A 56,125-nucleotide genomic window follows, 5' to 3' on the forward strand; every position below is an offset into this window, starting at 1 on the left:
AGGTCTGCTTCGCCTCGAAGCCCTCGCCGGTCCAGGCGATGCGCCGCCGGCCTTGGCCAGCGTCATCGTGATCGCCGCCGTCAGGGTCGTCTTGCCGTGGTCGACGTGACCGATCGTGCCGATGTTGCAGTGCGGCTTGTTACGTTCGAACTTTTCCTTGGCCATTCTCTTCTCTCCGTCCCCTGAATTGAGGGGGCTTAGTCCTTGGGTTTTCAGGGGTCCCGGCGGGCCCGAAGGGCCGCCGGGGAACTGTTGTGGTTACGCGCTGTACTTCTTGATCACTTCGTCGGCGACGTGTTGCGGCACCGGGTCATAGTGGTCGTACTGCATCGTGAACTGGGCGCGGCCCTGCGACATGCCGCGCAGCGTGTTCACGTAGCCGAACATGTTGGCCAGCGGCACGAAGGCGTTCACGACGGTGGCGTTGCCGCGCATGTCCTGACCCTGGATCATGCCGCGACGGCCGTTCAGGTCGCCGATGACCGAGCCGAGGTATTCCTCGGGGGTCACGACCTCAACCGCCATGATCGGCTCGAGCAGCTTCGGAGCGCCCTTTTCCTTCAGCTCGCGGAACGCGGCGCGCGACGCGATTTCGAACGCCAGCACGCTGGAGTCGACGTCGTGGAACTTGCCGTCCGTCAGGGTCGCCTTGAAGTCGATCAGCGGGAAGCCGGCCAGCAGGCCGCCGTCCTTGACGGACTCGAGGCCCTTCTCGACGCCCGGGATGTATTCCTTGGGCACCGCGCCGCCGACGATGGCGCTTTCGAACACGAAGCCCGAACCGGGTTCACCGGGTTCGAACGTGATCATGACGCGGGCGAACTGGCCCGTACCGCCGGTCTGCTTCTTGTGCGTGTAGTCGATGTCGACCTTGCGGCCGAGCGATTCACGATAGGCCACCTGCGGCGCGCCGATGTTGGCGTCGACCTTGTAGGTCCGCTTCAGGATGTCGATCTTGATGTCGAGGTGCAGCTCGCCCATGCCCTTCAGGATGGTCTGGCCCGACTCGTGGTCGGTCGAGACGGTGAAGGACGGGTCTTCGGAGGCCAGCTTGGCCAGGGCGACGCCCAGCTTCTCCTGGTCGGCCTTCGACTTGGGCTCGACGGCGATCTCGATGACCGGAGCCGGGAACTCCATCTTCTCAAGGATGACGGGCGACTTCAGGGGATCGCACAGGGTGTCGCCGGTGCGGGTTTCCTTCAGGCCGGCCAGGGCGACGATGTCGCCGGCGTAGGCTTCCTTGATGTCCTCGCGGTTGTTCGAGTGCATCTGCAGCATGCGGCCGACGCGCTCGCGCTTGTCGCGGCTGGAGTTCAGCAGCGACATGCCGGTTTCCATCTTGCCCGAGTACAGGCGGCAGAAGGTCAGCGAGCCGACGAAGGGGTCGTCCATGATCTTGAACGCCAGAACCGACAGGGGCTCTTCGTCCGAGGCGCGGCGGGTGACCGGCTCTTCGGTCTTGAAGTCGATGCCCGGGGTCGGCGGGATGTCCACCGGCGACGGCAGGTAGTCGACGACGGCGTCGAGCAGGGTCTGGACGCCCTTGTTCTTGAACGCCGAGCCGCAGAGGATCGGGTAGAACGCGCCGGTCAGCACGGCCTTGCGGATGCACTTCTTGATGGTCGCTTCCGACGGCTCGTTGCCCTCGAGGTAGGCTTCCATCGCCTCGTCGTCGAGCTCGACGGCGTTGTCGATCAGGTACTGGCGGGCTTCGTTGGCCTTGTCGACCAGGTCAGCCGGGATCTCTTCGTCGCGGAAGTTCGCGCCCAGGGCGTCGTTGTCCCAGATGACGGCCTTCATGCGGACCAGATCGACCAGGCCCGACAGCGAGCTTTCGGCGCCGATCGGGAACTGGATCGGCACGGCCTTGGCGCCCAGACGGTCGCGGATCGACTCGACCGACTTGTCGAAGTCGGCGCCGATCTTGTCCATCTTGTTGACGAAGACGATGCGCGGAACCTTGTACTTGTCGGCCTGGCGCCAGACGGTCTCGGTCTGCGGCTCGACGCCGGCGTTGCCGTCCAGCACCGTCACGGCGCCGTCGAGGACGCGCAGCGAGCGCTCGACTTCAATGGTGAAGTCCACGTGCCCGGGGGTGTCGATGATGTTGAGGCGCTTCTCTTGCCAGAAGGCGGTCGTCGCGGCCGACGTGATGGTGATGCCGCGTTCCTGCTCCTGGTCCATCCAGTCCATGGTGGCGGCGCCGTCGTGCACTTCGCCGATCTTGTGGGACTTGCCGGTGTAATACAGGATCCGCTCGGTCGTCGTCGTCTTGCCGGCGTCGATGTGCGCCATGATGCCGAAGTTGCGGTAGTCTTCGATTTTATGCGTGCGGGGCATGGGAGCGTGCCTTGCGGTCAGATGCGGCGCCGCTGCGGCGCCTCGGGGAATGGTCAGATAAGCGAGCGCGGGCGATTTAGCTCAAACCGCCCGCGCCGGATAGTCTCAGTTACTCAGTGCGAGCACCGCCTCGAAGGCGTTACCAGCGGTAATGGCTGAAGGCGCGGTTGGCTTCGGCCATCTTGTGGGTGTCTTCACGCTTCTTGACCGCGGTGCCGCGGTTGTTCGAGGCGTCCAGCAGCTCGGCCGCCAGCTTCTCGGTCATGGTGTTCTCGCCACGCTTGCGAGCGGCGTTGACCAGCCAGCGGATGGCCAGGGCGCGACGACGGTCCGGACGGACTTCGACCGGCACCTGGTAGGTGGCGCCGCCGACGCGACGCGAACGGACTTCGACCGCCGGGGCGACGTTGTCGAGCGCGGCGTGGAAGGTCGCGACCGGCTCCTGGTCCTTCTTCTTCTCGGCCAGGATATCGAACGCGCCGTAGACGATGTTCTCGGCGACGGCCTTCTTGCCCTCGTACATGACGTAATTCATGAACTTGGTGACGATCAGATCCTTGAACTTGGGATCCGGCAGAACTTCGCGCTTCTGGGCGCGGTGACGACGGGACATGGGCTTGGCCTTTTAGATCGTTCTCGGGTTCCCGGCCTCGGCCGGGAGAAACTGGTGGTTCGGTTCGTCTTACTTCGGACGCTTGGCGCCGTAGTGCGAACGGCGCTGCTTGCGGTCCTTGACGCCTTGCGTGTCGAGCACGCCGCGCAGGATGTGGTAGCGAACGCCCGGAAGGTCCTTCACGCGGCCGCCGCGGATGAGCACGACGGAGTGCTCTTGCAGGTTGTGGCCTTCGCCCGGGATGTAGCACACGGCTTCGATGCCGGTGGTCAGACGGACCTTGGCGACCTTACGCAGAGCCGAGTTCGGCTTCTTCGGGGTCGTGGTGTAGACGCGGGTGCAGACGCCGCGACGCTGCGGGCAGCCCTTCAGGGCCGGGACCTTGTTGCGGACCGGCTTGGGGGCGCGCGGCTTGCGGATCAGCTGGTTGATCGTAGGCATCGAGTACTCGTTCTCTTCTAGTCGATGGGGGCGTGTGCCTTTCGGCCGGAGCGCCCCGGTGAGCCTTCTTTTCGGACGGCCCTGAGGCCGCCCCGGGTGGAGTTCCGAGCCGGTATTGCGACAAACACAAAAGCCGGAACGTGCGCTTTGGACGTTCCGGCGGGCACAGCCCGTATCTAGATTGTCACGATCACGACGGCCGTCCCGGGGGACGCCCTTCTCGAAAGTGGGCGGCTTCTACGCGCGAAGGGGGATCAGGTCAAGGCTCTGGGGGATCGTAGCGGAAACGGACCGTGAATCTGACCCGTCCTCGGCCTCCGGATTCACGCACGCTGTCCTGGCTCAGCCGGGCGCGGCCGGCGCTCCGCAGGGCGGCCTCCCCGAACCCACGCCCAGGCGGCGTCTCGGACACGACCTGGCAATCCGCCAGTTGGCCGCTGGGCGACACCGCACAGCTCAGCACCACCTCGCCGTTGCGCGGCTGCTCGACGGTAACCGGCGGCAGGTTGGCCGGGACGTCGGCGGCAGGGTCCTGAAGGGACGAGACAAAGAGGCTCAACAATCCAAGCATCGACAGCCCGCCGGCGACGGCCGGCGCCGTCGAGGCGACACCCTAACCACCCCACCCCCGGCAAGGAAGGGGACGCAGACCTTCGGAAGGGCGTAGTATCTCGTCTTCGCCGTCGCCCAGGCCGCAATACGGCCACGCTCGCCGGGTCACCCTAGGGCTGTACGCAGGGAGGATGGATGACCAGGGTTGCGTGGATCTGGCCGGCGCGAGCCGAACGCTGGCGCAAGCCGGCGATCGTCGCGGCGTCGGTCGGCTTTCACGTCATCCTCTTCGGCCTGATCGGCTGGCGCACTCTCGGGCTCGACGCCCCTCTCGCCAGCCAGGAGTTCATCATTCCGGTCGAGATCGAGCCCCGGCCGCTGCTGCCGGGCGAGACCGCGCGCGTCCGGCCGCCCCCGCCCCGCCGTCAAGCCGAGACAACGCCGACGACCGGCCCCGCCTCGGCAGCTGTCGTGAACCCGTTCCGAACACCCGACGAGGAGGAGGACCGCCCACCCGCGCCCGTCGCTCGCGCTGCGGCGCCCGGCGCCCCGCCGCCGCCGGCCGACGTCGGCACGGCGCCCTGGCAGGTCCGCCCGGAAGGCGCCGGCGATCGGGTCGGACGCAGCCTGCGCACCGGCACGGTCGGATGCGCCTCGCCTCGCCTGCTCAGCCCCGCGGAACGGGCGATCTGTGACGACCGCTTCGGAGAGCGCGCCGCCGCCGCCGCGCCGATCGAAGGCACCGGCAATCCCGAGCGCGACGCCCGCTTCGCTCGCGAGGGCGCCCGGGCCCTCGCCGAGTACGAGGCGCGTCGCCGGCCGCTGGCGGGCGGGGTCGGCGTCGTCGGCCCCCAGGAAGGGCCCGGCTCCAATTTCGGCATGGGGGTCGCCGGGGCTCACCTCGACCCGTCCCTGCGGCCGGATTCGACCGCCAACGTCCGCACCCGCCGCGACCGGATCCGGGAGGCGGAAGAAGACTAGGGGGACGAGCGTGCGCCCCTGCGCACGGCGCCCGCGGCAGCGCACCCGCCGCGCTCAAGCAGCGAGCGCCCGCGGCGCGAGCGATAGCGCCCAAACAAAAAGAGCGGCGCTGTCGCCAGCGCCGCCCTCTTCAGTTCAGTCCTGAACCAGGATCAGCCTTCCGACTGCTCCAGCTCCAGCGCCAGATCGGCCGGCAGCGGCTCGATGGCGTCTTCGCGGGCCTGGGTCAGTTCAGCGTCACGCTCGTTGGCGATCTTCTGCAGCGAGCGCAGGTAGGCGCCGGTGCCGGCCGGGATCAGACGGCCGACGATGACGTTCTCCTTCAGGCCTTCCAGGGTGTCGCGCTTGCCGTTGACCGAAGCGTCGGTCAGCACGCGGGTGGTTTCCTGGAACGAGGCCGCCGAGATGAAGCTGCGGGTCTGCAGCGACGCCTTGGTGATGCCCAGCAGGACCGGCTGCGTGATGGCCTGGCGGCCGCCGCGCTTCTCGACCTTCTGGTTCTCCAGAACGGCTTCCGCCACTTCCACCGTGTCGCCACGGATCAGGGTGGTTTCGCCCGAGTCCAGGATCTCGACCTTCTGCAGCATCTGGCGAACGATCACCTCGATGTGCTTGTCGTTGATCGGCACGCCCTGCAGTCGGTAGACCTCCTGCACTTCGTTCACCAGGTACTCGGCGAGCGCCTCGACGCCCTGGATGCGCAGCAGATCGTGCGGATCCGGGTTGCCGTCGATGATGTAGTCGCCCTTCTGGATCAGATCGCCGTCGTGGACGGAGATGTGCTTGCCCTTCGGGATCAGGAACTCGACCGCCTCGCCCTGCACGCCGTCAGCATTCGGCTCAGGCGTGATCTTGATGCGGCGCTTGTTCTTGTAGTCGCGACCGAATTCGACGCGACCGTCCATCTCGGCGATGACCGCGCAATCCTTCGGACGACGGGCTTCGAACAGCTCGGCCACCCGCGGCAGACCGCCGGTGATGTCGCGGGTCTTGGCGCCCTCGGTCGGGACACGGGCGATGATCTCGCCCGGCTTGACCGTATCGCCGTTGGACACGGACAGAACCGCGCCGACCGGCAGCAGGTAGCGGGCGTCAGAGCCCGATGCCAGCTTGGCGTAGGCGTCGCCGGAGGTGACGCCCATGGCCGGACGCAGGTCCGCGCCGCGCGGGCTGGCGCGCCAGTCGGAGACGACGCGCTGGGCGATACCCGTCGCTTCGTCGGTTTCCTCGCGGACCGAAAGGCCCTCGACCAGGTCCTCGAAGCGGATCGCGCCGCCCACTTCGGTGAGGATCGGCGAGGTGTACGGGTCCCACTCGGCCAGACGCTGGCTGCGGGCCACGTCGGCGCCTTCCTTGACGCGGATGCGGGCGCCGTACGGGACCTTGTGGGTCTCGCGGTCCTTGCCGTCCACGACGATGGTCACGACCACGTTGCGGCTCATGGCGACCAGGTCGCCGTGCTGCGCCTTGACGGTCGGGCCGGTGATCTTGGCCGTACCGGCGTTGGTCGCCTCGAAGAACGAGGTCTCGGCCACCTGGGCGGTGCCGCCGATGTGGAAGGTCCGCATCGTCAGCTGGGTGCCCGGCTCGCCGATCGACTGGGCGGCGATAACGCCCACCGCTTCGCCGATGTTGACGTTGGTGCCGCGGGCCAGGTCACGGCCGTAGCAGAAGGCGCAGATGCCGGCTTCGGCTTCGCAGGTCAGGGCCGAACGGACCTTGACCGACTGGACGCCGGCGGCCTCCAGGATCTCGACTTCCTCTTCCTGCAGATAGGTGTCCGCAGGCAGCAGGATCGTGTCGGTGCCGGGCTCCTTGATGTCTTCCGCGGAGTAGCGGCCGAGGCAGCGCTGGCCCAGGGAGACGAGCACGTCGCCGCCCTCGACCACCGCCCGCAGGGTGATGCCGCGGGTCGAGCCGCAGTCGTCCTCGGTGACGATCGAGTCCTGGGCCACGTCCACCAGACGGCGGGTCAGGTAACCCGAGTTGGCGGTCTTCAGCGCGGTGTCCGCGAGGCCCTTACGGGCGCCGTGGGTCGAGTTGAAGTACTCGAGGACGGTCAGGCCTTCCTTGAAGTTCGAGATAATCGGGGTTTCGATGATCTCGCCCGACGGCTTGGCCATCAGGCCCCGCATGCCGCCCAGCTGCTTCATCTGCGCCTGCGAACCGCGGGCGCCCGAGTTGGCCATCATGAACACCGAGTTGATGTCCGGGTTCTGGCCCTTGGCCAGGACGCGCGGCTGGGCGATCTCGCCCATCATCGCATCGGCGATCTTGTCCGTGGCCTTGGCCCAGGCGTCGACGACCTTGTTGTACTTCTCGCCCTTGGTGATGAGGCCGTCAGCATACTGCTGCTCGTACTCTTCCACCTGGGTGCGGGTGTCGGCGACCAGGCCGGCCTTGGCGGCCGGAATGACGATGTCGTCCTTGCCGAACGAGATGCCGGCCTTGGCGGCTTCGCGGAAGCCCAGCTGCATCATCTGGTCGGCGAAGATGACCGTCGCCTTCTGACCACAGTGACGGTAGACCTGATCGATCAGGTTGCCGATTTCCTTCTTGGTCAGGTTCTTCTCAAGCAGGCGGTAGCCGATGTTCTGGTTCTGCGGCAGCAGAGCGCCCAGCTTCATCCGGCCCGGGGTGGTGTCGATGACCTTGGTCACGACCTCGCCGGCCGCGTTCATCTCGGTCCAGCGGGCTTTGATCTTGGTGTGCAGCGTGACGACCTTGGCGTCGAGCGCGGCGTCGATCTCACCCATGTTGGCGAACAGCTTGCCCTCGCCGATCTCGCCTTCCTTGACGAGCGACAGGTAGTACAGGCCCAGGACGATGTCCTGCGACGGCACGATGATCGGCTTGCCGTTGGCGGGCGACAGGATGTTGTTCGTCGACATCATCAGGACGCGCGCTTCCAGCTGCGCTTCAAGCGACAGCGGGACGTGCACGGCCATCTGGTCGCCGTCGAAGTCGGCGTTGAACGCCGTACAGACCAGCGGGTGCAGACGGATCGCCTTGCCTTCGATCAGCTTCGGCTCGAAGGCCTGGATGCCGAGGCGGTGCAGGGTCGGGGCGCGGTTTAGCAGCACCGGGTGCTCGCGGATGACCTCGTCGAGGATATCCCACACCTGCGGCTGCTCGCGCTCGACCATGCGCTTGGACTGCTTGACGGTGCCCGACAGGCCCTTGGCGTCCAGGCGCGCGTAGATGAACGGCTTGAACAGCTCGAGCGCCATCTTCTTCGGCAGGCCGCACTCGTGCAGCTTCAGCTCGGGACCCACGGTGATGACCGAACGGCCCGAGTAGTCGACACGCTTGCCGAGCAGGTTCTGACGGAAGCGGCCCTGCTTGCCCTTCAGCATGTCGGCGAGCGACTTCAGCGGACGCTTGTTGGCGCCGGTGATGACGCGGCCGCGACGGCCGTTGTCGAACAGGGCGTCGACCGACTCCTGCAGCATCCGCTTTTCGTTGCGGATGATGATGTCCGGCGCGCGCAGCTCGATCAGGCGCTTCAGGCGGTTGTTCCGGTTGATGACCCGGCGATACAGGTCGTTCAGGTCGGAGGTCGCGAAGCGGCCGCCGTCCAGCGGCACCAGCGGGCGCAGTTCCGGCGGGATGACCGGCACGACGGTCAGGATCATCCACTCGGGCTTGTTGCCGCTCTCGAGGAAGGCCTCGATCAGCTTCAGGCGCTTGGAGGCCTTCTTGGCCTTCATTTCCGACGGGTTGTCGGCGAGCTCGCCGCGGTGCTTCTCGGCCTCGGCGTTGAGGTCGATGCCGATCAGCAGGTTGCGCACGGCTTCGGCGCCGATCTCGGCGGTGAAGCCGTCATCGCCGAACTCGTCCTGGTAGCGGTAGAACTCGTCTTCCGTCAGCAGTTGGTTCTGCTTCAGCGGGGTCAGGCCCGGCTCGGTGACGATATAGTTCTCGAAATACAGGACGCGCTCGACGTCCTTCAGGGCCATGTCGAGCATCAGGGCGATACGCGACGGCAGCGACTTCAGGAACCAGATGTGCGCGACCGGGGCGGCCAGTTCGATGTGGCCCATGCGCTCGCGACGGACGCGGGCCAGGGTGACCTCGACGCCGCACTTCTCGCAGATGATGCCCTTGTACTTCATGCGCTTGTACTTGCCGCACAGGCATTCGTAGTCCTTGGTCGGGCCAAAGATACGGGCGCAGAACAGGCCGTCACGCTCGGGCTTGAACGTCCGGTAGTTGATGGTTTCCGGCTTCTTGATCTCGCCGAACGACCACGACCGGATCTTCTCCGGCGAGGCCAGGGCGATCTTGATCTGGTCGAAGGTCGGGGTGACCGGGACCGGGTTGAAGATGTTCAGGACTTCCTGGTTCATCTTTTTTCCTTCTGCGGCAAAGCCGCCAAATTTCATTCAGATGGAGAGAGCGGAGGACCGTCCCTCCCCGCTTTCGCGAGGAGGGATCATTCGGTCGGTCAGCTGTTCTCCAGCTCCACGTTCAGGCCCAGCGAGCGCATTTCCTTCACGAGCACGTTGAACGACTCGGGGATGCCCGCCTCGAAGCTGTCGTCGCCGCGGACGATGGCCTCGTAGACCTTGGTGCGGCCGGCCACGTCGTCGGACTTCACCGTCAGCATCTCCTGCAGGGTGTAGGCCGCGCCGTAGGCTTCCAGCGCCCACACTTCCATTTCACCGAAGCGCTGTCCGCCGAACTGCGCCTTACCGCCCAGCGGCTGCTGGGTGACGAGCGAGTACGGGCCGATGGAGCGGGCGTGGATCTTGTCGTCGACCAGGTGGTGCAGCTTCAGCATGTAGATGTAGCCGACCGTGACCGGACGCTTGAACTGCTCGCCGGTCTGACCGTCGTAGACGATCGACTGGCCGGTGCGGTCCAGGCCCGCCTTCTCGAGCAGGTCCTCGATGTCCGAGATGTGCGCGCCGTCGAAGACCGGGGTCGCGAACGGAACGCCCTTGGACAGGTTGCGGGCCAGCTCGACCAGCTCCTCTTCCGTATCCGGAAGCGGGGTGTCCTTGCCGTAGATGTCCTGCAGGTGGTCGACGAGGGCCTGCTTCTGACCGCCGTGCTGCCACGCCTCCAGGAGGCCCTGGATCTGCTTGCCGAGACCGGCGGCGGCCCAACCCAGGTGGGTTTCGAAGATCTGGCCGATGTTCATGCGCGACGGCACGCCCAGCGGGTTCAGAACCAGGTCGACGGTGGTGCCGTCTTCCAGGTGCGGCATGTCCTCGATCGGCAGGATCTTGGAGATGACGCCCTTGTTGCCGTGACGGCCGGCCATCTTGTCGCCCGGCTGAAGCTTGCGCTTCACGGCCACGAAGACCTTGACCATCTTCATTACGCCCGGGGGCAGTTCGTCGCCGCGCTGCAGCTTCTCGACCTTGTCTTCGAAGCGGCGGTCGAGGGCCTTACGGGCGTCCTCGAACTGCTTCTTCATGGCCTCGAGCTCGCCCATGGCCTTCTCGTCGTCCAGGGCGATCTGCCACCACAGGCCGCGCGAGAGCTCGCCCAGCTTGTCTTCGGTGACTTCGCCGCGGCCCAGGCCCTTCGGACCCGAGGTCGCGTTCTTGCCGACCAGTAGCGGCTTCAGGCGGCCGTAGACGTTGCGCTCGAGGATCTTGAGCTCGTCGTCACGGTCCTTGCCGAGGCGTTCGATTTCGGCGCGTTCGATGGCCAGGGCGCGTTCGTCCTTGTCGACGCCGTGGCGGTTGAAGACGCGCACGTCGACGATGGTGCCGGCGACGCCCGGGGGCAGGCGCAGCGAGGTGTCGCGGACGTCCGAAGCCTTCTCGCCGAAGATGGCGCGCAGCAGCTTCTCTTCCGGGGTCATCGGGCTTTCGCCCTTCGGGGTCACCTTGCCGACCAGGATGTCGCCCGGCTGGACTTCGGCGCCGATCGCCACGATGCCGGCCTCGTCGAGGTTGCGCAGGGCTTCCTCGCCGACGTTCGGGATGTCGCGGGTGATCTCTTCCGGCCCGAGCTTGGTGTCGCGGGCCATGACCTCGAACTCCTCGATGTGGATCGAGGTGAAGACGTCGTCGCGCACGATGCGCTCCGAGATCAGGATCGAGTCTTCGAAGTTGTAGCCGTTCCAGGGCATGAAGGCGACGAGGGCGTTGCGGCCCAGGGCCAGTTCGCCCAGGTCGGTCGACGGACCGTCGGCGATGACGTCGCCGGCCTTCACTTCATCGCCCACGCGCACGATCGGGCGCTGGTTGATGCAGGTCGACTGGTTCGAACGCTGGAACTTCGACAGGCGGTAGATGTCGACGCCCGAGCGGCCGGCGTCCAGGTCGCCGGTGGCGCGGACGACGATACGGGTGCCGTCGATCTGCTCGACGACGCCTTCACGCTTGGCGACCACGACAGCGCCGGAGTCCACGGCGACGACGGCTTCCATGCCGGTGCCGACCAGCGGCGCGTCCGACTGCACCAGCGGCACGGCCTGACGTTGCATGTTGGCGCCCATCAGGGCGCGGTTGGCGTCGTCGTTTTCCAGGAACGGGATCAGGGCGGCGGCGACCGAAACGACCTGCTTCGGCGACACGTCCATCATGTCGACGTCAGCCTTGATGAGCAGCTGGGATTCACCGTTGATCCGGCCGGGGACCAGGTCCTCGACGATCTCGCCGTTCTTCAGCTCGATGTTGGCCTGGGCGATGACGTACTTCGCCTCTTCCATGGCCGAGATGTAGACCACCTCGTCCTGGGCCATGCCGTCCTTCACGCGACGGTACGGGCTCTCGATGAAGCCGTACTTGTTGACGCGCGCGTGGGTGGCCAGCGAGTTGATCAGGCCGATGTTCGGGCCTTCCGGCGTTTCGATCGGGCAGATCCGGCCGTAGTGGGTCGGGTGCACGTCGCGGACTTCGAAGCCGGCGCGCTCGCGGGTCAGACCGCCCGGGCCAAGCGCCGAGAGGCGGCGCTTGTGGGTGATCTCCGACAGCGGGTTGGTCTGGTCCATGAACTGCGACAGCTGCGAGCTGCCGAAGAACTCACGCACCGCCGCCGCGGCCGGCTTGGCGTTGATCAGGTCGTGCGGCATGACCGTGTCGATATCGACCGAGCTCATGCGCTCCTTGATGGCGCGCTCCATGCGCAGCAGGCCGACGCGGTACTGGTTCTCCAGCAGTTCGCCGACCGAGCGGACCCGGCGGTTGCCCAGGTTGTCGATGTCGTCGATCTCGCCCTGGCCGTCCTTCAGGCCGACCAGGATCTGCAGGACCTTGAGCACGTCGTCCTTGCGCAGGACGCGGATCTCGTCCGAGACCTCGGGGGTCTCCAGACGCATGTTCATCTTGACGCGGCCCACGGCCGACAGGTCGTAGCGCTCGGCGTCGAAGAACAGCGAGTTGAACATCGCTTCGGCGGCTTCCGGGGTCGGCGGCTCGCCCGGGCGCATCACGCGATAGACGTCGAACAGCGCGTCCTCGCGGCCGGTGTTCTTGTCGATGCGCAGGGTGTTGCGCATGTAGGCGCCGACCGTGACGTGGTCGATGTCCAGCACGTCGATGGTGGTGAAGCCGTGGCTTTCCAGCAGTTCGATCGTGGCCTGGTCCAGCTCGTCGCCGGCTTCAGCGTAGATCTCGCCGGTCTCGTAGTTGACCGCGTCGGCGGCCAGATACTTGGTCAGCAGGGCGTCCTGGGCCAGCGACAGGGCCTTGAGGCCGCCGTCGGCCAGCTTCTTGGCCTGACGGGCGCTGATCTTGGCGCCGGCCGAGGCGACGACTTCGCCGGTGTCGGCGTCGACCAGGTCGAACTCCGGCTTCACACCGCGCCAGCGTTCCGGCTTGTAGGGCGTGACCCAGCCTTCGCCGCGCTTCTCGTAAGGGACCGTCTCGTAGAAGGTCTTGAGGATTTCCTCGCCGTCCATGCCCAGACCCATCAGGAAGGTCGAGGCCGGCAGCTTACGGCGACGGTCGATACGGACGTAGACGATGTCCTTGGCGTCGAACTCGAAGTCGAGCCACGAACCGCGGTACGGGATCACGCGCGCGGCGAACAGCAGCTTGCCCGAGCTGTGCGTCTTGCCCTTGTCGTGATCGAAGAAGACGCCCGGCGAACGGTGCATCTGCGAGACGATGACCCGCTCCGTCCCGTTGACGATGAAGGTGCCCTTGTCCGTCATGAGCGGGATGTCGCCCATGTAGACGTCCTGCTCCTTGATGTCCTTGACCGAGCGGGCGCCCGTTTCCTCGTCCGATTCAAAGACGATCAGGCGCAGCTTGACCTTCAGCGGCGCGGCATAGGTCATGTCGCGCTGGATGCACTCTTCGACGTCGTACTTCGGCTCTTCGAACTCGTACGAGACGTATTCGAGGATGGCGCGTTCGTTGAAGTCCTTGATCGGGAAGACCGACTTGAACACCGCCTCGATGCCCTGGTCCCGGCGCGGCCCCGAGCGCACTTCGCGCTGCAGGAACTGCTCGTAGGAGGCGCGCTGAACCTCGATCAGGTTCGGCATTTGCACCGCTTCAGGGATCCGGCCGAACGAGTGGCGGATACGCTTCTTGCCGGTGAACGAGGTGGCGGTGGCGAACTGACCGTTCACGGTGAGTTCGGCTTTGGACTTGGCCATTCTGTCTTCCCAATCGCGTCAGGCCGGGCAGCCTGCGCTCAATGCAGCAGCCACGGCCCGCCGACCGGCGACCCGTGACCATCGGTTTCGGCGTCCACCCTCGGGCCTTACGGTCCCAGGACGCCTGAATTGTATGGCTCCCTTGGGGAGGAGCGCGCCTTCGCACCGGTCGGAGGGCGACAAACCGGGCCTCGGCGCTTTCGCGCGGACTCATTACGGAGTTAGCGGAACGGGCTCATATACTCGCTTTGTCGGCGAAATAAAGTCGAAAGACGAAAAGTTATCGTCCCCTGTCGGATCCGGCCACGCTCGCGCGTCTCCCGGTTGTCGCGCATGATCGGATCGGCCGATCGGACGACGGGAGAGCCGCCATGCAGTACGCCCTGATCATCTACGAGAACGAAGCCGAGTCCTATCCCGCCCGCGACCAGGATCCGGCCTGGAGGTCCGTCCTCGAGTCGCATAACGCCTTCGCCGGCGAACTGGCCCAGAAGGGCCTGCTGCAGGGCGGAGCCGGCCTGATGTGGTCGGACACCGCAACCACCGTCCGCATCACGCCCCAGGGCCGCACGCTTCACGACGGGCCCTTCGCCGAGACTCGCGAACAGCTGGGCGGCATTTATCTGATCGACGTGCCCGACCTCGACGCCGCCATCGACTGGGCGCGCAAGCTGCCGATCGCCGCCAACGGCTCGGTCGAAATCCGCCCCTGCCTCGACATGCCCGACCCGGGCGAAGGCTGACGCCGATGGCGAGCCCGGCGACCCCGATCCTCGACCGCACCTTCCGCGAGGCCGGCGGACGGGTCGTCGCCGCGCTCGCCGCTGCGTTCCGCGATCTCGACCTCGCCGAGGAGGCCTTCGCCGAAGCCTGCGTACGGGCCGTCGCCGCCTGGGACGAGACACCGCCCGCCGATCCCGCCGCCTGGCTCTACGCGACGGCCCGTCGCGCGGCCCTGGACCGCCTGCGCCGGCGCGGCACAGCCGCCAACCACCGCCCGGACCCGGCCGCGCCCGACCCCACGCCGGAGGAGCAGGTCATGGCCCTCGACGAGCCCATCCCCGACGAACGGCTGCGCCTGATCTTCGTCTGCTGCCACCCGGCCGTCGCCCCCGACGCCCGCGCCGCCCTGACCCTCAAGACCGTCTGCGGCCTGTCGACGGCGGAGATCGCCGCCGCCTTCCTGGTCCCCGAACCGACCCTGTCGCAGCGCCTGCTGCGGGCGAAGCGCAAGATCGCAGCCGCCGGCGTGCCGTTCGAGACGCCCGGTCCCGATCGATGGCCGGAGCGTATGGACGCCGTCCTGTCCACGCTGGAGATCGCCTACGCCCAGGCCCATGCAGACGCCGCCCTGGCCGGGCCGCATGCAGAGTTCGCCCGTGAAATGCTGGCCCTGACCGGCCTGCTCGCCCGCCTCGCCCCGCACGATCCGGAGGTCCAGGCCCTGGCCGCCACCGTGCGCTTCGCCGAGGCCCGCCGCCCGGCCCGGCTGGACGCCCACGGCGCGATGTTGCCGCTGTCCGAACAGGATCCCCGCGACTGGAACGCGGCGCTGATCGCCGACGGCGAAGCCCGGCTGCTCATCGCCAACGCCGTCTCCCACGGCGCTCCGCCGGGCCCCCGAGCCTTGCAGGCGGCCATCCACGCCGCCCACGCCGAGCGCGCCCGCACCGGTCGCTCGCCCTGGTCCGGCATCGTGGCGCTCTACGACGCCCTGCTCACCCACCGCGACGACCCGGTCATCCGGGTCAATCGCGCCGTGGCCTTGGCCGAGGTCGAGGGCCCCGTCGCCGGTCTCGAAGCCCTGGATGAAGCCGCGGCCCCCGGCTGGCTGCCCTACCACGCTGCGCGCGCCGATCTGTGCGCGCGACTGGGCCGCATGAAGGAGGCGTTGCACGACTACGACGCCGCCCTGGTGTTGTCGCCCGCCCCCGCCGAGGCCCTGTTCCTCAAGCGCCGCCGTGCTGCTAGCTTCGCCGCATGAAACAGATCGCTCTCGCCGCCTCGGCGGCCCTCGCCCTCGGCGCCTGCGCCGTCTCGGATCCGCAGCCGGTCTACAACTACGCCGGCCCATCGACCCAGGCGAACTGGACCGTCGGCAACAACGCCTATCTGGAATGGAACGCCGCCCGCGAGGGCTGGACCACGACCGCCTCCGGTCTGCAGTACCGCCGCGTCGGACCGGCCCACAAAGCCGGCCGCCAGCCCGTGGCCACCGACACGGTCAAGGTCCACTACCGCGGGACCTTCGTCGACGGCCGCGAGTTCGACAGCTCCTACGCCCGCAATGAGCCGGCCGAGTTCCCGCTCAACCGCGTGATCAAGGGCTGGACCGAGGGCGTCGCCCTCATGCGCGAAGGCGAGAAGTTCGAGTTCGTCATCCCCGCCGCCCTTGGCTACGGCGAACGCTGGGTCGGAGGCGACGAACTGCCCCCGAACTCGACCCTGCTGTTCACGGTCGAGCTGCTGGAAGTGAAGCCGGCGGCCTGATTTCCACGCGCCACGGGCGACGGATTTCGAACATGACGGCGATTTAATCCCGCGGGCGCGCGTCCGGGTTGACCCCTAGGCGCGCCCGCAGTGATCTGCGCCCCTGCCCGTCCAGCTGGAAAGTGACTCGATGAAGCCTGCCGCCCGCCTGCTTGTTTCCGCTTGCGCCGCGGCGCTGCTTTTCGGATCCGCTCCCGCTCTCGCCCAGGTCGGCACGCCCGCCCTGGACCGCACGCTGGCCCCGATCCCCGCGCCGCAGGACGTGGCCTATCCGGGCGTCATCACCCTGGACGTCGACGCCACCGACATCGATCGTCGCATCGTCTCGGTGAAGCAGACCATCCCCGTCGCCGGCCCCGGCCCGCTGATCCTGCTCTATCCGCAGTGGATCCCCGGCGCCCACGGCCCGGTCGGCCCCGTCGACGACCTCGCCGACCTGCACATCACCGCCAACGGCCAGCCGCTGCGCTGGGTCCGCAACACGGTCCACACAAACGGCTACCAGGTCGAGGTCCCGGCCGGCGCTTCATCGGTCGAGGTCGCCTTCAAGTGGCTGACGCCGATCGAGGGCGCCCAGGGCCGCATCGTCATCACCGACGAGATGCTGAACATCCAGTGGGAGAAGGCGGTCCTCTATCCGGCCGGCTACTACCACAGCCAGATCACCGTCGAGCCGACCCTGCGCCTGCCCGCCGGCTGGCAGTACGGCGCGGCGCTGGACACCCGCTCGTTCCAGAACGGCGTGGCGACCTTCGCGCCGATCACGCTCGAGCACCTGGCCGACAGCCCGGTCTTCGCCGGCGCCCACTATCGTCAGATCGACCTGGATCCGGGCGGCCGTTCGCCGGTGCGCCTGAACATCGTCGCCGATGACGCCGCCATGCTGGCCGCCACCGACGAGCACATCGCGCTGCACCGCAGCCTGGTGCAGCAGGCCGACCGTCTGTTCGGCGCCCGCCACTTCAACCACTACGACTTCCTGCTCGCCGTCACCGACAAGCTCGGCGGCATCGGCCTGGAGCACCACCGCTCGTCCGAGAACAGCGTCGACACCAAATATTTCACCGACCGTCTCGGCACCATTGGCGACCGAGACCTGCTCGGCCACGAGTACACCCACTCCTGGAACGGCAAGTGGCGCCGCCCGGCCGACCAGCTGACGCCGAACCTCAACGAGCCGCTGCAGAACTCCCTGCTGTGGGTCTACGAGGGCCAGACCCAGTACTGGGGCCTGATCCTGACTGCTCGCGCCGGCCTGCTGAGCAAGCAGCAGGCGCTGGACGTCTTCGCCAACACCGCCGCGCCCTACGCCGAGGACAACCCGGGCCGCAGCTGGCGCGCCCTGCAGGACACCACCAACGACCCGATCATCGCCCAGCGCCGCCCGCAGCCCTGGGCCAGCTTCCAGCGCAGCGAGGACTACTACCGCGAAGGCTCGATGATCTGGCTCGACGCCGACACCTGGATCCGCGAGCAGACGGGCGGCAAGAAGTCACTCGACGACTTCGCCAAGGGCTTCTTCGGGGTCGAGGACGGCGATTGGGATCCGGCGCCCTACACCTTCGATACCGTCACCGGCGTGCTGAACGGCGTCCAGCCTAACGACTGGGCCACCTTCCTGCGCACCCACCTGGACGCGGTCGGCGAGAACGCCCCGACGCCCAACGCCGGCATCGAGCGCGGCGGATATCGCCTGGTCTGGCGCGAGACGCCGAACGACTACTCCAAGGCCCTGAACGCCGAGTACAGCCGCGTCGACTTCGCCTATTCGCTCGGCCTGTCGCTGAACCCGGCGATGCGCGTCACCGCCGTGCGCTGGGGCTCGCCCGCCTTCGAGGCCGGCCTGCGCCCGGGCTGGGAGGTCGTGGCCGTCAACGGCCGGACCGCCACCGCCGCGGGCGTCTCCGAGGCCATCACCGCCGCCAAGGACCCGAACGTCCCGGTCGAGCTGATGCTCAAGAACGGCGACCGCTTCCGCACCGTCCGCTTCGACTACCACGGCGGCCTTCGCTACCCGCACCTCGAGCGGATCGAGGGCACGCCGGACCGTCTCGGCGACATCCTCGCCCCGCGCCGTCGCTGATCGGAGCCGACCGTATGCTTAGAACCGCCGCCATCGCGCTGCTGCTCGCCTCCAGCGCCCTGCCCGCACTCGCCCAGGTCCCGGCCTCCCAGGCGCAGACGCCGCTGAATCCGCCGACCAGCCTGCCGCACGCCCTGCCGCCGATCCCGGCCCCGCAGGACCGCGACTATCCGGGCGTCATCGGCATCCAGGTTGATCTGACCGACCTGGACCACAAGGTGATCCGCACCCGCCAGACCGTCCCGGTCTCGCCGGGCCATCTGGTCCTGCAGTATCCCAAATTCATCCCGGGCAACCACGCCGACACCGGCCCGATCCAGTTGATCTCCGGGGTGACCGTCACGGGCAATGGCCAGCGGATCGAGTGGGTCCGCGACACCGTCGATCCGCACGCCTTCCACCTCGACATCCCCGCGGGCGTGTCCGAGATCGAGGTCTCGTTCGAATGGCTGACCCAGCCGGACAACGCCGTCTGGCGCGTGGTCATGACCCCCGAGATGGTCAACCTCCAGTGGGAGAAGGCCCTGCTCTACCCGGCGGGCTACCATCAGAGCCGGATCCTGTTCGCCCCCTCGGTCAAGCTGCCGGAGGGCTGGCAGTACGGGGTGGCCCTGACCACCACCGGCCGCGAGGGCGACGTGGCGACCTTCGCGCCGATCTCCCTGGAGCACCTGGCGGACAGCCCGATGTTCGCGGGCAAGCACTACCGCCGCATCGACCTGGATCCGGGCGGCCGCTCGCCGGTGCACCTGAACCTGGTGGGCGACACCGCCGCCTCGCTCAACGCCGGCCCCGAGCGCATCGCCCAGTACGAGGCCCTGGTCGACCAGGCCGACCGCCTCTTCGGCGCCCGCCACTTCGACCACTACGAATTCCTGCTCGGCCTGACCTCGAAGATGGGCGGCATCGGCCTGGAGCATCACCGCTCGTCCGAGAACACCGCCAGCCCGTCCTTCTTCACCGGCTCGAATCCGGACTACGGTTCGCGCAGCCTGCTGCCGCACGAGTTCACCCACAGCTGGAACGGCAAATTCCGCCGTCCGTCCGACGAATACGTCCCGAACTTCAACGTCCCCACCCAGAACAGCCTGATGTGGGTCTACGAGGGCCAGACCGAGTACTGGGGCGAAGTCCTGACCGCCCGCTCGGGTCTGGGGACCAAGGACGAGGTGCTCATCACCCTCGCCGAGATCGCCGGCTTCTATGAGAACCAGCCCGGCCGGGCCTGGCGTGCGCTGCAGGACACCTCGAACCACAACCTACTCGGCTACCGCACCACCAATCCGTGGTCCTCGTGGATGCGCGGCACCGGCGACTACTATCGCGAAGCCCTGCTGGTCTGGCTGGACGCCGACACCCTGATCCGCGAGCAGACCGGCGGCAAGAAGTCGCTGGACGACTTCGCCAAGGCCTTCTTCGGCATCGAGGACGGCGTCTGGGAGGCCCGGCCCTACACCTTCGACGACGTGGTCCAGCACCTCAACGCCGTCCACCCGCACGACTGGGCGACCTTCCTGCGCACCCGCCTGGATGCGGTCGGTCCCGACGCCAAGGCCCCGCTGGACGGCATCGCGCGTGGCGGCTACCGCCTCACCTACGTCGACCGCCTGACCCCGCTGGAGAAGACCATCCAGTCCGGCTGGGCCAACGATTTCCAGTATTCGCTGGGCTTCACCCTCGGCTCGAACAACCGCATCACCGGCGTCCTCTGGGGCGGCCCGGCCTTCGAGCAGGGCGTCGGCGCCGGCTGGGAGCTGGTGGCGGTCAACGACCGCACCGCCTCGGCCGAGGCGCTCCGCAACGCCGTCACCGCGGCCAAGGGCGGGACCGATCCCATCAAGCTGGTGATCAAGCGCGGCGACGAGTTCCGCACCCTGTCCTTCGACTACCACGGCGGCCTGCGCTACCCGCGGCTGGAGCGGATCGAGGGAACCCCGGACCGGCTGGGCGACATCCTGACGCCGCGTCGGCGGTGACGAAGCCGAGCGCGAGGCCGAAGGCCTAGGTCTTCAGCAGGCCCAGCAGGGCCTGCGCCGCCTCGCGCGAGGACGCTGGATTCTGGCCGGTGACCAGGGTCCCGTCTGTCAATACGTGCGAGGCCCAATCCGCGCCCTTGCTGTAGCGGCCGCCGTTCGCCTTCAGCATATCCTCGACCAGGAAGGGGACGACCTGGGTCAGCCCCACCGCCTCTTCCTCGCTATTGGTGAAGCCCGTCACCTTGCGGCCCTTGACCAAAGGTTCGCCGTCCTCGCTCTTGACCGCCTTCAGCACGCCTGGGGCATGGCAAACGAAGCCGGTCGGCTTGCCTGTCCGCGCAAAGGCCTCGATCAGGCTGATCGATGCGGGGTCGGTCGCCAGATCCCACAAGGGGCCATGGCCGCCCGGATAGAAGACTGCGTCGAAGTCCGCGGCCTTCATCTCGCCAAGGCGATGCGTGGCGCCCAGCGCCTGCTGCGCCTCGGGATCCTCGCGGAAGCGTCGGGTGTCGTCGGTCTGGGCGTCTTCGGCGTCGCTCTTGGGATCTAGCGGCGGCTGCCCGCCTTTCGGCGAGGCGATGACGATTTCGGCGCCGGCGTCCTTGAGCGCGTAGTACGGCGCGGCGAACTCCTCCAGCCAGAACCCGGTCTTGCGGCCCGTGTCGCCGAGTTGGTCGTGAGAGGTCAGGACCATCAGGATCTTCATGGCGTCATCCTCTTGAGGGGGGATGCCGGAGATGGGCGGCGACGGCGCGATCCGCCACGCGTCCACAAAAAGAAAACGGGCCGGGGATCGCTCCCCGGCCCGCTCGACTTTCCAAACCGTCGCCCCGAGGGGCGACCGGCCATGGACCAGATTACTTGATCTGGACCTTGGCGCCGGCTTCGGTCAGCTTCTTGGCGACTTCGTCGGCGGTCTGCTTCGAGACGTTCTCGACGACGTTCTGCGGAGCGCCTTCGACCAGGTCCTTGGCTTCCTTCAGACCCAGGTCCGAACGGACGCCGCGGACTTCCTTGATGACGTTGATCTTCTTGTCGCCGCCGTCGATCAGGACAACGGTGAACTCGGTTTGCTCTTCAGCAGCTTCGACCGGGGCGGCGGCGCCACCGCCGACAGCGGCGACGGCGACCGGAGCAGCGGCGCTGACGCCCCACTTTTCTTCCAGCAGCTTCGAGAGTTCAGCGGCTTCGAGGACGGTCAGCTTGGACAGGTCTTCGACGATCTTGGTCAGGTCGGTCATGGTAGATTTCCTTCGGAGGAATAGGGTTCAGAGAGAGTTTGCAGAGATGAAAGAGGCGGTTCCGCTTACGCGGCGTCCTTCGTGGCGTACGCGTTGAAAACGCGAGCCAGTTGGCCGGCCGGGGCCTGGACGACGCCGGCGATACGGGTCGCAGGCGTGTTGAGCAGGCCGAGGAACGAAGCGCGGATCTGATCCAGCGACGGCAGTTTGGAGAGAACCTCCACGCCCTTCGCGTCCAGAACCTTGTCACCCATGAAGCCGCCCAGGACGACGAACTTGTCGTTGGCCTTGGCGAATTCGGCGGTGACCTTGGCGGCCGTCACCGCGTCGTCGGCGTAGGCGATGCCCACCGGACCCTTGAACAGGCCGTGGTAATCGCTGCCTTCAGCGGCTTCGAGCGCCTTCAGCGCCAGGCGGTTCTTGACCACCTTGAATGCGGCGCCTTCTTTACGAAGACGGCCACGCAGGTCTTCCATATCCGCAACGGTCAGACCCAGGTTGTGGGTCACGACCACGGCGCCCGCGTCGGCGAAAACGCCCTTCAGCGTTTCGATCGACTCGGCTTTTTGTGCGCGGTCCATTGCGGTCTCCAGTCTTGCATTCGCCGCCGGGCTTATTCCCGACGACGGATTTGGCCAAAGCGCCGCGCATCGCTGCGAGACGTTCAGGCCGGTCGTAATGTCCGAAGGAAGCTCAAACCCCATGCGCCCGGATACCGGGTGACGGTGGTCGTCTGCATCCCCATCTCCCCACGGCGCCAGAGGGCTCTCTGGCAGTTACGGCGGTGGGTGGCCCCCACGCCCCGAAGTTCTCGGACAGGACCGCCGCGGCCGAAGCTGCGACGGAGAAGGCGCGCTCTATACACGGCCCGGGCGGAAACTCAAGCGGGGACGCGCCCTGCGCTGCGTCTGCACCGGAAATCCGCAAGACGTGAGCCGCTATCTGGTGCACCTTGACCATAATCAGGGAGGGGAAGCCCATGACGGACGCCAGCGAAGCGACCGGCCGCAACAGTCTCGGACGGACGGGATCACCCCTGCTCGTCGTGTTCCGCCTCGCCATCGGCCTGGCCCAGGGCACGGCGCTGTGGTGGCTGTACCGGTCGGCTGAGGCGTATTCGCGGCTGTGCGACTCGACCCTTCCGGGAGCCTGCGGTCCGGGCCCCACCTGGCCCGCCACCGTGCCCGAGTTGTTCGGGCCGCTGGCGCTGATCCTGGTCATGATCCCGGTGCTGCTGTTGGCCGGCGCGGGCCGCATGCGCTGGCCGGTCCTCCTGGCCTGGGCATTGGCCGCCACGGCCTTCCTCGCCCTGCTGGGCTGGCACAGCGTAGCGTCCCGCGGCGCGGGCGAAGGCCTCCATCCGCCGTTCCTGACCTTCCCCATGCCCATCTTCGCGGCGACCGCCCTGTTCATCGGCCACCATCTGGTCCTGCCGGCTGACATGGAGCGCAGGTGGATCGCGGCCTTCCCAACCTATTTCGACACCGCCTGGAAGGCCGGCGTGCAGTTGGCCCTGTCGATCGGCTTCACGGGGGCGCTGTGGATCCTGCTCCACCTCGGGGCCGCCCTGTTCAAGGTCATCGGCCTCGACTTCCTCGACACGCTCATTACCGAGGAATGGTTCTCCATCCCGGTGACCACCCTGACCTTCGCCACCGCCGTTCACCTGACCGACGTGCGCGACGGCCTGATCCGCGGTGTGCGCAGCGTCGTGCTGATGCTGCTGTCCTGGCTCCTGTTGCTGATGACGGTGTTGGCCGCCGGCTTCCTGGCCGCCCTGCCCTTCACCGGCCTGTCGGGCCTGTGGGACACTGGCAGCGCCACTGCCCTTGTCCTTTCGGCCGCCGGGGTCCTGATCATCCTGATCAACACCGCCTACCAGGACGGCCGCGCCGACAACCTGCCGCCGCTGATCCTGCGCATTACGGTCCGGGTCGCCGCCGTCCTGCTGACGCCCTTCATCGTCATCGCCTTTTGGGGCCTGGCCCTGCGCATCGGCCAGCACGGCCTGACGCCGGACCGCATCATCGCCTTCGCCTGCGCCCTCATCGGCGCGGCCTACGCCGCCGGCTACGGCTTCGCCGCCCTCCAGCCCTTCTGGCGAAAAGGCGCCGACTGGATGCAGCCGCTGGAACAGACCAACGTCTGGACCGCCGTTCTCGAGATCGCGGTCATCCTGGCCCTGTTCAGCCCCATCGCCGACCCGGACCGCCTGGCCGTCGCCGATCAGGTGGGTCGGCTGGAGCGGGGTGCGGTGACTCCAGACAAGTTCGACTTCACCTTCCTGCGCTTCGAAAGCGGCAAGGCCGGCGAGGCGGCCTTGGATCGCTTGAAACGGTCCTCCAAGCCCGACATCGCCGCCAAGGCGCGCGAAGTTGGCGCCCTCAAGAACCGGTGGGCCGGTCGCGATCTCGGCAGGCCCGAACGGGCGCCCGTCTTCGAGATCGCTCCGGCCGGAGCCGCCTTGCCCAGCGGATTCGCCGGAACGGTCCCGGCGAGCGATGAGCGCGCCGAGTGCCTCCAGCCCGGCCAATGCGTCGCCAAGCCGATCGACGTCAACAATGACGGCGCGCCCGAGGTCCTGGTCGCCGAACAATGGCGGATGGTCCTGTGGGCCCGCGACGGGAGCGGCAAATGGACTTCAGTCCGCCGATGGACCCAGCTCAATTGCGGTCCCCAACGGCCGCGTACGGACATGCGCGACGCCCTGCGCGGCGGAACGGCCAGAACGACGCCGCCGAAATGGCCTGATCTCGAAGTCGGCGGAGCGCGGCTCCAGAATCACGACGACTTGCCCGATTGCGAGGAGTCGGACGCCGCCTTGCCCCCAGTTCGTTAACCCCCCGCTCACCCTGCCTTCCAACCCGATCTTCACCTTGTGACGGCTAAAACGTCCCGGAATGAGCCAGTCCCGCTTCAACGAGGGCCGGCCGCCGATGATGTGATGAAGGGTGAGCCTCCATGGCCAAGACCGTTCTGGTGGTCGATGACGACCCGACCCAGCGCCGCCTCGCCCAGGCCGTGCTGGAGCGCGAAGGCTACGCCGTCGTGCATGCCGAATCCGGCGGCGAAGCCATCGACCGCCTGACCAAGGGCGGCGGGGCCGACGTCGTTCTGCTCGACATGGTCATGCCCGGCATGAGCGGCCTCGAGGCCCTGGCCGAGATCCGCACCGCCGGGGTCGCCACCCCGGTCATCGTCCTGACCGCCTCGGGCGGTGTCGACGCCGTGGTCAAGGCCATGCAGGCGGGCGCCCAGGACTTCTTCGTCAAGCCGGTGTCGGCCGAGCGCCTGCTCGTCGGCGTGCGCAACGCCCTGCAGCTGACCCAGCTGACCGCCGAAGTCGGCCGCCTGAAGAAGCACGTCACGGGCCGCACCTCCTTCGACGACCTGGTCGGCCAGTCGGCGCCCATGCGCATGGTCCGTTCGCTCGGCGTCCGCGCCGCCAAGTCCGGCATCCCGGTGCTGATCACCGGCGAAAGCGGCGTCGGCAAGGAAGTCATCGCCCGCGCCCTGCACGGCGCCTCGGACCGCGCCGGCAAGCCCTTCGTGGCCGTCAACTGCGGCGCCCTGCCCGTCAATCTCGTGGAATCCATCCTGTTCGGCCACGAGAAGGGCAGCTTCACCGGCGCCACCGACAAGCACCTGGGCAAGTTCGCCGAGGCCAACGGCGGCACCCTGTTCCTCGACGAGATCGGCGAGCTGCCGCTCGACATGCAGGTCAAGCTCCTGCGCGCCCTCCAGGAAGGCGAGATCGACCCGGTCGGCTCCAAGCGATCGGTCAAGGTCGACGTCCGCATCCTGTCGGCGACCAACCGCGACCTGGCCGATCAGGTGCGCGAGGGTCGCTTCCGCGAGGACCTGTTCTATCGCTTGAACGTCTTCCCGATCGAGGCCCCGGCCCTGCGCGAGCGCCGCGAGGACATCCCGGCCCTGGTCGATCACTTCGTCGCCCGCTTCAACGTCGAGGAAGGCAAGCGCGTCGCCGGCTGCACCCCTGAGACCCTGGCCCTGCTGCAGGGCTTCGACTGGCCCGGCAACGTCCGCCAATTGGAGAATGCGGTCTATCGCGCCATCGTCCTGGCCGACGCCCCCTTCCTCCAGCCGCACGACTTCCCGGCCATCTCCGGCCAGGCCGCGCCGCTGCTCGCCGCCGCCGCCGAGGTGCCCGCCGCCGTCATTCGCCCGACCTTCGACGCCGGAGACCTGCCGCCGCTGCCGGACACGCCGATCCGCATCCTCGACGACCGCGGCCATCTGCGGACGCTCGAAGAGATCGAGCGCGATCTGATCCAGCACGCCATCGAGGTCTATGCCGGCCACATGTCCGAGATCGCCCGCCGATTGGGCATCGGCCGGTCGACGCTCTACCGTAAGGTGCGCGAGCAGGGTCTCGAGGGGGCCCTGAAGGAAACGGGCTGATCCCGCCGCCTTCCGGCCGTCACCCTGTACGAAAGTTCATTCCGCCCCTAAGGCGAAGCTGTGCCACACCGGTCGCGGGCCGCAACTCCCGGTTTCGTCGTTGAAACACGACGGAAACAGCGAGGCGGCACGTTCTAAGTCGTTGTCTCTCCCCGGAACGCCGCATGCTTCTCGTTACGACCGCCCTGTCCGGCCTCATGGCCGGAATGATCCAGACCGCGCCGGCGCCGGCGCAGCCGCCTCAACAGGTCCCGGTCGTCCAGCAGCCCGCTGAAGAGCCCGCCGTCCCGACCGCCACCGCCGAGGAAGCCGAGGACGCCGTCGATCTGGGCGTGGTGAACGCCACCGGCCAGCGCCCGCGCGGCAGCGTCGACAGCGACATCCCGCCGGACCTGTCGCTCAACGCCGAACAGCTCCAGGCCTACGGCGCCTCGACCATCGAGGAGCTGCTGACCTACCTCGAGCCGGCGACGCGCAGTTCGCGCGGCTCGGGCCCGCCGATCACCCTGGTCAACGGCCGCCGCATCTCCGGCTTCCAAGAGATCCAGGGCATCCCGCCCGAGGCCATCGAGCGCGTCGACATCCTCCCCGAGGAAGTCGCGGTCGAATACGGCTACCGCCCCGAGCAGCGGGTGGTGAACTTCGTCCTCAAGTCGAATTTCCGCTCGATGACCGGCCAGCTCGAGGGCCGCACCCCGACCGACGGCGGGCGCACCAACACCGAGATCAACGGCAACGTCCTGCGCATCTCCGGCGCCGGCCGCTGGTCGGTGGACGCGGAGTACGAGCGTTTCACGCCCCTGTTCGAGAGCGAGCGAAACCTGATCCGCGAGTCGGGCTCGGAACCGTTCGACCTGATCGGCAACGTCACCGGCCCGCTCAATCCGGCGATCGACCCGACGCCCAACGATCCGTTCGGTGAAATCGACCCCGCGCTCTCCGGCCTGGTCGGCCAGCCGGTGAGCCTCACGCCGGTTCCTCTCGGGACTGGCCCGTTCTCCCTGAACGACTTCGCCGCGGCCTATGGCCCGGCCCGCACAGGCGATCTGGGCGCGTACCGCACCCTGCTGTCAGGCAGCGAGCGCGCCACCGCCCGCGGCACCTTCAAGACCGACATCGACGGCAAGACCCAGGCGACCATCAGCGGCAGCCTCGAGGACGTCTCGACCCGCAGCTACAACGGTCTGCCGGGGGTCATCCTCGATCTGCCCGCGGCCAACAGCCAGTCGCCCTTCGCGAACGATGTCCTGGTCTTCCGCTATCTCGACTCCGCCGACGCCCTGCAGCGCCGCAACGACACCCTGACCGGCAAGGTCGGGGTGCTGTTCGACGGCTACCTCGGCGAGGACTGGCGCTGGACCCTGTCGGGCAACTACGACCGCGTCGAGACCGACACGATCACCGGCCGGGGCTACCTCGCCGAGCCCTTCCAGACGCGTCTCGACGCCGACGATCCGACCGCCAATCCGTTCGGGACCCCGTCGCCGGACGACTTCACCCGCATCCCGGCCGACACCGCCAATTCGGTCAACCAGTACCTGGCCACCGAACTGGTCCTGAATGGCGACCTGTGGGACCTGCCCGCCGGCGGCGTGTCCTCGACCTTCAAACTGGGCGCCGACACCCGCTCGCTCGACTCCACCAGCACCCGCTTCAATCGCGAGACCGGCGACATCGTCACGCTCGACCGCTCGCAGTCGCGCGACCGCTACAGCGGCCAGGCCAGCTTCAACATCCCGGTCGCCAGCACCCGCAACGAGGTCCTGCCCGCGGTCGGCGACCTGTCGTTCAACGTCAACGCCGGCTTCGAGGACCTGTCCGACTTCGGCGGCCTCGGCTCTCTGGGCGTCGGCATGAATTGGGCCCCGTGGGAGAAGCTCTCCTTCCTGGTCAGCTACACCGACGAGCAGGCCGCCCCGACCATCGGCCAGCTCAACGACCCGATCCTCACGACCCCCAATGTGCCGGTCTTCGACTTCACCGCCGGCGAGAACGGCGAAACCGTGCTGGTCACCCAGATCACTGGCGGCAACCCCGATCTCGACGCCGAGGACCGCAAGGTCTGGCGCGCTGGCTTCACGCTGAACCCGATCAAGGACACCGACTTCCGGATCCAGTCGACCTGGACGCGGACGACGATCGAGGACTCGATCAACGTCTTCCCGGCCATCACCCCGGCGCTCGAGGCCGCCCTGCCCGACCGCTTCATCCGCGGCCCCGGCGGCGAACTGCTATCGGTCGACGCCCGCGCTCTGAACTTCGCCCGCGCCGAACGCCAGGACGTGAGGACCGGCTTCAACTTCTCCAAGGCGTTCGGCAAGCCGAACCCGGCGGCCGCCGCTGCGGCGGGTCCGGGCGGCGGACCGCGTCCGATGGGCGCGCCGATGGTCGTGCGCATGGAAGGCGGCGGCGGCGGTGACGGCCCGCGCGGCCCGGGCGCCGGCGGGCCCGGCGGCGGCGGCATGCAGGTGCGCATGGGCGGCGGCGGTGGACGCGGCGGCGGCATGCAGCCCGGCCAGGGCCGCTTCAACTTTTCGCTCTATCATACCTACCGGATCCAGGATGAGATCCTGATCGCCGACGGCATTCCCCCGCTGGACCTGCTGGACGGCGACGCCACTTCCAGCCGCGGCGGCAGCCCGCGCAACGAGGTCCAGGCCCAGGCCGGCGTCTTCCGCAACGGCATGGGCGCCTTCCTGAACGCCAACTGGCGCGAGTCGACCCGCCTCGACGGCGGCACCGGAGAGGACCTGACCTTCTCGGACCTGACGACGGTCAACCTCAACATGTTCATCGACCTGGGCCAGCAGGCCAAGCTCGTCGAACACTACCCGTGGCTGAAGGGCTCGCGCCTGAACCTCGGCATCCAGAACCTGTTCGACCAGCGCATCGAGGTGACCACCTCCAGCGGCGAGACTCCGCCGCTGAACTACCAGGCCGACTATATGGACCCGCAGGGCCGGACTATCGGGCTGACGTTCCGGAAGATCCTGTTTTGACGAAGGTTCTAGGTTCTAGGGGCTAGAAAAGGGGAGTGGTTCTGACCTTGCGCCGTCCCTAGCCCCTAGCCCCTACCCCCTAGAACCTCCGCTTGGGCTTCTCGCCCTTCGCCTTCGCCGTGATCTCCTTGAGCTTGCGGCCCTGCATGGACGACAGGGCCTTGCCCGGCGCGCCCAGTTCGGGATCGGCGAAGGCGCGGCCGTGGGTCTTCACCCGCTCGCTGACCGAGTCCAGGAACTCGCCCTCCCATTCGGACAGCGAAACGCCCGCCTTCTCTGCCGAGCGGCGGGCGCGCTTCAGTGCGTTGAGGGCCGCCCGCTGGGCGGCCTTCCGTTCGGCTTCGAACGGGCTGAGGGGCGGCTTCTTCGCGCCGCCCTTGCCCCCGCCGAAGCCGGTTCGCTTCAGTGTCAGATCTCGCCGAGGGCGGACATGTACAGGTCGAGGATCGCTTCCTCTTCCTGGCGCTTGGCCTTGTCCTGCTTGCGAATGCGGATGACCTTGCGCAGCACCTTGACGTCGTAGCCCTCGCCCTTGGCCTCGGCGAAGACCTCCTTCATGTCGGTCATCACCGCCTGCTTGTCCTCCTCGAGGCGCTCGAGGCGCTCGATGATGGTGCGCAGCCGGCCCTGGGCCGTGGCGGTCAGGACGTCGGGCGACGAATCGAAGGCGGCGTCATCGGCCATGGAAGTACTCCGGAGAACTGATTGGGGAGCGCCCGGGCCGTCATCAGCCGGAAGCGCCATCTGGGTCGACGCTAACCACGTCGCCGCGACCGACTCAACGCCGGACGCGAAAAAGGCTGCGGACAAGTCCGCAGCCTTGTTTCTTTACGTCGCGCCGTGTCCGGCGCGGGACGCCTTAGCCTTGCTTGGCTTTGAAGCGCGGGTCCGTCTTGTTGATCACATAGACGATGCCCTTGCGGCGCACGACTTTACAGTCGCGGTGGCGACCCTTGAGCGACTTGAGCGAGCTGCGGACCTTCATGGTCGTCGTCCTGAGGCAAAGCAAAATAGAAAAGCCGCGGGGCAAGCCAGCGGCGGAGGCGGTGCGTATAGAGAGGGTTCCGCGCCTCGTCAACCAGACAGGGACGCCCCTCCCCGAATTCCTTCGAGGTAGGCTCCATACCCCGGCGACCGCCTCTTGTCGCGCCATCGCGATCCGGACCGCCGGCTCCGGCGAGATCATGCAGTCCCGGCTTCGACGCCGGCGCCCCAAGCCCCGCCTAGAGGCCTAGGAAGTAGGCGACGAACAGCAGTCCCATGACGAGATCCGCACTCACCATCAGCACGGCGACGCGCTGACGACGCAGGGACGTGCCGAGGACGAGCGCGGCGGCCGCGAACTTCTCGGCGGTGGCGAGCGCCATGATCGGCGGGCGGATCGCCGGGTCGAACGCCGCAAGGACCAGCAGGACGCCGAGACCGCCGATCATCAGCCCCAGAAGCCGGGTGACGGCCACGTTCGCCGGCTCAAGCGCCTCCACGCCGAAGATCAACCTCATCAGGAGCAGCGGCGCCACGAACAGGCCGAACACGCCGGCGGTCAGACCCCCGCTGACGATCAGGATGGCCGAGATCGCGTCGCTCATCTGCACGCCTTTCGCTCGCCCGAAAGATGCGCGCCGCGGCCAGGCCCCGATATCGGCTCGAACCCCGATGCCTGACGCCCTTGCCTGATGGCCGGCGCGACGCCGACCTAGCGGCGGAAGCCCGGAATCTCCGAACCGAACCGAGCCACCGGACGGATCTCCGCGTTGACGTGGCCGCACCGGTAGCAGACATGCCCCCGTCGGCGCTCGGACCAATAGGTCTCGTGACGACACATCGAACGCCTCAGCAGGCTGAACATGGCGAAGTCCTCTCTCGGAGGTCTTATCCAGCGTCGCGGTCAAGCTAATGGTCAAGCTGGCCTTTCGGTCTATATCGCTCGTTGTGGGCCGGGGAATCGAGCGATCCGTTGCGTCGCCGCCGCACTGTGGCCCCGGTATTGCAGCAACGCTTCCGCGTCTCGCGCACTTGTTATGACGGGGCCGCCGTCGGGGACACTAGCCTGTAGCCATGAGATTCAGCCTTCGCCTCCTCCTGATCGGAACCGTCGCCGCGTGCGCGCCCATGCTGCCGGAGCCGCCGCCCGTGGCCCCGACCCCGGCGCCCGCGCCCTCCCAGCCCGCGCCGACCGCGCCGTCCACTGCGCCCGCCCCCGCTCCGGTGGTCGACCAGGCCGGCTTCGACGGCTGGAAGCAGGGCTTCCTGGCTCGCCACGGCGGGACCCGGCGCGCCGAGTACGAGCGCGAGCTCAGCGGCCTGTCGCCCGACCCGTCGGTGATCCGCCTGGATCGTAACCAGCCCGAGTTCAGCCGCCCCGCCGGCGCCTATGTCCAGAACGCCGTCACCCCGGTGCGCATCGCCCAAGGCCGCGCCCGCACCGAGCGCGTGCCGTGGGACGTGGTCCAGCGCTTCGGCGTGCCGTCCGAAATCCTGGTCTCGATCTGGGCCCAGGAGTCGGCCTTCGGCGCGGTCCAGGGCGACTATGACGTGGTCCGATCCCTGGCCACCCTCGCCTATGACGGCCGCCGCCGCGACTGGGCCGAGGACCAGCTCAAGAACGCGCTGGACATCATCGTCGACGGCAAGCGCAGCCGCGGCGGCCTGAAGGGCAGCTGGGCCGGGGCCATGGGGCAGACCCAGTTCATGCCCGACAACTATCTGCGCCTGGGTATCGACCAGAGCGGCGACGGCACGGTCGACATCTGGAACTCGGACGCCGACGCCCTCGCCTCGGCCGCCAACCTGCTGGCCCAGGCCGGCTGGAAGCGCGGCCAGTCGTGGGGCTACGAGGTCAAACTGCCCGCCGGCTTCGACTATTCCGAGGCCGAGGGCGACAAACACCCCTGGCGATACTGGGCGGCCAAGGGGGTGACCCTGGCCGGCGGCGGCGCCCCGAACGCGGCGGAAGCCGGCGAAGAGGCCGCCATCCTGCTGCCCCAGGGCGCGCGCGGCCCGGCCTTCCTGGCCCTGCCGAACCACTACGCCATCCGGCGCTACAACAACTCGGTGTCCTACGCCCTCGCCATCGGCCTCACCGCCGACGGCATCCAGGGCAAGCCGGGCCTGACTGCGGCCTGGCCGAGCGATGCGCCCCTGTCCCGCGAACAGCGCATCGGCGCCCAGCGCGCCCTGACCGCGCTCGGCTACGACACCCAGGGCGTCGACGGCGTCATCGGCGCCAACACCCGCGCCGCCCTGCGGCGCTGGCAAATGGCGTCGGGCCGCCTCGCCGACGGCTACCTGACCGCCGATCTGGCCGACGAGCTGATCCGCCGGGCGGGGTGAAGCCCGCAAGTGATTAGTGGTTAGTGATTAGTGGTTGGCCCGAGCCAGCCGCAAAAACCTGCGCGCAACGAGCGCTTTCGCTCACAGCCGCCAATCACTAATCACTAACCACTAATCACTCGGCCAAGCGCTGCCCGCGACCATCGGAGCTCCCTCGTCCTATGTCCCGTTTCGAAGGCACCTCGAACTATATCGCCACCGACGACCTGAAGGTGGCCGTCAACGCCGCCGTGGCGCTGGAGCGGCCGCTGCTGATCAAGGGCGAGCCGGGCACCGGCAAGACCGTCCTGGCCTATGAGATGGCCCGCGCCCTCAACGCGCCGCTGATCACCTGGCACGTCAAGTCGACCACCAAGGCCCACAACGGCCTGTACGAGTACGACGCAGTCTCTCGACTGCGCGACAGCCAGCTCGGCGAGGCGCAGGTCCACGACGTCCGCAACTATCTGAAGAAGGGCAAGCTGTGGGAGGCCTTCACCTCCCCCGTCCGCCCCGTTCTGCTGATCGACGAGATCGACAAGGCCGACATCGAATTCCCCAACGACCTGCTGCAGGAACTCGACCGCATGGAGTTCTACGTCCAGGAAACGGACGAGACGATCCGCGCCGAGATCCGCCCCGTGGTGGTCATCACCTCGAACAACGAGAAAGAGCTCCCCGACGCCTTCCTGCGTCGCTGCTTCTTCCACTACATCCGCTTCCCCGACGACGAGACGATGAAGGCCATCGTCGAGGTCCACTTCCCCGGCATAAAGCCGCGGCTGGTCTCCGAGGCGCTCAAGACCTTCTACGAGATCCGCGACACGCCCGGCCTGAAGAAGAAGCCGTCGACCTCGGAACTCCTCGACTGGCTGAAGCTTCTGTTGGTCGATGATGTCGACCCCGAAACCCTGCGCGAGACATCGCCGAACAAGCTCATCCCCCCGCTGCACGGCGCCCTGCTGAAGAATGAGCAGGACGTCCATCTGTTTGAACGGCTGGCCTTCCTCAGCCGCCGCGAGGGCTCGCGGCCCGGCGGCTGAACAGCGGGCTGGTGACACCGGGCGCATTTCGTGCAGTCTGGGGCGGAGGTCCGGGGGGACATCCATGATCCAAGCCGCAGCGCCCGGAAACGTGCGCGTCCTCGTAATGCCCGCCCCGGCGCGGCCGCACGACGACCTTACCTGCGCCGTATCCCTGCGGACAGGTTTGGTCACGCCGGTTACCGCGATTTCACTGGATTCGCCGCCCGCGAGGCGCAGGATACGGCTGAGTTAAGGACTACCAGATCATGTTTCTCCGTCCGTTCCTGATCCCCACCGTTTGCGCCCTGGCCGCGCTGACGGCCGCGTGCGACGGCGACGGCGTGCGCATCTCGTCGACCCGTACCGAGGAGCCTGACGCGAAGGGCGCTCTGAAGGTGGTCGACGCCCTGCAGTGCCCGCAGACCATGGGCTCGCTGGCCCGCAAGGGCAGCGCCAGCGCCGAGGGCACGATCTGCACCTACGCCGGCCCGCGCGGCGCCGAGGTGACGCTCCACATGGTCAAGCTGAACGGCAAGCCGGCTTCCGAGGCGCTGAGAAAGTTCGAGGCGGACCTGTCCGCCGCCTTGCCGCACGCCATGGCCCAGCTGAAGAGCGCCAAGGCGCACGCCGAGGCTGAAGCCGAAGCGGCCGCTGCGGCCGGCCATGCCGGGACGCTGCCGAAGGACGGCGTGGACATCCAGGCCAACGACGAAGACGCCACCATCAGCATGCCGGGCCTGCACATCGAGTCCAAGGGCGACGACGCCAGCGTCCGCATCGGCGGCTTCCACATCGACGCCAACGACGGCGAGGGCCGGGTCAACATTGAGGGCGAGGCCAACGGCGACAACGTCAGCGTCCAGGCCCATCAGGACTCCGCCGAGATCCGCACGCGCGCCGCCGGCGAAGCCACGCGCGCCAGCTGGATCCTGACTGACAACCGCGCCTCCGAGGCCGGCTGGCGCCTGGTCGGCTATGAGGCTCGCGGCCCAGCCGGCGGCCCGATCATCGTCGCCACGGTGCGCTCGCGCGACACCAATCGCGGCCGGGTCTTCGAGGACGCCAAAGAGCTGGTGGCGCTCAACGTCGGGGAATAAGCCGCCTCGACGCTTGATCGCGCCGCCCCGATGGGTCACGACACCGGGCCACGCGAACAGGAAGCCGCCTTGGCCGTCACGACCCGATCCTCGTCTCAAGCCCCCAAGAACCCTCCTAGGGCCTGGCAGCGCATGCTGTCCGGCCGCCGCCTGGACCTGCTTGATCCGTCGCCCTTCGACATCGAGATCGAGGACATCGCGCACGGCTTGGCGCGCGTGGCCCGCTGGAACGGCCAGACCATCGGCGAGCACGCCTTCTCGGTGGCCCAGCACTCCTGCGTCGTCGAAGAGATCGCCGCCCACATCAAGCCGGGTCTGGAGCCCAAATGGCGTCTCGCCGCCCTGCTCCACGACGCCTCGGAATACGTCATCGGCGACATGATCTCGCCGTTCAAGGCGGCCCTGGGCGTCAACTACAAGGCCTTCGAGGCCCGCCTGGAAGGCGCCATCCACGTTCGCTTCGGCCTGCCGCCCAAGAACCCGGCAGCCATCAAGACCCTGATCAAGAAGGCCGACCGCGCCTGCGCCTTCTTCGAAGCCACCCAGCTGGCCGGCTTCAACAAGAAGGAGTCGCTGAGCATCTTCGGCGCTCCGCCCGCGGGCTATGACCTGGTCATCGAGCCCCTGCCCGCCCCGATCGCCCAGCAGCGCTATCTCGAGCGCTATCGCGTGCTGGCCCAGGCCGTCGGCCTGATGCCCGCCCCCGACGCCTGGCACACGGAGTAGGCATGGCCGAGCCGGGGGAACAGGGCGTCCGCATCGGCCTGTCGGCCGTCGTCATCGCGCTGCGCGACCGCAAGGCCTGCGTCCTGACCACGATCGGCCACGACGGCGCTGTCGCCCTGCCCTTCGGCCCCTTCGATCCCGCCCGCGACCGCACCTTCGAACGAGCGCTGCGCGACTTCGTCACCGAGCAGACCGGCTTTCGCCTCGGCTTCGTCGAGCAACTCTACACCTTCGGCGACTTCGGTCGGGACAGCCCGCGCGCCACCCCGGGCCCCGATCGGCGTCGGGAGGTCTCGGTCGGCTACCTGGCGCTGACCTCCGACGCCGCCGACGCCCCGATGGCCGAGGCGCGCTGGATGCCGGTGCTCGACATCTTCCCGTGGGAGGACCGCCGCGGCGGCGCCCCCGTCTGCCTCGCCCCGCTGCTCGCCGGCCTCGCCCGCTGGGCCGAGGGCGATCCCCGCCGCCAGGGCCGCGTCGACACCCTGTTCGCCCCCGCTCCGCCGCATCGCTGGAACGAGGGCCGGGTGCTGGAGCGCTACGAACTGCTCTACGAGGCCGGCCTGGTCGCCGAGGCCGCCCGCGACCGCGACGCCGCGGTTCCCTCCGATGCTTCGGGCCGCGCCATGGCCTCCGACCACCGCCGCATCCTCGCCACCGGCCTCGGCCGCCTGCGCAGCAAGTTGCAGTACCGCCCGGTCCTGTTCGACCTGATGCCGTCCGCCTTCACCCTGTCCGAGCTCCAGGCCGCCGCCGAGGCCGTTACAGGCCTGTCGCTGCACAAGCAGAACTTCCGCCGCGGGGTCGAGCGCACCGGCCTGGTCGAGCCCACTGGCCGCCTTTCCGCAGCCACAGGCGGTCGCCCGGCCGAGCTTTTCCGCCTGATCGACGGCGATCATTCGGCCGGCGAGACCCTCGGCCTGCCGCTTCCTGCACAACGCTGACGATTTTCCTCATCTGCCCGCTTGCGGCCCGGGCGAACCCCCATTAGAGAGGCCGCTCGCTCGACCAAAGCGTCTATCGGCCCCGCGGAGAGGTGGCAGAGTGGTCGAATGTACCGCACTCGAAATGCGGCGTGCCTTTACGGGTACCGTGGGTTCGAATCCCACCCTCTCCGCCACCGCCGCTGAATTAGTGTTATAATTCAGCGGCATAGGCAGAACAGTCCCGCCAGTACCAACTCCAGTCCCCATATTGGCATCAGAAGCCCGACAATGACCGGGCCTGATCACTCGCACGCGGCGATAGCGGTTCCGCCCATGATTAGGAACGTCGGTACATGCCGCTCCTCGTTTATCACGAGCGAGATCTCGACCCGCTGACCATCAACCAGGCCTAAGAAGCTGGTCATGCCCTGACTGGAGCCGGTGATCACCAAGTTCTGCAGCGCCCACATATTATAGTCGGCGGCGTCGAAGACGTTCTTGCACATGATCGCCGCCTCGAACTCCCGTCCCGGCACGGCCGCCCCGCGCTGCTGGACAAGATGATATTCGTGGTATCGCTCATTCCGTTTGAGCGTTCCGCCCAGCTGCGTCTCGGCGCCGATCAAATCGAGTTTGCGCCGATTTTCGGCCTCTTCGCGCGCGGCGTATTCCCGCTCGATCCGTTCGGCCTCCGCCGTGGCAGCGGCCAATTGTTCGGTGGGCGCTTCCGCAGCAGTTTGAGCGGCTTGCGGCGTTGTGGCGGAAGCGCTCGGCTCATCACAAGCCGTCAAGCCCAGCGCCAAGGCGCCGGCCAGCATCAAGTGTCGTTGCACGTTCATCCCCGTGTTTCGCCACAGCTTGCGCCGGGACGGTTGAACACGCGCACACAGGGAACGCGCCTCCCGTATTCCCTACGAGAGGTATTGTATTCCGGGAGCCGCCCGACAAAGCGGGGTCTCCTGTGTTCACGGCATGCGCGGTCGTGGTCGGTGTTCAAGCCGAAGCGCGACGGCACGTTATTCCACGATCAACGGGCACAAGCTAGGCGTCGTAGGTGTCAGAGCCTACCTGTGCCGGGCGCGCTGGTCATCAAAGCGGCCAGAGTGGGCGTCCCGACCATAATAGTGCGGGCCGCTCCTCTGTGGAGCGGCCCGAAAGTCTTTCGCAAAGAGATCCAACCTGGCGGACTCAGGTCCGTGGGGAGCGCGGACGGCCGGTGATCTTGTCGGCCCACATCTGAGCCACCTTGCCGGCAGCGTCTCGTCCGCCAAGCCCGAAGGCGAGAGCGACCGCCACCGCCGCGGCTCCAAGGATGAGTCCGAAGGCCAGGAGCACGATGTCGTCCGCAATGCCCATGAACCGTAAGCCCATGGCCGTAGCGAGGGCGATGGTTGCCCAGCGCACGAGGGTGGAGGCGAAGCCGTCTGCGCCGCGGGTGCCGCGGTTGATCAGACGCGCCAGGATGCCGCCGATCAGTACACCGGCCGTGATGATGATCGCGCCGACGATGACATGGCCGGCCAGCGACAGGATCTCCTGCAGGGTGATGGCGATGGAGCCGAAATCGAGGAGCTTAGCGGCCTCGACGGCCGTGAAGGCGACAATAGCGATCATGGCGATCTTGCCGACAATCGCCGAGGGCGTAAGGCTCTTGGTCTCCTCCGCGCCCAGGGCCCGCGCTGTGGCGGGCGTGACGTCGCCTGCATAGGGAGCAGTCGATGCCGTAGGCGCGGGCGGCTCCGTGGTCGACAGCTTGGTGAGGCTGGTCAGGCTGGAGATGCTGCGGTCAAACCCGGTGGCGGGAAGAATGCGCTCGATAAGCTGTGCGACCCAGCGCCCGATGAACCAGCCGACGGCGAGGACGATGGCGGCAGCCAGGACGTTCGGGATGGCGGCCAAGACGGTCGTCAGCACCGCGACCGCCGGGACGGTCAGGGACTGAATATTCAGCTGCTCGAGGGCGGCGATGGTGATGGGGATCAGCACGAGCACGAACAAGAGCGTCCCGATGGCGGTGCTGACGCCAGTGGAGCCCGTGGCGCGTGACAGGCCGGCCTTCTCAAGCCAGCGATCCACGTTGGCGGCCTTCAGCGCCGCCTCGGCGACGCGTTTGACGAGGGTGGCGACGACGAAGCCGATGAAGAAGATCAGCACCGCGCCGAGGACATTCGGGATAGCCGAGGCCACCTGGGTAAGCAGGGCGTCCAGAGGCGAGACCACCTGACCCAAGTTGAGCACGCCCAACGCCGCGACCACACCGAACAGCAGGATCAGCCAAAAGGCGACCTCGCCTAGGCTGGCGCCGACGGAATGTTTGGGGTTGTCGCTCGGGGCGGCGCTGGCGGCGCCGGGAATGCGGTTGATGCTCTTGGCCAGGGCCCATTTCGCGGCCTTGCCGATGAACCAGGCCGCAACAAGGATAAGGACCGCGGCGGCCGCCTTCGGGGCCCACTCATACAGCAAGGCGTCCCAGCCGATGAATTCGTATTCGTTGGTGTGCATAGGACCCTCAGGGCGAACGCGGACATGCGTCTTCGCCCGGCCTAACCGATCTCCCCTTCGCCGGTTCCGCAGGGTCGGCTATGCGACCCGTGGGTGTCCGGCTTCAGATCGGGCCAGCGATTTCGTCAGGTCTGGCCGGAGCCCGGCTCCGCCATCTTGCGGTGCTGCTCCGCCAGGACAGACTGGGGCGTGACGGCGGCCATGGCGGCCTGCAGCTTGTTGCTCATGCCGGCGACCACGTCGCCATCGCCGCGTCGCATGGCCTCGTAGCCGATACGAGCGACGTCGGCGGGATCCATCTTCTTGTCTGACTGGCCCACCTTGGTGTCCATCAGACCGGCCCGTTCAAAGAACTCGGTGTCGGTCACGCCCGGCATCAGAACGGTGACGCTGACGCCGCTGTCCTTCAGTTCGTTCCGAAGGGCGAAGGAGAAGCTGTCCACGAAGGCTTTCGAGGCGTTGTAGACGGCCTGGAAGGAGCCCGGCATCAGGCCAGCGATGGAGCCGGTGAACAGGATCCGCCCCTGACCGCGGTCGCGCATGGCGCCGCCGACCAGATGGACCAGGCGCACCGTTCCCGTGACGTTGGTGTCGATGACGTGGAGGATGTCCTCGAAGCGTTCGTCGAGAAACCCCTTGCCCAGACCATGCCCGGCGTTGGCGGCCAGGACGTCGACGGGACGGCCGGCGATCTTTCCGATCAGCGACTGCACGCCCTGTTCGGTCGCGAGGTCGACCTCGACGGCGTCGACGCGGGCGCCCAAACCCTCGAAGGCCTGGACCGCTTCGGCCAGCGGCGTGTCGGCGGCGACGACCAGGTCATAGCCGTCGTCGGCCAGCAGTCTGCCCAGCTCATAGCCGATTCCGGAAGACGCGCCGGTGACCACGGCGAGGGGCCGAACGGCTTCGGCAGGCGTGCGGGAAAGGTCGGTCATGAGGGGCTCCTTTGCGGGTCCGGACAACCCGCCGCGCCGGGGCCGGTTCCGACGATCGCGTGGAACGAAGCGCGAAACCGATCGCTTGGGGGGCCTCACGAGGAAGCCGACATGTCCGAGACAGCCCCGTCCACCGACGCCGACGTCCAGTCGACCGCCTACACCGACGATGACCGGGTTGAGGGCGAGTTCGAGGCGTCCAGCGTCCGCGCCGTCATGATCAACCGCCCGCGGCAGGCGCTCTACGCCTTCTGGCGCGACTTCAAGAACCTGCCGACCTTCATGGAGAATGTGAAGTCGGTCGAGCTGATGGACGGTGACCGCTCCAGCTGGGTCGTCGCCGGCCCGGCTGGCAGCGAGGTCGAACTGGTCAGCGAGATCACCGAGGACCGCCCCGGTGAATACATCGCCTGGCGCTCGCTCAGGGAGAGCGACATCGACCACGAGGGCTGGATCGAGTTCCGCGACAACGCCTTCGGCCGCGGCACGGAGGTGCGCGTCTTCATCAGCTATGACCCGCCCGCCGGGACCGTCGGCAAGCTGGTCGCCAAGGTCTTGCAGCGCGAACCCCGCGTGCAGGCCCGCCGCGAGCTGCGGCGCTTCAAACAACTGATGGAGACGGGGGAGATCCCGACCTCCAAGGCGCCAGACGCCGCACCCCGCGCCGACCGCCACTGGTGACCCATTCGATTTTTAGGAGACGCGTATGAGAGCCCTGACCTGGCACGGTAGGCACAATGTTCAGGTGGACACTGTTCCCGACCCGCAGATCGTCAATCCGCGCGACTGCATCATCAAGATCACCGCCACCGCCATCTGCGGCTCGGACCTGCACCTCTACGACAGTGTCATTCCCGGCATGTCGAACGGCGACATCCTGGGGCACGAGTTCATGGGCGAGGTCGTCGAGATCGGCCGCGGCAACACCAGCCTGAAGATCGGCCAGAAGGTCGTGGTGCCCTTCGTCATCGCCTGCGGCCAGTGCTTCTTCTGCGGCAAGCAGCAGTTCTCGGCCTGCGACAACTCCAATCCGGCCGACAAGGCCGACGCCTCGGAGATCGCTTACGGCTATCCGGCGGCCGGCCTGTTCGGCTACTCCCACCTGACCGGCGGCTACGCCGGCGGCCAGGCCGAATACGCACGCGTGCCCTATTCGGACATCGGCCCCATCGTCATCCCGGACGGCATCGAGGACGAACGGGTGCTGTTCCTGTCGGACATCTTTCCGACCGGCTGGATGGCGGCCGAGAACGCCCAGATCGAGCCCGGCGACACCGTGGCCATCTGGGGATGCGGCCCGGTCGGTCTGTTCGCGATCAAGAGCGCGAAGCTGATGGGCGCCGGCCGGATCATCGCGATCGACCACCACCCCAACCGCCTCGCCCTGGCCAAGGCCAACGGGGCGGAGGTGCTGAACTACCACGAGGTCAAGGTCCGCGAGGCACTGACCGAGATGACCGCCGGAATCGGTCCGGACGCCTGCATCGACGCGGTCGGCATGGAAGCCCACGGCTTCTCGCCCGACAACATCATCGATGCGGTGAAGCAGGAGACCAAGCTCGGTACAGATCGCCAGCACGTCTTGCGCGAGACCATCATGGCGTGCCGCAAGGGCGGCCGCGTCTCGGTGCCCGGCGTCTACGGCGGCATCGGTGACAAGCTGCCGATCGGCGCCTTCATGCAGAAAGGTCTGACGATCAAGACCGGCCAGACCCATGTGCAGAAATACCTGCCTCAGCTGCTGGAGCTGGTCATGGACGGCAAGATCGACACCACAGATCTCATCAGCCACCGGCTGCCGCTCGAGCAGGCCGCCGAGGGCTACAAGAACTTCCACGACAACCCCAATGAATGGACCAAGGTGGTCCTGAAGCCGCACTGACAAAGGAGCGCGTTGTGGCGCCTCGACCCTTCTTGACGGAGAACAGCCGCACGGCCTTGCTTCCTTACGTCCGGGCGGGCGCCCACTCGTCCTCTCAATCGGATCGTTCAATCCGATGAGCGCCTGGAGTCCGATCAGTCCGCCGGTCGAGAGGGGACCTAGGGGCCCGGCCCTGCCGGCCTATGTCTCCAACGGGCTGATCGGCCTTCGCTTGCGGGAGAATCCGCTCGAGTCGGGCATGTGCATCATCAGCGGCTTTGTAGGCGAGCACCACGAAAGGCGTATCGAAGCAGCGGTCGCGGCCCCTTATCCGCTAGCGGGCGACATTGCGCTCGACGGACTGTGGAGCGCGGACCAGCCCCGCTCGGTCGAGCCGATCGCCCAAGCCTATGATTTCGAGACCGCCGAGCTGACGAGCCGACTGGCGGTCCGCCTCGGTGAGCGGCGCGCCGACATAGAGATCGTCGCATTCGCCAGCCGAACGCACCCGACGATCCTGTGGCAGGAGATCAACGTCGAGGTCGACGGCGCATGCGATCTGATGGTCCGCGCGAGACTGGACACGACGGGACTGCGCGGCCGAATGCTTGAGCGACGGCTCGACACCCCGGGTGAGGACGAGCCCGTTTGCGACGGCTCCATTCTATGGGAGTCGGAAGGCGCCATGGGCCGTTGCGGCCTGGCCTTGCTGACCGACGCCCCCGAAGACGCCGAGCGCAGTCAGGAGCCCTGGGACGCCCTGGGCCCGCTCTCCACGACCTGGACGCTGCGCGCCAGGAAAGGTCGACGCTATCGCTTCCGTCAACTCGTCAGCCTGATCCCCGACGCCCTGCACCACCAACCGCACCGTCACGCAGTCCGAATGATCGCGGCGGCGAAAGACACCGGGTTCGATGAACTGCGCACCCGCAACAGGGCTGTCTGGCGCGACCTCTGGAAGGGTCGGATCCGTCTCGTCGGCGCCGAGGCGAAATGGCAGGCGATGGCGGACGCCGCCTTCTTCTACCTGAACACCTCGGTCCACGCCTCCTCGCCGTCGTCGACCTCCATCTACGGCCTCGCGACCTGGCGCGACTACCACTACTATTTCGGCCATGTGATGTGGGATGTGGACGCCTTCGCCATCCCTCCGCTGGCATTTTCGCAACCGGACGCGGCGCGGGCGATGCTTGAGTTCCGGTTCCGCGGGCTGCCGGCGGCGCGGGCCAACGCACAGACGCTGGGGCGGCTGGGCGTGCAGTTTCCCTGGGAGGCCGGGCCGCTGCGGGGCGAGGAGGCGGCGCCTGGCGGAGCGGGGGCTGCGGCGCGGGAGGACCACATCAATATCCACGTCGCACGGGCCTTCGCCTGGTTCGCCGACGTGACCGGTGACGAACAGTTCCTGCGCGAGAAGGCCTGGCCGGTCCTGTCCGGCGTGGCCGATTGGTTCGTGGACCGGGTCGATCGCGCCCGCTCCGGCTACGACCTGCGCGAAGGCGGCGGGCCGGCGGAACGGAAGGAGACGGACGACAACGACGCCATGACCTTGCTGACCGCACGTATCATCCTGGAGCGGGCCTCGGCCACGGCGGCCACCATGAGCCTGCCGGCGCCGAAGGCTTGGAACCGGGTTGCGGAGGGCCTGAACGTCCCCGTTCGGGCCGACGGGGTCATAGCCACGCACGACGACTACCGGGTGACCGAGGAGAAGGGCGCGACGCCCTCCCCGCTCATGGCCTTCTTTCCCTACTGGGCCGAGGTCGACGCCGACACGATGCAGAAGACCCTGACCTTCTACCTGAGTCTCTGGAAGGACTATGTCGGCTCGCCGATGCTGCCGGCGCTTTACGGAGTCTGGGCGGCCTGGACTGGCGACCGGGTCCTGTCGCTCAAGCTGCTGGACGAAGGCTATGGTCGGTACCAATACGGCCGCTTCCAGCAGACCCTCGAATACCGGCTGGACCTTCCGTCCGAGGGCGTCGCGTCGGGTCCGTTCTTCGCCAACATGGGCGGTTTCCTGACTGGCCTCATGTTCGGTTTCACGGGCCTCAAGGTGGGCCCTGACGATCCTGAAGACTGGCCGAGCCGGACGGTCGTCTTGCCTGACGGATGGGAGGCGATCGAGTGCGACCGGCTATGGGTGCGCGGCCGCCCCATGAAGCTGCGGGCGCGGCACGGCGAGCGGGCGGAACTGACCGACTGAGCGGCAGCGCCGGCGTCTAGTCCCGCCAGGCCTCGACGACCTCATCGCATTCGGCGGTCTCGATCTGCTGGCCGTACCGGTCGTGATACAGGCCGATCAGTGCGTCGTGGGAGTCGTCCGAAGAACTGCACAGGGCGTCGGTGACCACGATCACCCGGAATCCAAGATCGACAGCGCCCAGGACGGCGGCGAGAACACAGACGTCGGTCTCCGCGCCGCTGATGATCACCGTGTCCACGCCGGCGGCGGCGAGAGCGTCCGCGAGCCCGGTTCCGACCCATGGCGACAGCAGCGTCTTGTCGAGCACCCGGGCCGGCGGCGTGAAGAGCCGGAGTTCCGGAAGCAGGTCGATCAGGCTTTCATCCAGGTTCTCGAGCGTGATCGCACTCCAGTGGGTCCAGTAGCGGCGCCAGGCGCCGCGGCCTTCGCCGACCTGTCGCGCCGGAATGAACCGGGTGAAGCAGACCCGTTCGGGTCGGTGCTCACAGAGCTTCACGACCACGGGGAGAACCCGCGTCATCCAGGGCGTGCGCCAGGGCGTCTCCTCCGCGAACAGGCGTTGCATGTCGATGCAAAGATGAACGGCGTTGGCCGGGATGGGGCCGAACCGAATACCGGAGCTCATAGGCTGTTTCCACGCTGCCCAGGGGCCGGGCTTGGCATTGGAACGGTGCGAGGCTCAAACCGCTCCCCTGCACAAGCAAAGCGCCTGGTAGAGCTCAATACAGGACACTGGAACCAGTCGATGGGGAGCGACATTTTCGCGGTCCACACATCAATGTTCCGGAGGTGCACGTGTCTCTCGATCAAGTTCTGTGGATGCTGCTGCTGGCGCCGATCGGGGTTGTCTTGCTGGCCTTGCAGGTCCGCGCTCCGACGCCCAGGGAGCCCCGAAACCGGCCCGACATCCGGCCGACCCTTCCGCCCGGGATGTGACGCCATGGCCCAGTTTCAACTGAGATGCCCGGCCTACCCGGTCGTCGAGACCATTGACGCCGAGGATCTGGACCAGGCGACCGATCAGGCGCGTATGCGCCTCCTGTTTTGCGAGCCGGGCTTCGAAATCGTCGTCTATCAAGGGGAGCTCGAGGTCTCCCGCCTGGTCCAGGCGCCGAAGCGACCGCCGGCCTGGCTGCCGCGTAACGAACAGCGGGAGGGATAGGTGGCCGCCGACAGCCTGCAAAACCTCAGCGTCCCGACCATCCCGCCGGAGCTGGCCACGCCGAATGTGCGCCTGCACGGCGAGGTCAATGACGATATGCTCGCCGTCTGGCTGGATCAGACAGCGCGCCTGTCGGCAGAAGCGGGGCCCATTGTGCTCGAGTTGAGCACCACCGGCGGCGACGCAGAGATCGGCCGACGGATCGCCGACGATGTGCGTCTTCTCCGTCAGGCCGGGCGGACGGCGCGGTTCTTCGGCAAGACGATGATCTACTCCGCCGGAGCCACGATCATGGGCGGGTTCCTGAAGTCCGATCGCTGGCTCAGTCGCGACGCGGTCGTCATGGTCCACGGCCGCAAGCTCGCCAAATGCCTCAATTTCGACGGCGCGTTGAGGGCCGAACGGCCCGGGGTCGAGGCGCTGCTGGCCGAGATCGACGACGGCATCCGCATCGAGCGGGTCGAGTTCGGAAAATTCATCGAAGGCAGTGACGTCACGCTCGATGAAATCGACCGGCAAACGGTCGGCAACTGGTACATCACCGCCGGCGAGGCGCTGAAACGCGGCCTGATCGCCGGGATCGTCTGAGGGAGGATCTCCGATGAAACGCTACGCCTACGGGTGGCTCACCCTCGCCTTCTTCACGGTGTCCTTCGGCTTGCACTGGCTGTTCGGATGGTTCGCCTACCTGGACGAGGCGCACGAGCATGGGCAGGCCGCGCAGTTGACGCCCTATCTCATCGAGATGGGTCGCGACACCTTCGAGAACTGGCAGTCCGAGTTCCTGCAGCTGCTTTGGCAAGTCGTCGGCCTGGCCTATTTCCTCTACATCGGCTCGCCCTCGTCCAAGGAAAACGACGACCGGGTCGAGGCCAAAATCGACGCGCTCCTTGAGCTGGTGGGCAAGGCGCAGGGCGAGGCTCTGATCAAGCAGATCGACGAAACCCACCTGCGCCATCACGGGCACGCGCAGGTGCACGTCAACCCGCCGTATGTGAAGGGCGGAGAATAGGTCTCCGCCTCGGACTGTCTGCTTTGTGACACAGGAACGCCGATCGGCGGCGCGGGTTTGTCAGGCCCACGGAGCGAGCCATGCCCCTGATCCCCGGATTTCAACTCCTCTTCACAGTGCTGGCGCTTGCGATCCTCGGCGCCGCGGCTTGGCTGCTGGGCGACTGGTATTTCGGGCAGTGGGTTCGAGTCGACGGCGACCTCGTCCATGTGCGGGAGGCCTGGCGGCTCTGGCTCGGCCTCGGGCTACTGGCCTGGTCCTTCCTCGGGCGGCCCGTCGTCCTGGCGCTCGTCGCCCGGCGGGACGTCGTTCCGCGCCGCGCCACGCGGCGCGCCTCACGCATGATCCAAAGCGACACCGGCTCGCGCCTGTACGTTGAGGACGACGGGGCCGTCGTCGGCGGCGGCCCAACAGCGGTTCTCACCCACGGCTGGGGTCTGGACAGCACCATCTGGAACACCACGCGGGATCGGTTAGGCGGGTCGACGAGGGTCATCGCCTGGGACCTGCCTGGCCTCGGGAAATCGAAGGGCGCAGGCCTCGCTCAGGTTCGCCTGGAGACGATGGCCGCCGACCTTCGCGCCGTCATCGAACGGGTGGGAGAACCGGTCGTCCTGGTCGGCCACAGCATCGGGGGGATGACCATCCAGACCCTGGCGCGGGACCATCCGGCTTTGTTCGGGTCCAAGGTGAAGGGCGTCCTGCTCTTCAACACCACCTGGACCAACCCGCTTCAAACGATGATCCTGTCGCCGCTGGCCAAGACTCTGCGCCGGCCCGTCATCGAACCCATGCTGCACCTCGCCATCTGGCTCGAGCCGCTGGTTTGGCTGTCCATGTGGCAGAGCTATCTGAGCGGCTCCGCCCACCTCGCCAACCGGCTGGGCTTCGGCGCGTCGGTCACCCGCAGCCAGCTGGAGCACACCACCCTGTTGTCGACCCGTAACCGACCCGCCGTCATGGCGAGAGGCAATCTGGCGATGTTCAACTGGGACGCCAAGGACGCCCTGAAGAACGTCCCCTGCCCCGTGGAAGTCGTGGCGGGCGGGATCGATATCCTCACCCTGCCCCACGCGGGGAAGGCGATCGCGGAGTCCGCCGGCGCCCGCCTGCACCTGGAGCCCGGCGCGAACCACATGGGGTTCCTCGAACAGGGCGAGGCCTACACAGCCATCCTCTCCGCCTTCCTGGCGAAGATCCAGCCCCCTTCGGCCCGGGCGGTGCCGCCTACCGCCGGGCTCAAGGTTCCCAACGCTGAAGAGGCCCCAGAGCCGGCAGACGGCTGGGTGCCGCGAGTCGCGACATGATTCCCCCTGAAACCCCCCGACAAGCGGCCTACGCCCTTGCAGGGATCTATCTGTACGGAGAGCAGACGATGAGTGACGACAAATCCAATGCCGGCGGCCAGGACCGCAAGCGCATCAGCCTGTCGGAGGACTATGAGGTCCGGGACTGGGCCGAGAAGTTCGGCGTGTCCGAGCAGCAATTGCGCGACGCGGTCGGCCGCGTCGGCGACCAGGCCGAGGACGTGGAGCGGGCGCTCCGCGGCTCCTAGGGCGCGGCGGAAGGGGCTCGACCGTCGGCCTCTGGCCCGGTCGAGCCGCCAGCCTCTGTCTCATGCTCGATCCGACCCTGCTCGACCTCGGTACGCGAGAAGACTTCCTCCTGACCGTCTTCGAGGATTTCGTCTTCGGGTCCGCCGAGCCCGCCCTGTATGAGGCCGGACGTCGGGTCGACGGGAGACTTCGGGTGGGGGGTCATGCCATAGCAACCACCCGCGCGGACCCCGGTTCCGAACCGCAGCCCGCCTGCGACGTTGGCAGCGCATGATGCCGCCAGACTATTTCAATCGCTCAGCCGAAACCGTCGCGGCCGATCTGATCGGGGCCTTGCTGATGGTCGATGGCGTCGGCGGGCGGATCGTCGAGACGGAAGCCTACGACCTGGAGGATCCCGCTTCACACAGCTTCCGCGGTCCGACGGCCCGGAACGCCCCGATGTTCGGGCCGCCCGGACGCGCTTACGTCTACCGGATCTACGGCATGCACTGGTGCTTCAATGTCGTCTGCGACGGGGCGCGACCGGGCAGCGCCGTACTGATCCGGGCGCTCGAACCGACGGCCGGGCTGAAGGCCATGCAGGCTCGGCGCGGCGTCGCCAGGGTGCAGGACCTGTGCTCGGGGCCCGGCAAGCTGTGCCAGGCCCTCGGGATCGACGCCCGGCTGAACGGGGCCGATCTGCGTTCGCCGCCCTTCGGGATGCAGATTTCGGCAAGTAACGTCAGCGTCTCTCGCGGCGTGCGGATCGGAATCCGCCATGGGCAGGACACGCCGTGGCGGTTCGCGCTGGCCGGATCGGCCTTCCTGAGCCGGCCGATGCCCGCAGCGGCGGCCAACGCATGAACGCCCTGCCGCGCGCCACGCCCATGGAAGCCCGGACCGCCGTCTCGCTGCCGTCTGGATCAGGCTGGTGGTACGAGCCCAAGTGGGACGGCTTCCGCTGCCTCGCCTTCAAGGGCGACGGGCGGGTGGACCTGATCGCCAAGTCGGGCAAGTCGCTGGCCCGCTTCTTCCCCGAGGTCGTCGCGATGATCGAGGCGATTCCCGCGGCGGCGTTCGGCCTCGACGGCGAGTTGTTGGCCCGGGACGGTGACGCGTTTTCCTTCGAGGCGCTGCAGGCCCGGCTTCATCCGGCGGACTCCCGCATCAGACGCCTCGCCGCGGAGTCGCCGGCCAGCCTCACCCTGTTCGACATGCTCCTGGACACCGACGGGAGCGATTTGCGGGCGGCGCCCCTCGGACACCGCCAAGCGCGTCTGGCCGCCTTCCTTGAGGTTGCGGGGGAGGCTTGCCTGACCGTCACCCCGGGCACGAACGATCGGACCCTGGCGCAATCCTGGCTCGACGGAGGCCTGCTTGAGGGCGTCGTCGCCAAGCGGTTGGACGGACCTTATGCAGAAGGCGAGCGGGCCATGGTCAAGGTGCGCCGGACGCGGACGGCGGACTGCGTCGTTGGCGGCTACCGACTGGCGAAGGACTCGAGCGTCGTCGGATCGCTCCTGCTCGGCCTGTACGATGACGAGGGCCGGCTGAACCACGTCGGCTTCACCTCGGGTTTCGCGCGGATTGACCGCGGCGCTCTCACCGCGCAGCTGAGAGCCATGCCCGGCCTCGGCTTTACGGGCCGCTCGCCCGGCGGGCAGAGCCGCTGGGCCACCGAACGCTCCGCGGAATGGACGCCCGTCGCGCCCGAGATGGTCGTCGAGGTTTCCTTCGACCATGTGTCCGACGGGCGCTTTCGGCACGGGACCCGCCTGCTGCGGTTCCGCCCTGACAAGGCGCCCCACCAATGCCGCATGGAGCAGCTCGACGCGTGAGGGCCGCTGTGTAGCAAAGGCGACCGACGCAACCGCGGTATACGCGCGCCGTTCAAGCGCCATGCACACCACCCTCAAGGATTTCCCCCGCCCTCTGGAGCGGGCCTTCGCCCTGGCGCGGTCCGGCGAGTGCGCCACCAAGGCCGACATCGCCAAGGCGCTCCACAACGAAGGCTATCGCGGCGAGGAGCTGCGCCAGTTGCATGGCCCCTCGCTCTCTCGCCAGCTGCGCGACCTCTGCCGGGCCAATCGGCCCGCTTGATGCGGACGCTAACGCTGGTTTGGCTCGCGATCACAGCCATCGCGATCTGTGTCGCCATCTATCTGGCGACGGGCGGACACTTGGTGCTGCTCGCCCTGCCGCTGCTGTTCGGCCTGCCCCTGCTGCGCCGTCGCTGAGAGCGCCTAACGCAACTGGCTGTCCTTGCTACCCCGGCGGTTGATCCCCGCCAGAACGATCCGGCCATCGCGGCCCGACTGGCACTCCACGCACGTGCGGGCGCTCGGCAGGGCGCGTCGCCGCGCTTCGGGGATGACGTCGCCGCACTCGACGCAATGGCTGCTTCCCTCGCCCGTCGGCATGCGTGACCGCGCCGTCAGGACTCCGTCGACGACGGTGTCATTGATCTGATCGAGAACCGCTCCATCGCGCGTCCAGCCGCCGGCCATTTGTCTTGCATGCTCCTGTATCGGGCAGGCCCAGATAGGAAGCGGCGCGTCATTCCCAGCTTGGCCTTGACGACGACCGGGCCGGCACTGTCGCATGGCGGACTTTCGGAACGGCGGCGCAGGCCTCTGGTTGGACAGCCTCCCCCGCCTCCGGAGCCCACCCATGTTCATGCATAACAAGCGCCTGATGTACACCGTGCGGGTGGCCGAGCCGAACCCCGGCCTGGCGACCCTGATGCTCGAGCAGTTCGGCGGACCCCAGGGCGAGCTGGCGGCCGCCATGCGGTATTTCACTCAGGCCCTGGGCGAGGAAGACGCCGGTCGCAAGGACATGCTGCTGGACATCGCCACCGAAGAACTGAGCCACCTTGAGATCATCGGCTCGATCGTCGCCATGCTGAACCGCGGCGCCAAGGGCAGGATCGCCGAGGCGGCGCTCGAGGAGGCGGATCTCTACCTGTCGCTGAACGACCGGGGCGAGAGCCACACGACGTCGATCCTCTACGGGGGAGCCCCGGCGCTGGTGAACTCGGCCGGCGTGCCGTGGACGGCCGCCTACGTCGACTCCATCGGCGATCCGACCTGCGACCTGCGATCCAACATCGCCGCCGAGTCCCGGGCCAAGATCGTCTACGAGCGGCTGATCAACGTCACCGATGATCCCGGCATCAAGGACGCGCTGGGCTTCCTGATGACCCGCGAGATCGCGCACCAGAAATCCTTCGAAAAGGCGCTCTACGCGATCGAGCCCAACTTCCCGACCGGCAAGCTGCCGGGCGACCCCGAGTTCGCGGACAAGTATTTCGACATGTCCCAGGGCGACGGCAATGCGCGCGGGCCTTGGAACGAGGGCGAGCAGTGGGAGTATGTCGAAGACCGCGACGCCCAGGCGGCGGTCGACGGCGGCGACGGCGGCGCGGTGGTGAAGATGAAGCCGGCCGAGGCCAAGCCGGTCATGGCCTTCGCCGAGCGGACAGCCTCGGACCCCGCCTCCAATCCCATCACGGGCGCCGATCTCGGAGCCGGCCCCGGTGCTGGGACGATGACGGCCGTTGAATAGTCCTGGGAGCGCGCCGGGCTGCTCCAGCCCGAAAGGGGAAGGCGCTGCGATGCCGCGCTACTATTTCCACACCCTGAACGGCCTGCGTCATCGAGATGTCGACGGAGAGATTCTGGCCGGACCGGTCGCTGCCTGCGAGGAGGCGCGGGCCCTGTTCGCCGAGGTCCTCGGCCGGGGCGACTCCGGCTTCACGGCCGCCAACGACTTCACCGTGCTGTGCACCGACGAGGCCGGACGGCCGGTCGTCGCCTACACCGCCTCCACAGCCCCGGTCGCCCTGCTGGGCAGTCTGGTCGAACGGCTGGACAGGCCTGAAGGCGGCTAGGCGGTCGCCGACCGCAGCTGGTCCAGCGCGTCCTTCTCGAGGCGCATGACGAGGCGTGCGCCGTCCGTAACCTCGACGCGTTCGCTGTCGGGCCACTCGTCGAGGAGGTGCGCCAGATAGTGCGGCACCTCGGAATCCTGCTCGCAGGGCAGGAGGCGGAACTCGGGGACCGCGCCGGCTCCATAGAGGAAGCATAGGTAGGTGCTCATATCCGCCCCTTTCCACCCGCACAGTGCACCTTGGGATACCGCCGTCATTCACATAGTTGAACGCCTCCGCCGCCGTGGACGTTGGACGTGGACCTGGGGTCAGACGAGGACGCGCGGTGGCGGAAACCCTGTTTAACAAGCTCAGCCGCAGGGACACCCTCTCGGAGGCGGAGCGCCTCGCTCTGCTCGAGGTGCTTGGCCCTGAGCGGCACGTCCCCGCCGGCGTCGACATCGTCACCGAGCATGACCGGCCAGATCACTCGATCCTTCTGATGTCGGGCTTCTGCGCGCGCTATGTGACCCTGGAGGACGGGGGCCGGCAGATCAGCGAGCTGAACGTCTCCGGCGACTTCGTCGACCTGCACAGCTTCGTCATGAAGCAGATGGACCATGGCGTGATCACCCTGTCCGACTGCGTCATCGCGCCGGCCCCCCATGCGCGGCTGCGCGACCTGACCGAACAGCACCCGCACCTGACCCGCCTGCTGTGGCTGGACACTGTCATCGACGCGGCGATCCACCGCCAGTGGATCACCTGCATGGGCCGGCGCACTGCGTCGTCCCACATGGCCCACCTGCTGTGCGAACTCTACAAGCGGCTGGAAGCGGTTGGGCTCGCCGGCGCGTGCGTGATGGAGCTGCCCCTGACCCAGGCCGTCCTGGGCGACGTGCTCGGCCTGTCGACGGTCCACGTCAATCGCCTGATATCCGAGCTACGCACCCTCCAAATCCTTACGTGGTCACAGGGGCGGGTGGAGATCCTGGCCTGGGACCGCCTGGCGGAACTGGCCGAGTTCGACCCGACCTATCTCCGCCTCCAGTGCGAACCGGTTTAGGCGCCCGTTCAACTATGTGAATGCGTTCGGCTTTGGGGACGCCCACAAAACCCGAATGACACTCTCCTTCTCGACCGACGGAGGTGCTTTCCCGGGCGCCGCTCACAGGCATGACGTCGAACCTTCGGTTCTGGATGAAGGCACGCTCCGGCTCTGGCGGGCTCTGTCGCCGCTCGACATCCACGTGCGCCGCGCCCTCCTGGCGTCCGGCCGAGCTACCCACCATCGCGCGGGCGCTCCGGTCGTCGTGGAGGGTCAGGTCGCGGTCGTGATTGACGGCTGCCTCTCCGTCGATGCGGGCGACGAAGGCGTGTCGGCCGGCATTGCGGGGCCGGGGAGGCTCCTGGGATGCGGAGAAGACCGCCTGTCCGGCGTGTGGATCAGCGACGGTGAACTCTACACGACCTCCCTGGCGCAGTGGTTGGCGCTCGGGGGCGAGGCGGGCGTCCGCCATCTCCTGGACGCTGCGAACGCGGCCCACGCCGCGCTCAGGCGTCGCGTCGCCTGCGTCGCCCGGCATCAGGCCACGGCCCGGCTCGCCGACCTCTTCCGCGCCATCGACGAGGTGGAGGCCCCTCACCGCATTCTGCTGTCGCAAGTGAAGCTCGGAGAAATGCTCGGCCTGCGACGAACCACAGTGAACGCTTCGTCGCGGGCGCTGCAGGCCGCGGGCGCTCTAAGGACGTTGCGAGGCCAGGTTCGACTGCTCGACCCCGCCAGGCTCGACGACTTCGCCTGCGGCTGCCGGAACGCGAAAGTCCTGCCGCGGACGGACGCCCCGCTGAACGGCCCGCGGTCGGTCAGCTAGCCAGGCGCGATTTGCCGGCCCAGCGTCCGGTTCCCGTCTCTCGGAACTGCCCTCGGAGGCGACGGTTATCGCCGGACTTTTGCAGCCCGGAGCCCGCCATGTCCGTCATCGACAAAGTCCTTGGAGCCATCACGCCGCCGGTCTCCGCCGAGACGCGGGCCGAGGCGACCGCCAATGCGCGGGCGGTCGCGGCCACGGGCGACTGGCTGGACCTCGCGCTCGACCACCACGAGGGCATCCGCGCCGCGTTCAACGCCTGCAAGGCCGCCGTCTCGGCGGAGGATCGCGTCGTCGCCATGAAGGAGCTCGCGATCCTGCTGAACGGACATTCGCTGGCCGAAGAGGTCGTGCTCTATCCCGCCCTGGCCCAGGCCGGCGAGAAGACCCACGCGGCGCACGCCTACACCGAGCAGACGACGGCGAAGATGCAGATGGCGGAGCTGGAGACCATCGCGCCGAGCACGCCCGACTGGACGGACAAGCTCGACCACATCGAGGGGGCGGTGCTGACGCATATGTACGAGGAGGAATCGAACTGGTTTCTGGAGCTCCACGAAAAGGGCGAGCGGCAGGCCCATCTGACGGATCGCTACAAGGAAGAGTTCGACCGCTACTGCGGCGGGGAACGCTAGGCCCCCTGCCCCGGTAGCGCCTGCGGGGGCGGATCATACGTTGCACTGCAACCTAACCGGCGTCATCGAGCGCGCCCGGCTTTCTCCGCCGGCTCGCGCGGGCGCCGATCGCCCACTTTCGCCCGGCGTCGACTAGCCTACGGCCGCGCGGCAATGCGGGCGTCGCTTCACCTCGGAAACGTCGGTCGATGGGATGACCGACAACGCCTCCTCCAGCGAAAGCCCCCGCCACTCCTGGGCGCTGACTGAAGGGCGTCGATATCGAAGATTGATCCCGCCGTCCCGGCGATCTCGGGACATCACCAGGCCCGCCCTTGTCGCCCGAACCTGAACGTCGCCGTATGTAAGATGAGTCATAGGGCCTACCTCGCGGGGCCAGCGAAACCGACCAGACGGAAGGAAGTTGCTGTGTACGACGCCGGACAGAGTAGCCACCGCGCCGCGGGGGCAACCTCTGCCGAGACCCTTTCCCGGTGGGCTCCAGCTCCCGGCGCCAAGCCCGTCGCTTCAGGTCAGCCGGCCAGCTTCGCAAGCACGGCTTCCATGAGGACTTCGTCGTCGGCCGGGTCGTTGGAGGCATCCAGGATAAGCCGATCCTCGCTCCAACGCCGGGCGCCGTCCTCATCCACCCGCCTCGACGCCTCCTTCAGGCGATGCGGCGCAAAGCTGAAGGCCGTCCCCTTCGGCCCGGACAGGATGCGCGTGACCCCGGCCGCCCGCGCCAACAGGCTCAGTCGGGCGTGCCTCAGCAGGTCGGCGACCGGCTCGGGCGGCGTGCCGAAGCGGTCCTCGAATTCGGCCGCCATCTCTTCGAGGTCGTCCGCGGAAGTCAGCCGGGCCAGACGCCCGTAGAGGTTCATTCGAACCGCCGCCTCGGGGACATAGGCCTCCGGGATGTGGCCTCCGTCGAGCGGGAGTTGAACCGGCCCGTGATCGTCCAGGGGCTCGCCTCGGGCCGTTCGGATCGCAGTATGCAGCAGGTGCTGGTAAAGGCCGGCGCCGATCAGGCGCACATGGCCGGCCTGCTCGTCCCCGACCAGGTCGCCGCCGCCCCTCAGGTCCAGGTCGCGGGCGCTGATGGCGAAGCCGGCGCCCAGCCTGTCGAAGGTCTCCAAGGCGGCGAGGCGCGCACGCGCCGCATCCCCAATCTCCTCTCCGGGCTCGAGCAGAAGATAGGCCGCGCCCTGACGCCGACCGCGGCCGACGCGTCCCCGCAGTTGGTGAAGCTGCGAGAGTCCGAAACGGTCGGGCCGGCAGATCAGGATGGTGTTCGCCCGCGGCACGTCCAGGCCATTCTCGATGATGTTGGTGGCCAAAAGGACGTCCCCATGCCCCGCCGCGAAGGCCACCATGGCCTGGTCGACGGTCTCGGGCGACATCCGGCCGTGCGCCTCGATCACCGTCAGTTCGGGGGCGAGCTCGGCGAGACGCGCGCGCAGTTCGGTCATGTCCGCGATGCGCGGCGTGACCACGAAGGTCTGTCCGCCGCGCGCCCGCTCCCTGAGCAGCGCCGTTCGCACCGACCCGCCGTCGAACTCGGCCGTGAAGGTGCGTATGGGACGCCGCCGCGCGGGGGGACTGGCGATCACGCTGACATCCTGGATGCCCACGAGGGCGCCCTGGAGCGTGCGCGGGATGGGCGTGGCGGTCAGCCCAAGTGAGTGGGGAGCCTTGGCGGCCAGGTCCGCCTTCATCTGGGCGCCGAACCGATGCTCCTCGTCGATGATGATCAGGCCCGGCGCCTTCAGCGTCAGCCCCTCCCCGGCCAGGGCCTGGGTGCCGACGACGACGCCGATCGATCCGTCCGCCAAGCCCGCCTTGACCTGCGCCGCCTCGGCGTCGTCCACCAGCCGCGAGAGGTGCGCCACGACCACCCCTGTCTGGGCGAAGCGCCGGCGGAAGCTCTCGTAGTGCTGGCGGGCCAGCACCGTCGTCGGGGCAGCGACGAGGACCTGGAGGCCGCAAAGGGCAACGGCGGCGGCGGCCCGCAGAGCGACTTCGGTCTTGCCGAAACCCACGTCTCCGCAGACCAGCCGATTCATCGGCTGTCCGGAGCCGAGATCGTCGAGCACCGCCTCGATGGCGGCGGCCTGGTCCGCAGATTCTGGGTAGGGGAAGCGGGCGGCGAAGCGAGCGTAGTCGACGCGCGGGGGCTGGATCGCCGGGGCCTCCGCCGCAGCCCTAGCCTCGCCTTGCGCCGCGAGGGCGACGGCCGCGGCGTCGATATGAGCGCTGACCGCTGCCCGCCGCTTGAGCCAACCGTCCGAGTGCAGCCGGTCGAGCGTAACCGCGTCTGGCTCGGAGCTGTAGCGCCAGATCTTCGACAGCTCCCCCACCGGCGCCAGGACATGCGTCCCACCCTGGTAGCCGATGCGGACGACGTCCTGCTCGCGCCCATTCGTCTCGATCCGCTCCAAGGCCTGCAGGACCCCCAGGCCGTGATCCTCGTGAAGGACGACGTCGCCGAAGGCGAGCTCGGGCTCTTCCAGCCACGCAGGCACGGCCGACGTACGGCCAGCAAGACGTCCGCCGAGAATTTCGCTCGGCGAAAGCACCGTGACGGCGGCGTCCGGGTCGTCGAACCCGGCGTCCAGATCTGCATCGAGCATGAGGAACGACCCCGGCGGCGCTGCTGTCACCTCGCCCCAGTTCGCGGCCTCCGCAGGCGTCTCGGTCAGCCGGCGTCCCAGCAGCCGCCGCATCGCCCTACGTTCATGGGCCAGGCCGGACAGGACCACCCGACGG

General features: G+C 67.8%; 53 protein-coding genes and 1 tRNA gene (1 of these 54 cut by a window edge). 33 read left to right on the forward strand and 21 right to left on the reverse strand.

Annotated elements, in window-relative coordinates; genetic code table 11:
* The 5 genes from ASC65_RS16795 to ASC65_RS16800 all read right to left on the reverse strand — a co-directional run.
* A partial coding sequence (locus tag ASC65_RS16795) for a GTP-binding protein (protein WP_235561494.1) occupies nt 1-165 on the reverse strand: 165 nt, incomplete at its 3' end.
* Between the two features lie 93 nt (nt 166-258).
* The gene (gene fusA, locus ASC65_RS12165) at nt 259-2,340 is read right to left on the reverse strand and encodes an elongation factor G (protein ID WP_056453560.1); all 2,082 of its coding nucleotides are present in this window, start codon (nt 2,338-2,340) and stop codon (nt 259-261) included.
* Between the two features lie 139 nt (nt 2,341-2,479).
* The gene (gene rpsG, locus ASC65_RS12170; RefSeq protein WP_056453563.1) at nt 2,480-2,953 is read right to left on the reverse strand and encodes a 30S ribosomal protein S7; all 474 of its coding nucleotides are present in this window, start codon (nt 2,951-2,953) and stop codon (nt 2,480-2,482) included.
* A 69-nt stretch (nt 2,954-3,022) separates the two neighbouring features.
* Nucleotides 3,023-3,394, reverse strand: a complete 372-nt coding sequence (gene rpsL, locus ASC65_RS12175) for a 30S ribosomal protein S12 (protein WP_056453566.1) — start codon at nt 3,392-3,394, stop codon at nt 3,023-3,025.
* A 259-nt stretch (nt 3,395-3,653) separates the two neighbouring features.
* Nucleotides 3,654-3,953, reverse strand: coding sequence for a TonB family protein (locus ASC65_RS16800; protein WP_162245676.1), 300 nt, complete (start codon nt 3,951-3,953; stop codon nt 3,654-3,656).
* Between the two features lie 188 nt (nt 3,954-4,141).
* On the opposite strand from ASC65_RS16800, the gene ASC65_RS12180 reads away from it, so the two are divergent.
* On the forward strand, nt 4,142-4,927 hold the full coding sequence (locus ASC65_RS12180) for a hypothetical protein (RefSeq protein WP_056453569.1): 786 nt from the start codon (nt 4,142-4,144) through the stop codon (nt 4,925-4,927).
* A gap of 152 nt (nt 4,928-5,079) precedes the next feature.
* On the opposite strand, the gene rpoC is transcribed toward ASC65_RS12180, so the two are convergent.
* Complete coding sequence (rpoC, locus tag ASC65_RS12185; protein WP_056453572.1) at nt 5,080-9,276, reverse strand: DNA-directed RNA polymerase subunit beta'; 4,197 nt, start codon at nt 9,274-9,276, stop codon at nt 5,080-5,082.
* 98 nt (nt 9,277-9,374) lie between these two features.
* A complete protein-coding gene (rpoB, locus tag ASC65_RS12190; RefSeq protein WP_056453575.1) occupies nt 9,375-13,493 on the reverse strand; it encodes a DNA-directed RNA polymerase subunit beta in 4,119 nt (1,372 codons plus the stop codon).
* A 371-nt stretch (nt 13,494-13,864) separates the two neighbouring features.
* On the opposite strand from rpoB, the gene ASC65_RS12195 reads away from it, so the two are divergent.
* From ASC65_RS12195 to ASC65_RS12215, 5 genes are all read left to right on the forward strand, one after another.
* Nucleotides 13,865-14,236 carry a YciI family protein gene (locus tag ASC65_RS12195; protein ID WP_056453579.1) on the forward strand — a complete coding sequence of 124 codons (372 nt, stop codon included), beginning with the start codon at nt 13,865-13,867 and terminating at the stop codon, nt 14,234-14,236.
* Nucleotides 14,237-14,241: 5 nt separating this feature from the next.
* Nucleotides 14,242-15,477: an RNA polymerase sigma factor gene (locus ASC65_RS12200; protein WP_056453583.1), complete on the forward strand. Its 1,236-nt coding sequence runs from the start codon at nt 14,242-14,244 to the stop codon at nt 15,475-15,477.
* A complete protein-coding gene (locus ASC65_RS12205; RefSeq protein ID WP_056453586.1) occupies nt 15,474-15,983 on the forward strand; it encodes an FKBP-type peptidyl-prolyl cis-trans isomerase in 510 nt (169 codons plus the stop codon). The genes ASC65_RS12200 and ASC65_RS12205 overlap by 4 nt, the downstream gene beginning before the upstream one ends.
* A gap of 130 nt (nt 15,984-16,113) precedes the next feature.
* Complete coding sequence (locus ASC65_RS12210; RefSeq protein WP_056453587.1) at nt 16,114-18,066, forward strand: M61 family metallopeptidase; 1,953 nt, start codon at nt 16,114-16,116, stop codon at nt 18,064-18,066.
* Nucleotides 18,067-18,080: 14 nt separating this feature from the next.
* Complete coding sequence (locus tag ASC65_RS12215; RefSeq protein WP_056453590.1) at nt 18,081-20,042, forward strand: M61 family metallopeptidase; 1,962 nt, start codon at nt 18,081-18,083, stop codon at nt 20,040-20,042.
* Between the two features lie 25 nt (nt 20,043-20,067).
* Here the strand turns inward: ASC65_RS12215 and ASC65_RS12220 are convergent, their stop codons facing one another.
* The 3 genes from ASC65_RS12220 to rplJ all read right to left on the reverse strand — a co-directional run bounded on the left by ASC65_RS12220 (nt 20,068) and on the right by rplJ (nt 21,864).
* Complete coding sequence (locus ASC65_RS12220) at nt 20,068-20,748, reverse strand: type 1 glutamine amidotransferase domain-containing protein (protein WP_056453593.1); 681 nt, start codon at nt 20,746-20,748, stop codon at nt 20,068-20,070.
* 151 nt (nt 20,749-20,899) lie between these two features.
* A complete protein-coding gene (rplL, locus tag ASC65_RS12225) occupies nt 20,900-21,283 on the reverse strand; it encodes a 50S ribosomal protein L7/L12 (RefSeq protein WP_056453596.1) in 384 nt (127 codons plus the stop codon).
* Nucleotides 21,284-21,348: 65 nt separating this feature from the next.
* The gene (gene rplJ / locus ASC65_RS12230; RefSeq protein WP_056453599.1) at nt 21,349-21,864 is read right to left on the reverse strand and encodes a 50S ribosomal protein L10; all 516 of its coding nucleotides are present in this window, start codon (nt 21,862-21,864) and stop codon (nt 21,349-21,351) included.
* A 398-nt stretch (nt 21,865-22,262) separates the two neighbouring features.
* Between rplJ and ASC65_RS12235 the strand changes: the two genes are divergently transcribed.
* The 3 genes from ASC65_RS12235 to ASC65_RS12245 all read left to right on the forward strand — a co-directional run bounded on the left by ASC65_RS12235 (nt 22,263) and on the right by ASC65_RS12245 (nt 28,704).
* A complete protein-coding gene (locus ASC65_RS12235; protein WP_056453602.1) occupies nt 22,263-24,122 on the forward strand; it encodes a DUF4153 domain-containing protein in 1,860 nt (619 codons plus the stop codon).
* A gap of 122 nt (nt 24,123-24,244) precedes the next feature.
* Nucleotides 24,245-25,705 (forward strand): sigma-54-dependent transcriptional regulator, encoded by a 1,461-nt coding sequence (locus ASC65_RS12240; RefSeq protein ID WP_056453605.1) that lies wholly within the window; start codon nt 24,245-24,247, stop codon nt 25,703-25,705.
* A gap of 164 nt (nt 25,706-25,869) precedes the next feature.
* Nucleotides 25,870-28,704, forward strand: a complete 2,835-nt coding sequence (locus ASC65_RS12245; RefSeq protein ID WP_056453608.1) for a hypothetical protein — start codon at nt 25,870-25,872, stop codon at nt 28,702-28,704.
* 79 nt (nt 28,705-28,783) lie between these two features.
* Here ASC65_RS12245 and ASC65_RS12250 read toward each other — a convergent pair whose 3' ends face one another.
* The 4 genes from ASC65_RS12250 to ASC65_RS12265 form a co-directional block, all read right to left on the reverse strand.
* Nucleotides 28,784-29,110: a hypothetical protein gene (locus tag ASC65_RS12250; RefSeq protein WP_056453611.1), complete on the reverse strand. Its 327-nt coding sequence runs from the start codon at nt 29,108-29,110 to the stop codon at nt 28,784-28,786.
* A 2-nt stretch (nt 29,111-29,112) separates the two neighbouring features.
* A complete protein-coding gene (locus ASC65_RS12255) occupies nt 29,113-29,388 on the reverse strand; it encodes a DUF2312 domain-containing protein (protein ID WP_056453614.1) in 276 nt (91 codons plus the stop codon).
* A 175-nt stretch (nt 29,389-29,563) separates the two neighbouring features.
* Nucleotides 29,564-29,689, reverse strand: a complete 126-nt coding sequence (gene ykgO / locus ASC65_RS12260) for a type B 50S ribosomal protein L36 (RefSeq protein ID WP_056453617.1) — start codon at nt 29,687-29,689, stop codon at nt 29,564-29,566.
* 238 nt (nt 29,690-29,927) lie between these two features.
* Nucleotides 29,928-30,293, reverse strand: a complete 366-nt coding sequence (locus ASC65_RS12265; protein WP_056453620.1) for a hypothetical protein — start codon at nt 30,291-30,293, stop codon at nt 29,928-29,930.
* A gap of 469 nt (nt 30,294-30,762) precedes the next feature.
* Between ASC65_RS12265 and ASC65_RS12270 the strand changes: the two genes are divergently transcribed.
* From ASC65_RS12270 to ASC65_RS12295, 6 genes are all read left to right on the forward strand, one after another.
* A complete protein-coding gene (locus ASC65_RS12270) occupies nt 30,763-32,037 on the forward strand; it encodes a lytic murein transglycosylase (protein WP_056453622.1) in 1,275 nt (424 codons plus the stop codon).
* Between the two features lie 161 nt (nt 32,038-32,198).
* Nucleotides 32,199-33,059, forward strand: a complete 861-nt coding sequence (locus ASC65_RS12275) for an AAA family ATPase (RefSeq protein WP_056453624.1) — start codon at nt 32,199-32,201, stop codon at nt 33,057-33,059.
* A 248-nt stretch (nt 33,060-33,307) separates the two neighbouring features.
* Nucleotides 33,308-34,138, forward strand: coding sequence for a hypothetical protein (locus tag ASC65_RS12280; protein WP_056453627.1), 831 nt, complete (start codon nt 33,308-33,310; stop codon nt 34,136-34,138).
* A gap of 132 nt (nt 34,139-34,270) precedes the next feature.
* Entirely contained in the window at nt 34,271-34,864 is a 594-nt protein-coding gene (locus ASC65_RS12285; protein WP_056453630.1) for a YfbR-like 5'-deoxynucleotidase, read from the forward strand.
* A 2-nt stretch (nt 34,865-34,866) separates the two neighbouring features.
* Nucleotides 34,867-35,808: an NUDIX hydrolase gene (locus ASC65_RS12290; protein ID WP_056453633.1), complete on the forward strand. Its 942-nt coding sequence runs from the start codon at nt 34,867-34,869 to the stop codon at nt 35,806-35,808.
* Between the two features lie 86 nt (nt 35,809-35,894).
* A tRNA-Ser gene (locus ASC65_RS12295) sits at nt 35,895-35,984 on the forward strand.
* Between the two features lie 108 nt (nt 35,985-36,092).
* Here the strand turns inward: ASC65_RS12295 and ASC65_RS12300 are convergent.
* The 3 genes from ASC65_RS12300 to ASC65_RS12310 form a co-directional block, all read right to left on the reverse strand.
* Nucleotides 36,093-36,608 carry a hypothetical protein gene (locus tag ASC65_RS12300; protein WP_156459653.1) on the reverse strand — a complete coding sequence of 172 codons (516 nt, stop codon included), beginning with the start codon at nt 36,606-36,608 and terminating at the stop codon, nt 36,093-36,095.
* Between the two features lie 370 nt (nt 36,609-36,978).
* On the reverse strand, nt 36,979-38,292 hold the full coding sequence (locus tag ASC65_RS12305; protein ID WP_056453639.1) for a mechanosensitive ion channel: 1,314 nt from the start codon (nt 38,290-38,292) through the stop codon (nt 36,979-36,981).
* A gap of 125 nt (nt 38,293-38,417) precedes the next feature.
* Nucleotides 38,418-39,227 (reverse strand): SDR family NAD(P)-dependent oxidoreductase, encoded by an 810-nt coding sequence (locus ASC65_RS12310; RefSeq protein ID WP_056453643.1) that lies wholly within the window; start codon nt 39,225-39,227, stop codon nt 38,418-38,420.
* Nucleotides 39,228-39,338: 111 nt separating this feature from the next.
* On the opposite strand from ASC65_RS12310, the gene ASC65_RS12315 reads away from it, so the two are divergent.
* From ASC65_RS12315 to ASC65_RS12325, 3 genes are all read left to right on the forward strand, one after another.
* On the forward strand, nt 39,339-39,908 hold the full coding sequence (locus tag ASC65_RS12315) for an SRPBCC family protein (RefSeq protein ID WP_056453646.1): 570 nt from the start codon (nt 39,339-39,341) through the stop codon (nt 39,906-39,908).
* Between the two features lie 25 nt (nt 39,909-39,933).
* The gene (locus tag ASC65_RS12320) at nt 39,934-41,109 is read left to right on the forward strand and encodes a zinc-dependent alcohol dehydrogenase (protein WP_056453649.1); all 1,176 of its coding nucleotides are present in this window, start codon (nt 39,934-39,936) and stop codon (nt 41,107-41,109) included.
* Nucleotides 41,110-41,224: 115 nt separating this feature from the next.
* The gene (locus ASC65_RS12325) at nt 41,225-43,291 is read left to right on the forward strand and encodes a glycoside hydrolase family 65 protein (RefSeq protein ID WP_056453654.1); all 2,067 of its coding nucleotides are present in this window, start codon (nt 41,225-41,227) and stop codon (nt 43,289-43,291) included.
* A 16-nt stretch (nt 43,292-43,307) separates the two neighbouring features.
* Here ASC65_RS12325 and ASC65_RS12330 read toward each other — a convergent pair whose 3' ends face one another.
* Complete coding sequence (locus ASC65_RS12330) at nt 43,308-43,916, reverse strand: cysteine hydrolase (RefSeq protein ID WP_056453656.1); 609 nt, start codon at nt 43,914-43,916, stop codon at nt 43,308-43,310.
* 315 nt (nt 43,917-44,231) lie between these two features.
* On the opposite strand from ASC65_RS12330, the gene ASC65_RS12335 reads away from it, so the two are divergent.
* The 10 genes from ASC65_RS12335 to ASC65_RS17185 all read left to right on the forward strand — a co-directional run bounded on the left by ASC65_RS12335 (nt 44,232) and on the right by ASC65_RS17185 (nt 49,240).
* A complete protein-coding gene (locus ASC65_RS12335; protein ID WP_056453660.1) occupies nt 44,232-44,453 on the forward strand; it encodes a hypothetical protein in 222 nt (73 codons plus the stop codon).
* Nucleotides 44,454-45,041: an ATP-dependent Clp protease proteolytic subunit gene (locus tag ASC65_RS12340; protein ID WP_056453663.1), complete on the forward strand. Its 588-nt coding sequence runs from the start codon at nt 44,454-44,456 to the stop codon at nt 45,039-45,041.
* Nucleotides 45,042-45,054: 13 nt separating this feature from the next.
* Nucleotides 45,055-45,465: a DUF6766 family protein gene (locus ASC65_RS12345; protein WP_056453666.1), complete on the forward strand. Its 411-nt coding sequence runs from the start codon at nt 45,055-45,057 to the stop codon at nt 45,463-45,465.
* Nucleotides 45,466-45,545: 80 nt separating this feature from the next.
* A complete protein-coding gene (locus tag ASC65_RS12350) occupies nt 45,546-46,772 on the forward strand; it encodes an alpha/beta fold hydrolase (RefSeq protein ID WP_056453669.1) in 1,227 nt (408 codons plus the stop codon).
* A gap of 68 nt (nt 46,773-46,840) precedes the next feature.
* Nucleotides 46,841-47,020, forward strand: coding sequence for a DUF3606 domain-containing protein (locus ASC65_RS12355; RefSeq protein WP_056453673.1), 180 nt, complete (start codon nt 46,841-46,843; stop codon nt 47,018-47,020).
* Between the two features lie 62 nt (nt 47,021-47,082).
* On the forward strand, nt 47,083-47,295 hold the full coding sequence (locus tag ASC65_RS17375) for a hypothetical protein (protein ID WP_056453676.1): 213 nt from the start codon (nt 47,083-47,085) through the stop codon (nt 47,293-47,295).
* Nucleotides 47,292-47,867: a DNA-3-methyladenine glycosylase gene (locus ASC65_RS12365; protein ID WP_200939837.1), complete on the forward strand. Its 576-nt coding sequence runs from the start codon at nt 47,292-47,294 to the stop codon at nt 47,865-47,867. Before ASC65_RS17375 ends, ASC65_RS12365 begins: the two co-directional genes overlap by 4 nt.
* Nucleotides 47,864-48,841: an ATP-dependent DNA ligase gene (locus ASC65_RS12370; protein ID WP_082526040.1), complete on the forward strand. Its 978-nt coding sequence runs from the start codon at nt 47,864-47,866 to the stop codon at nt 48,839-48,841. Before ASC65_RS12365 ends, ASC65_RS12370 begins: the two co-directional genes overlap by 4 nt.
* Nucleotides 48,842-48,902: 61 nt before the next feature.
* Entirely contained in the window at nt 48,903-49,103 is a 201-nt protein-coding gene (locus ASC65_RS12375) for a hypothetical protein (protein ID WP_056453682.1), read from the forward strand.
* Nucleotides 49,103-49,240: a hypothetical protein gene (locus ASC65_RS17185; RefSeq protein WP_156459654.1), complete on the forward strand. Its 138-nt coding sequence runs from the start codon at nt 49,103-49,105 to the stop codon at nt 49,238-49,240. The genes ASC65_RS12375 and ASC65_RS17185 overlap by 1 nt, the downstream gene beginning before the upstream one ends.
* Nucleotides 49,241-49,246: 6 nt before the next feature.
* Here ASC65_RS17185 and ASC65_RS12380 read toward each other — a convergent pair whose 3' ends face one another.
* Nucleotides 49,247-49,510, reverse strand: a complete 264-nt coding sequence (locus tag ASC65_RS12380) for a DksA/TraR family C4-type zinc finger protein (protein WP_056453686.1) — start codon at nt 49,508-49,510, stop codon at nt 49,247-49,249.
* Nucleotides 49,511-49,673: 163 nt separating this feature from the next.
* On the opposite strand from ASC65_RS12380, the gene ASC65_RS12385 reads away from it, so the two are divergent.
* A complete protein-coding gene (locus ASC65_RS12385; protein ID WP_056453688.1) occupies nt 49,674-50,570 on the forward strand; it encodes a manganese catalase family protein in 897 nt (298 codons plus the stop codon).
* A gap of 49 nt (nt 50,571-50,619) precedes the next feature.
* Complete coding sequence (locus ASC65_RS12390; protein WP_056453691.1) at nt 50,620-50,895, forward strand: DUF6894 family protein; 276 nt, start codon at nt 50,620-50,622, stop codon at nt 50,893-50,895.
* Here ASC65_RS12390 and ASC65_RS12395 read toward each other — a convergent pair.
* Nucleotides 50,892-51,104, reverse strand: coding sequence for a hypothetical protein (locus ASC65_RS12395; protein ID WP_056453694.1), 213 nt, complete (start codon nt 51,102-51,104; stop codon nt 50,892-50,894). The genes ASC65_RS12390 and ASC65_RS12395 overlap by 4 nt on opposite strands.
* A gap of 116 nt (nt 51,105-51,220) precedes the next feature.
* Here ASC65_RS12395 and ASC65_RS12400 point away from each other — a divergent pair, with 116 nt between their 5' ends.
* From ASC65_RS12400 to ASC65_RS12410, 3 genes are all read left to right on the forward strand, one after another.
* The gene (locus ASC65_RS12400) at nt 51,221-51,940 is read left to right on the forward strand and encodes a Crp/Fnr family transcriptional regulator (RefSeq protein WP_056453697.1); all 720 of its coding nucleotides are present in this window, start codon (nt 51,221-51,223) and stop codon (nt 51,938-51,940) included.
* A gap of 55 nt (nt 51,941-51,995) precedes the next feature.
* Nucleotides 51,996-52,748 (forward strand): helix-turn-helix domain-containing protein, encoded by a 753-nt coding sequence (locus ASC65_RS12405; RefSeq protein WP_056453700.1) that lies wholly within the window; start codon nt 51,996-51,998, stop codon nt 52,746-52,748.
* A gap of 98 nt (nt 52,749-52,846) precedes the next feature.
* On the forward strand, nt 52,847-53,380 hold the full coding sequence (locus ASC65_RS12410) for a hemerythrin domain-containing protein (protein ID WP_056453703.1): 534 nt from the start codon (nt 52,847-52,849) through the stop codon (nt 53,378-53,380).
* A 512-nt stretch (nt 53,381-53,892) separates the two neighbouring features.
* Here ASC65_RS12410 and ASC65_RS12415 read toward each other — a convergent pair.
* Nucleotides 53,893-56,125 carry the 3' portion of a TRCF domain-containing protein gene (locus tag ASC65_RS12415; protein ID WP_162245678.1) on the reverse strand. The gene runs 743 nt beyond the window's last position, so 2,233 of the gene's 2,976 nt are visible here — the last part of the coding sequence; its start codon lies off the right edge, out of view — the gene reads right to left on this strand; it ends in the stop codon at nt 53,893-53,895.

Source organism: Brevundimonas sp. Root1279 (assembly GCF_001425945.1).
In the GTDB taxonomy this organism is placed as follows: Bacteria; Pseudomonadota; Alphaproteobacteria; order Caulobacterales; family Caulobacteraceae; genus Brevundimonas.

Coding starts and splice junctions, on each gene's coding strand:
- ASC65_RS12380 (WP_056453686.1), bottom strand. CDS start 49,510: ATGGCCGGCGGCTGGACGCGCGATGGAGCGGTTCTCGATCAGATCAAT.
- ASC65_RS12325 (WP_056453654.1), top strand. CDS start 41,225: ATGAGCGCCTGGAGTCCGATCAGTCCGCCGGTCGAGAGGGGACCTAGG.
- ASC65_RS12330 (WP_056453656.1), bottom strand. CDS start 43,916: ATGAGCTCCGGTATTCGGTTCGGCCCCATCCCGGCCAACGCCGTTCAT.
- ASC65_RS12390 (WP_056453691.1), top strand. CDS start 50,620: ATGCCGCGCTACTATTTCCACACCCTGAACGGCCTGCGTCATCGAGAT.
- ASC65_RS12335 (WP_056453660.1), top strand. CDS start 44,232: ATGGCCCAGTTTCAACTGAGATGCCCGGCCTACCCGGTCGTCGAGACC.
- ASC65_RS12220 (WP_056453593.1), bottom strand. CDS start 20,748: ATGAAGATCCTGATGGTCCTGACCTCTCACGACCAACTCGGCGACACG.
- ASC65_RS12195 (WP_056453579.1), top strand. CDS start 13,865: ATGCAGTACGCCCTGATCATCTACGAGAACGAAGCCGAGTCCTATCCC.
- ASC65_RS17185 (WP_156459654.1), top strand. CDS start 49,103: ATGCGGACGCTAACGCTGGTTTGGCTCGCGATCACAGCCATCGCGATC.
- ASC65_RS12285 (WP_056453630.1), top strand. CDS start 34,271: ATGCTGTCCGGCCGCCGCCTGGACCTGCTTGATCCGTCGCCCTTCGAC.
- ASC65_RS12310 (WP_056453643.1), bottom strand. CDS start 39,227: ATGACCGACCTTTCCCGCACGCCTGCCGAAGCCGTTCGGCCCCTCGCC.
- ASC65_RS12235 (WP_056453602.1), top strand. CDS start 22,263: ATGACGGACGCCAGCGAAGCGACCGGCCGCAACAGTCTCGGACGGACG.
- ASC65_RS12300 (WP_156459653.1), bottom strand. CDS start 36,608: ATGCTGGCCGGCGCCTTGGCGCTGGGCTTGACGGCTTGTGATGAGCCG.
- ASC65_RS12320 (WP_056453649.1), top strand. CDS start 39,934: ATGAGAGCCCTGACCTGGCACGGTAGGCACAATGTTCAGGTGGACACT.
- rplL (WP_056453596.1), bottom strand. CDS start 21,283: ATGACCGACCTGACCAAGATCGTCGAAGACCTGTCCAAGCTGACCGTC.
- ASC65_RS12205 (WP_056453586.1), top strand. CDS start 15,474: ATGAAACAGATCGCTCTCGCCGCCTCGGCGGCCCTCGCCCTCGGCGCC.
- rpoB (WP_056453575.1), bottom strand. CDS start 13,493: ATGGCCAAGTCCAAAGCCGAACTCACCGTGAACGGTCAGTTCGCCACC.
- ASC65_RS12275 (WP_056453624.1), top strand. CDS start 32,199: ATGTCCCGTTTCGAAGGCACCTCGAACTATATCGCCACCGACGACCTG.
- rpsL (WP_056453566.1), bottom strand. CDS start 3,394: ATGCCTACGATCAACCAGCTGATCCGCAAGCCGCGCGCCCCCAAGCCG.
- ASC65_RS12370 (WP_082526040.1), top strand. CDS start 47,864: ATGAACGCCCTGCCGCGCGCCACGCCCATGGAAGCCCGGACCGCCGTC.
- ASC65_RS12290 (WP_056453633.1), top strand. CDS start 34,867: ATGGCCGAGCCGGGGGAACAGGGCGTCCGCATCGGCCTGTCGGCCGTC.
- rpoC (WP_056453572.1), bottom strand. CDS start 9,276: ATGAACCAGGAAGTCCTGAACATCTTCAACCCGGTCCCGGTCACCCCG.
- ASC65_RS12385 (WP_056453688.1), top strand. CDS start 49,674: ATGTTCATGCATAACAAGCGCCTGATGTACACCGTGCGGGTGGCCGAG.
- ASC65_RS12270 (WP_056453622.1), top strand. CDS start 30,763: ATGAGATTCAGCCTTCGCCTCCTCCTGATCGGAACCGTCGCCGCGTGC.
- ASC65_RS12410 (WP_056453703.1), top strand. CDS start 52,847: ATGTCCGTCATCGACAAAGTCCTTGGAGCCATCACGCCGCCGGTCTCC.
- ASC65_RS12405 (WP_056453700.1), top strand. CDS start 51,996: ATGACACTCTCCTTCTCGACCGACGGAGGTGCTTTCCCGGGCGCCGCT.
- ASC65_RS12315 (WP_056453646.1), top strand. CDS start 39,339: ATGTCCGAGACAGCCCCGTCCACCGACGCCGACGTCCAGTCGACCGCC.
- ASC65_RS12375 (WP_056453682.1), top strand. CDS start 48,903: ATGCACACCACCCTCAAGGATTTCCCCCGCCCTCTGGAGCGGGCCTTC.
- ASC65_RS12180 (WP_056453569.1), top strand. CDS start 4,142: ATGACCAGGGTTGCGTGGATCTGGCCGGCGCGAGCCGAACGCTGGCGC.
- rplJ (WP_056453599.1), bottom strand. CDS start 21,864: ATGGACCGCGCACAAAAAGCCGAGTCGATCGAAACGCTGAAGGGCGTT.
- ASC65_RS12255 (WP_056453614.1), bottom strand. CDS start 29,388: ATGGCCGATGACGCCGCCTTCGATTCGTCGCCCGACGTCCTGACCGCC.
- ASC65_RS12200 (WP_056453583.1), top strand. CDS start 14,242: ATGGCGAGCCCGGCGACCCCGATCCTCGACCGCACCTTCCGCGAGGCC.
- fusA (WP_056453560.1), bottom strand. CDS start 2,340: ATGCCCCGCACGCATAAAATCGAAGACTACCGCAACTTCGGCATCATG.
- ASC65_RS12210 (WP_056453587.1), top strand. CDS start 16,114: ATGAAGCCTGCCGCCCGCCTGCTTGTTTCCGCTTGCGCCGCGGCGCTG.
- ASC65_RS12345 (WP_056453666.1), top strand. CDS start 45,055: ATGAAACGCTACGCCTACGGGTGGCTCACCCTCGCCTTCTTCACGGTG.
- rpsG (WP_056453563.1), bottom strand. CDS start 2,953: ATGTCCCGTCGTCACCGCGCCCAGAAGCGCGAAGTTCTGCCGGATCCC.
- ASC65_RS12305 (WP_056453639.1), bottom strand. CDS start 38,292: ATGCACACCAACGAATACGAATTCATCGGCTGGGACGCCTTGCTGTAT.
- ASC65_RS12240 (WP_056453605.1), top strand. CDS start 24,245: ATGGCCAAGACCGTTCTGGTGGTCGATGACGACCCGACCCAGCGCCGC.
- ASC65_RS12395 (WP_056453694.1), bottom strand. CDS start 51,104: ATGAGCACCTACCTATGCTTCCTCTATGGAGCCGGCGCGGTCCCCGAG.
- ASC65_RS12350 (WP_056453669.1), top strand. CDS start 45,546: ATGCCCCTGATCCCCGGATTTCAACTCCTCTTCACAGTGCTGGCGCTT.
- ASC65_RS12215 (WP_056453590.1), top strand. CDS start 18,081: ATGCTTAGAACCGCCGCCATCGCGCTGCTGCTCGCCTCCAGCGCCCTG.
- ASC65_RS12280 (WP_056453627.1), top strand. CDS start 33,308: ATGTTTCTCCGTCCGTTCCTGATCCCCACCGTTTGCGCCCTGGCCGCG.
- ASC65_RS12245 (WP_056453608.1), top strand. CDS start 25,870: ATGCTTCTCGTTACGACCGCCCTGTCCGGCCTCATGGCCGGAATGATC.
- ykgO (WP_056453617.1), bottom strand. CDS start 29,689: ATGAAGGTCCGCAGCTCGCTCAAGTCGCTCAAGGGTCGCCACCGCGAC.
- ASC65_RS12355 (WP_056453673.1), top strand. CDS start 46,841: ATGAGTGACGACAAATCCAATGCCGGCGGCCAGGACCGCAAGCGCATC.
- ASC65_RS12265 (WP_056453620.1), bottom strand. CDS start 30,293: ATGAGCGACGCGATCTCGGCCATCCTGATCGTCAGCGGGGGTCTGACC.
- ASC65_RS17375 (WP_056453676.1), top strand. CDS start 47,083: ATGCTCGATCCGACCCTGCTCGACCTCGGTACGCGAGAAGACTTCCTC.
- ASC65_RS12365 (WP_200939837.1), top strand. CDS start 47,292: ATGATGCCGCCAGACTATTTCAATCGCTCAGCCGAAACCGTCGCGGCC.